The sequence below is a fragment of the Anabaena sp. CA = ATCC 33047 genome (assembly GCF_963870205.1).
In the GTDB taxonomy this organism is placed as follows: domain Bacteria; phylum Cyanobacteriota; class Cyanobacteriia; order Cyanobacteriales; family Nostocaceae; genus Trichormus.
Genome location: NZ_CAWMSA010000086.1, coordinates 1 through 41,548 on the forward strand (window position 1 = coordinate 1; position 41,548 = coordinate 41,548).

38 protein-coding genes, 2 tRNA genes, 1 pseudogene and 1 other annotated feature are annotated in these 41,548 nt (G+C 42.9%); of the genes and pseudogenes, 29 read left to right on the top strand and 12 right to left on the bottom strand.

Annotated elements, in window-relative coordinates:
- Positions 1–551: peptidoglycan-binding domain-containing protein (locus AACS98_RS22775; RefSeq protein WP_066384654.1), on the bottom strand; the 551-nt coding region annotated here is incomplete at its 3' end.
- A gap of 433 nt (positions 552–984) precedes the next feature.
- Here AACS98_RS22775 and AACS98_RS22780 point away from each other — a divergent pair.
- The 8 genes from AACS98_RS22780 to AACS98_RS22815 all read left to right on the top strand — a co-directional run bounded on the left by AACS98_RS22780 (position 985) and on the right by AACS98_RS22815 (position 11,485).
- Positions 985–2,445, top strand: coding sequence for a hypothetical protein (locus AACS98_RS22780; RefSeq protein WP_198161179.1), 1,461 nt, complete (start codon positions 985–987; stop codon positions 2,443–2,445).
- Positions 2,446–2,680: 235 nt separating this feature from the next.
- Positions 2,681–3,142, top strand: a complete 462-nt coding sequence (gene rimP, locus AACS98_RS22785) for a ribosome maturation factor RimP (protein WP_066384660.1) — start codon at positions 2,681–2,683, stop codon at positions 3,140–3,142.
- 181 nt (positions 3,143–3,323) lie between these two features.
- Positions 3,324–4,604 (top strand): transcription termination factor NusA, encoded by a 1,281-nt coding sequence (gene nusA, locus AACS98_RS22790; RefSeq protein ID WP_197480088.1) that lies wholly within the window; start codon positions 3,324–3,326, stop codon positions 4,602–4,604.
- Between the two features lie 147 nt (positions 4,605–4,751).
- A complete protein-coding gene (locus AACS98_RS22795) occupies positions 4,752–5,027 on the top strand; it encodes a YlxR family protein (protein ID WP_066384474.1) in 276 nt (91 codons plus the stop codon).
- A 466-nt stretch (positions 5,028–5,493) separates the two neighbouring features.
- Positions 5,494–8,595, top strand: a complete 3,102-nt coding sequence (gene infB / locus AACS98_RS22800; RefSeq protein ID WP_066384476.1) for a translation initiation factor IF-2 — start codon at positions 5,494–5,496, stop codon at positions 8,593–8,595.
- A 116-nt stretch (positions 8,596–8,711) separates the two neighbouring features.
- A complete protein-coding gene (locus AACS98_RS22805) occupies positions 8,712–9,323 on the top strand; it encodes a low-complexity tail membrane protein (RefSeq protein WP_066384478.1) in 612 nt (203 codons plus the stop codon).
- Between the two features lie 6 nt (positions 9,324–9,329).
- The gene (locus tag AACS98_RS22810) at positions 9,330–9,509 is read left to right on the top strand and encodes a hypothetical protein (protein ID WP_066384480.1); all 180 of its coding nucleotides are present in this window, start codon (positions 9,330–9,332) and stop codon (positions 9,507–9,509) included.
- A 308-nt stretch (positions 9,510–9,817) separates the two neighbouring features.
- Positions 9,818–11,485 carry a DUF1565 domain-containing protein gene (locus tag AACS98_RS22815; protein ID WP_066384483.1) on the top strand — a complete coding sequence of 556 codons (1,668 nt, stop codon included), beginning with the start codon at positions 9,818–9,820 and terminating at the stop codon, positions 11,483–11,485.
- Positions 11,486–11,858: 373 nt separating this feature from the next.
- Here the strand turns inward: AACS98_RS22815 and AACS98_RS22820 are convergent, their stop codons facing one another.
- On the bottom strand, positions 11,859–12,173 hold the full coding sequence (locus AACS98_RS22820; RefSeq protein WP_066384485.1) for a DUF3493 domain-containing protein: 315 nt from the start codon (positions 12,171–12,173) through the stop codon (positions 11,859–11,861).
- Positions 12,174–12,206: 33 nt separating this feature from the next.
- Between AACS98_RS22820 and AACS98_RS22825 the strand changes: the two genes are divergently transcribed.
- Positions 12,207–12,278 (top strand) — tRNA-Thr (locus AACS98_RS22825).
- A gap of 47 nt (positions 12,279–12,325) precedes the next feature.
- Here AACS98_RS22825 and AACS98_RS22830 read toward each other — a convergent pair.
- Positions 12,326–12,868: a phycobiliprotein lyase gene (locus AACS98_RS22830; RefSeq protein ID WP_066384488.1), complete on the bottom strand. Its 543-nt coding sequence runs from the start codon at positions 12,866–12,868 to the stop codon at positions 12,326–12,328.
- A 532-nt stretch (positions 12,869–13,400) separates the two neighbouring features.
- Here AACS98_RS22830 and AACS98_RS22835 point away from each other — a divergent pair.
- Together AACS98_RS22835 and AACS98_RS22840 are read left to right on the top strand one after the other, a co-directional pair.
- Complete coding sequence (locus AACS98_RS22835; RefSeq protein ID WP_066384491.1) at positions 13,401–14,837, top strand: efflux RND transporter periplasmic adaptor subunit; 1,437 nt, start codon at positions 13,401–13,403, stop codon at positions 14,835–14,837.
- A 34-nt stretch (positions 14,838–14,871) separates the two neighbouring features.
- Positions 14,872–18,105 carry an efflux RND transporter permease subunit gene (locus AACS98_RS22840; RefSeq protein ID WP_066384494.1) on the top strand — a complete coding sequence of 1,078 codons (3,234 nt, stop codon included), beginning with the start codon at positions 14,872–14,874 and terminating at the stop codon, positions 18,103–18,105.
- A 104-nt stretch (positions 18,106–18,209) separates the two neighbouring features.
- Here AACS98_RS22840 and AACS98_RS22845 read toward each other — a convergent pair whose 3' ends face one another.
- Complete coding sequence (locus AACS98_RS22845; protein WP_066384496.1) at positions 18,210–19,154, bottom strand: glycosyltransferase family 2 protein; 945 nt, start codon at positions 19,152–19,154, stop codon at positions 18,210–18,212.
- A gap of 211 nt (positions 19,155–19,365) precedes the next feature.
- On the opposite strand from AACS98_RS22845, the gene rplS reads away from it, so the two are divergent.
- The 8 genes from rplS (at position 19,366) to rplL (ending at position 23,585) form a co-directional block, all read left to right on the top strand.
- Complete coding sequence (gene rplS / locus AACS98_RS22850) at positions 19,366–19,728, top strand: 50S ribosomal protein L19 (RefSeq protein ID WP_066384498.1); 363 nt, start codon at positions 19,366–19,368, stop codon at positions 19,726–19,728.
- A 141-nt stretch (positions 19,729–19,869) separates the two neighbouring features.
- Positions 19,870–19,942 (top strand) — tRNA-Trp (locus tag AACS98_RS22855).
- Positions 19,943–20,136: 194 nt separating this feature from the next.
- Positions 20,137–20,358, top strand: coding sequence for a preprotein translocase subunit SecE (gene secE / locus AACS98_RS22860; protein ID WP_066384500.1), 222 nt, complete (start codon positions 20,137–20,139; stop codon positions 20,356–20,358).
- Positions 20,358–20,990, top strand: a complete 633-nt coding sequence (gene nusG / locus AACS98_RS22865) for a transcription termination/antitermination protein NusG (RefSeq protein ID WP_066384503.1) — start codon at positions 20,358–20,360, stop codon at positions 20,988–20,990. The genes secE and nusG overlap by 1 nt, the downstream gene beginning before the upstream one ends.
- Positions 20,991–20,996: 6 nt before the next feature.
- Positions 20,997–21,422, top strand: a complete 426-nt coding sequence (rplK, locus tag AACS98_RS22870; RefSeq protein WP_066384506.1) for a 50S ribosomal protein L11 — start codon at positions 20,997–20,999, stop codon at positions 21,420–21,422.
- A gap of 98 nt (positions 21,423–21,520) precedes the next feature.
- Entirely contained in the window at positions 21,521–22,237 is a 717-nt protein-coding gene (gene rplA, locus AACS98_RS22875; protein ID WP_066384509.1) for a 50S ribosomal protein L1, read from the top strand.
- Positions 22,238–22,334: 97 nt separating this feature from the next.
- Positions 22,335–22,500, top strand: a sequence feature (ribosomal protein L10 leader region).
- Between the two features lie 59 nt (positions 22,501–22,559).
- The gene (rplJ, locus tag AACS98_RS22880; protein ID WP_066384511.1) at positions 22,560–23,108 is read left to right on the top strand and encodes a 50S ribosomal protein L10; all 549 of its coding nucleotides are present in this window, start codon (positions 22,560–22,562) and stop codon (positions 23,106–23,108) included.
- Positions 23,109–23,186: 78 nt separating this feature from the next.
- On the top strand, positions 23,187–23,585 hold the full coding sequence (rplL, locus tag AACS98_RS22885) for a 50S ribosomal protein L7/L12 (RefSeq protein ID WP_066384512.1): 399 nt from the start codon (positions 23,187–23,189) through the stop codon (positions 23,583–23,585).
- Between the two features lie 378 nt (positions 23,586–23,963).
- On the opposite strand, the gene AACS98_RS22890 is transcribed toward rplL, so the two are convergent.
- The 3 genes from AACS98_RS22890 to xth form a co-directional block, all read right to left on the bottom strand.
- The gene (locus tag AACS98_RS22890; protein ID WP_066384522.1) at positions 23,964–25,460 is read right to left on the bottom strand and encodes an HlyD family efflux transporter periplasmic adaptor subunit; all 1,497 of its coding nucleotides are present in this window, start codon (positions 25,458–25,460) and stop codon (positions 23,964–23,966) included.
- 216 nt (positions 25,461–25,676) lie between these two features.
- Positions 25,677–26,552, bottom strand: a complete 876-nt coding sequence (locus tag AACS98_RS22895; protein ID WP_066384524.1) for an SDR family oxidoreductase — start codon at positions 26,550–26,552, stop codon at positions 25,677–25,679.
- A 96-nt stretch (positions 26,553–26,648) separates the two neighbouring features.
- Positions 26,649–27,434, bottom strand: a complete 786-nt coding sequence (gene xth / locus AACS98_RS22900) for an exodeoxyribonuclease III (RefSeq protein WP_066384526.1) — start codon at positions 27,432–27,434, stop codon at positions 26,649–26,651.
- A gap of 458 nt (positions 27,435–27,892) precedes the next feature.
- On the opposite strand from xth, the gene AACS98_RS22905 reads away from it, so the two are divergent.
- From AACS98_RS22905 to AACS98_RS22935, 7 genes are all read left to right on the top strand, one after another.
- Positions 27,893–28,960 carry a glycosyltransferase family 4 protein gene (locus AACS98_RS22905; RefSeq protein ID WP_066384529.1) on the top strand — a complete coding sequence of 356 codons (1,068 nt, stop codon included), beginning with the start codon at positions 27,893–27,895 and terminating at the stop codon, positions 28,958–28,960.
- Positions 28,961–29,013: 53 nt separating this feature from the next.
- Entirely contained in the window at positions 29,014–29,199 is a 186-nt protein-coding gene (locus tag AACS98_RS22910) for a hypothetical protein (RefSeq protein ID WP_082803675.1), read from the top strand.
- A 201-nt stretch (positions 29,200–29,400) separates the two neighbouring features.
- Complete coding sequence (locus AACS98_RS22915; RefSeq protein WP_066384663.1) at positions 29,401–30,423, top strand: zinc-dependent alcohol dehydrogenase; 1,023 nt, start codon at positions 29,401–29,403, stop codon at positions 30,421–30,423.
- 92 nt (positions 30,424–30,515) lie between these two features.
- Complete coding sequence (locus AACS98_RS22920) at positions 30,516–30,911, top strand: heavy metal-responsive transcriptional regulator (RefSeq protein ID WP_066384531.1); 396 nt, start codon at positions 30,516–30,518, stop codon at positions 30,909–30,911.
- A 2-nt stretch (positions 30,912–30,913) separates the two neighbouring features.
- Positions 30,914–31,147 carry a thioredoxin family protein gene (locus tag AACS98_RS22925; protein ID WP_066384533.1) on the top strand — a complete coding sequence of 78 codons (234 nt, stop codon included), beginning with the start codon at positions 30,914–30,916 and terminating at the stop codon, positions 31,145–31,147.
- Between the two features lie 28 nt (positions 31,148–31,175).
- On the top strand, positions 31,176–32,171 hold the full coding sequence (locus tag AACS98_RS22930) for a permease (protein ID WP_066384535.1): 996 nt from the start codon (positions 31,176–31,178) through the stop codon (positions 32,169–32,171).
- A 66-nt stretch (positions 32,172–32,237) separates the two neighbouring features.
- Positions 32,238–32,849 (top strand): hypothetical protein, encoded by a 612-nt coding sequence (locus tag AACS98_RS22935; RefSeq protein WP_066384538.1) that lies wholly within the window; start codon positions 32,238–32,240, stop codon positions 32,847–32,849.
- Between the two features lie 128 nt (positions 32,850–32,977).
- Here the strand turns inward: AACS98_RS22935 and AACS98_RS22940 are convergent, their stop codons facing one another.
- From AACS98_RS22940 to crtD, 5 genes are all read right to left on the bottom strand, one after another.
- Positions 32,978–33,337, bottom strand: a complete 360-nt coding sequence (locus AACS98_RS22940; RefSeq protein WP_066384541.1) for a Dethiobiotin synthetase — start codon at positions 33,335–33,337, stop codon at positions 32,978–32,980.
- 60 nt (positions 33,338–33,397) lie between these two features.
- Complete coding sequence (locus tag AACS98_RS22945; RefSeq protein WP_255362925.1) at positions 33,398–34,510, bottom strand: RNA-guided endonuclease InsQ/TnpB family protein; 1,113 nt, start codon at positions 34,508–34,510, stop codon at positions 33,398–33,400.
- Positions 34,511–34,548: 38 nt separating this feature from the next.
- A complete protein-coding gene (gene ltrA / locus AACS98_RS22950) occupies positions 34,549–36,420 on the bottom strand; it encodes a group II intron reverse transcriptase/maturase (protein WP_066384544.1) in 1,872 nt (623 codons plus the stop codon).
- 584 nt (positions 36,421–37,004) lie between these two features.
- The gene (locus AACS98_RS23670) at positions 37,005–37,118 is read right to left on the bottom strand and encodes a helix-turn-helix domain-containing protein (RefSeq protein ID WP_198161180.1); all 114 of its coding nucleotides are present in this window, start codon (positions 37,116–37,118) and stop codon (positions 37,005–37,007) included.
- Positions 37,119–37,146: 28 nt separating this feature from the next.
- Entirely contained in the window at positions 37,147–38,661 is a 1,515-nt protein-coding gene (gene crtD, locus AACS98_RS22955; RefSeq protein WP_066384548.1) for a C-3',4' desaturase CrtD, read from the bottom strand.
- Positions 38,662–38,798: 137 nt separating this feature from the next.
- Between crtD and AACS98_RS22960 the strand changes: the two are divergent.
- The 3 genes and pseudogenes from AACS98_RS22960 to AACS98_RS22970 all read left to right on the top strand — a co-directional run.
- Positions 38,799–39,140 (top strand): annotated as a pseudogene (locus AACS98_RS22960) (type II toxin-antitoxin system RelE/ParE family toxin); the annotation flags it as partial.
- A gap of 396 nt (positions 39,141–39,536) precedes the next feature.
- Positions 39,537–39,863, top strand: coding sequence for a helix-turn-helix domain-containing protein (locus tag AACS98_RS22965; RefSeq protein ID WP_066384555.1), 327 nt, complete (start codon positions 39,537–39,539; stop codon positions 39,861–39,863).
- A gap of 194 nt (positions 39,864–40,057) precedes the next feature.
- Positions 40,058–41,338 carry a M16 family metallopeptidase gene (locus tag AACS98_RS22970; RefSeq protein WP_066384557.1) on the top strand — a complete coding sequence of 427 codons (1,281 nt, stop codon included), beginning with the start codon at positions 40,058–40,060 and terminating at the stop codon, positions 41,336–41,338.
- Positions 41,339–41,548 lie beyond the last annotated feature (210 nt).

Below are 41,548 nucleotides of genomic sequence, written 5' to 3' on the forward strand. Positions count from 1 at the left end.
GGTGTTGCCGTTGGCTTTGGTGACGGTGTAGAAGTTGGTGTTGCCGTTGGCTTTGGTGACGGCTTAGTAGCTGGCTGATTAATAATTTCCTTCGCTTCTTTGTCTAGCTTTTGACGTAGTGCCAAATTAGCAATACCAGTTTCTTCTAATTGATTCTTTTTCTGATACTCTTTAACTAACTCTTCCGTTCTATGGGTGTAAAATTGGTCACGCGGGAGGGGAGTCTTAGGTTTCAGTACAGCATTTAAATTACCTTGAAGGATCTGCACGATGGTAGCCGCAAAATCTTGGGTTTGTGGCCCTGCTACGCCATCAACTTTTAACTTGTAACCTGTTTGAAATTCACGAATTGCTTTTTTAGTTTCCTCATCAGTGAGGGGTGCGTTTGTCACTTTGACGTTATAGCCCAAACCCCGCAACACAGCCCGGAATTCCTCCGGTGTATAGTTACGTTGACGAGCTGCAAACGTTGTATGAGAAATCATTACACTAGCAGTAACTACACAAGCTGCACCTATAATCATGCTTGATTTTCCGAACCCACACCACATATTTAACACTCCTGCGGATTAAATAAACTGCATTATAAAGGGTAACGGACACAACTTATAATTCTTGAGACTGATATCTTGCACCATTCTCAATTATCGTAGGGTGGACAATCCCAACAACTTAACAATCCGACTGTTAGCCCATTTTCAACATTGCCCATCGTCCTTTAATTGCGGTAAGGTAGGGGCGGGTTTAAAAATATCATCAATATATGAATGATCAGCGCGGTGAATCCACTCCTACGGATGCTAGATGTAAATCAAGCTTTTTTTAAATAATTAATGATGTTCGATTTACCAAATTCATACTAATAAACATTTTGAACCCTATCTTAAATGGTAATTTAATAAAATTAATTATTAAATAAAATTATAAAAGAAAAATTTTTCATTAAAATTTCTAATTTAACAGGTGTAACAATTAAAACTAAATATGGTGAATCTAAAAACAACAAAAAAGCGAAACTTATACTTTGAAAGACTGATGGCAACAATTGCCACAGTCAATCTGTGCTTAGTTGTCTTTGATTTAACTTACGTACCCTGGCGAGATTTCTATTTACGCAGAATTCCGCAAATTACTCAGATTTATGACCCGGTTAAAGGTATTGAACCTCACAGAGAAACCAAAAATTACTTAGAAGCAGTCAATGCACTAGAAGAACAAGTTAGTCAGACAGGTTTAACATCGCCACAAGTCAAAACTCAGTTAGAAGAACTGAGACGGCTGAGTGTTGAGATGATTGATAGTAATCCCTTTGCAGCCGTTGGTAAAAGTGGAACTTTAGAAAAAATTAAAAACCGGATGCGCGATCGCATCGGTAAAGAATCCGCCAAACAATCCTTCGCCACCTTTTGGAGTCAGCCTTATTTATCTCAGCAAGGCTGGCTACAAGAAATGATTTTTTTTAATCAACAAGTCAGACCTTTAATAGCTACCAACTACTACCGTCAAATTGGTGATACTGGTGAATTTATTGATTTATTTTGGTTAATCGATTTACCCTTTATCCTGTTATTTAGTGTAGAGTTATTGACCCGTGTCATTTATATCAAACGTACACATCCTAATTTTAGTTGGTTAAACTCTATATTGTGGCGTTGGTATGATTTATTTTTACTGATCCCCTTTTGGCGATGGTTACGGATTATACCTGTAACTATTCGTTTAGACCAAGCAAAGTTATGTAATTTACAACCAATAAACAAGCAATTGCATACAATAGTTGTAGGTAATTTTGCGGAAGAAATCACAGAAATTGTAGTAATTAGAGTAATTAACCAAATTCAGATTTCGATTCAACGGGGTGAATTAACGCGGTGGTTATTGCAAAAAGAAAATCTCCGCCCCTACATAGATATTAATAATGTGAATGAATTAGAAGCGATCGCCGGGCTGTTGGTACAAACCATCGTCTATCAAGTCCTGCCCAAAATTCAACCAGAACTCGTTGCTATTTTACACCACAACATTGAAACCGTATTCCATCAAGTCCCCCTGTCTCGTAACTTGCAAGTATTACCAGGAGTAGCCAAAGTTCAAACTCAACTGAGCCAACAACTAGCAACTCAACTCACAACTAATCTCTACAATGCGTTAGTTAACGCTGTAGAAGACCCCGTTGGAGCCAAACTTACTACTCAACTGGTAGAAAGATTTAGCCAAGCTTTAGGTACAGAAATACAGCAACAGCAAGTAATTAACCAAATCCAAAGCTTACTCGTTGATTTCTTAGAAGAAGTCAAGCTCAACTACGTACAACGTTTATCCCAAGAAGACATCGACCAAATTCTCGAACAAACCCAAAAACTCAAAACCCAAACATCCATCCAGCCAGTAGTTGAACAACGGACTAATCTGCCAGAGATTCGTTACCAGCATCGTCAAAGGTAAAGCAACTGGGATCAGGAAGCGGAGGAAGCGGAGGAGAGAAACTAATGACCAATGACCAATGACTAATGACTAATGACTAATGACCAATGACCAGTGACTAATAACTATTGACGCTGAAAAAATGCGCTACACTCAAATTAGCGGCGAACCATCATTGGTTCGTCACAAGACTTCTTGGAAGATATCCCTATCGCAGGAAGTGGGTTGATGCCCACTTTTTTTATTGATTTTAGACATGGTTCATCCTCTAATCCCACAAATTACAGAGTTGGCAATACCAGTAGCAGAACAACTGGGCTTGGAAGTTGTTGGCATTGTTTTTCACACCAACCAACGTCCACCAGTATTGCGGGTAGATATCCGCAATCCCCAGCAGGATACCGGGTTAGATGATTGTGAGCGCATGAGCCGTGCTTTAGAAACATCCTTAGATGCTGCGGAGATCATTCCAGATGCTTATGTCTTGGAAGTGTCTAGTCCTGGTATTTCGAGGCAACTTGTAACCGACAGGGAATTTATTTCCTTTAAAGGATTTCCTGTCATTGTCTCCACTTCCCCACCCCACGAAGGACAACAAGAGTGGAATGGTCAATTAATTCGCCGGGATGAGACAAAAGTTTACATCAATCAGAAAGGTCGTGTCATCGAAATTCCTCGCTCCCTCATTACCAGGGTGCAGTTAGATGAGCGTCGATAAACGACCAGCGAGGAACTAGAGGCTAGGAACTAGAAGCTAGGGACTAGAAATTAGGGACTAGAGTCCAACTTTTCTCTAATCCCTAGTATCTAATGCCTAGTTTTTAATATTTACTTAATTTTCCATCCCCAAAACCCAAGTTACCCAACTTTTAAGCCCTAATTTATAAAGGAGATTGCTTATGTCAATGGTGAGTTTACCAGGATTAAAAGATTTAATTGAAAATATTAGTCGGGAGCGTAATTTACCTCGATTAGCCGTACAATCAGCCATTAGAGAAGCATTGCTCAAAGGTTATGAACGTTATCGTCGCGCTCAAAACTTAGAACGCCGACAGTTCGATGAAGATTACTTTGATAACTTTGAAGTCGAACTCGATATTGATGGAGAAGGTTTTCGTGTTCTTTCCACAAAAACTATTGTGGAACAAGTGAATAATTCCGACCATCAAATATCTTTAGATGAAGTACAACAAGTAGCTCCTGAAGCCCAACTTGGCGACTCTGTAGTTTTAGACGTTACCCCAGATCAAGGGGAGTTTGGGCGCATGGCGGCAATGCAAACCAAGCAGGTGCTAGCGCAAAAACTCCGGGATCAGCAACGCCAGATGGTACAAGAAGAGTTCCAAGACTTAGAAGGGACTGTACTACAAGCAAGAGTTTTAAGATTTGAACGCCAGTCAGTAATTTTGGCAGTCAGCAGTGGCTTTGGTCAACCAGAAGTAGAAGCAGAACTACCAAAGCGGGAACAACTTCCCAACGATAACTATCGTGCCAATGCTACATTCAAGGTATATCTCAAAAAAGTTTCTCAAGGACAACAACGGGGGCCACAACTTCTAGTATCTCGTGCCGATGCTGGTTTAGTAGTGTACTTATTTGCCAACGAAGTACCAGAGATAGAAGACGAAGTAGTTAGAATTGTTGCCGTAGCACGGGAAGCCAATCCTCCCTCCCGATATGTAGGGCCACGTACTAAAATAGCAGTAGACACCCTAGATCGAGATGTAGACCCAGTAGGTGCTTGTATCGGTGCTAGGGGATCACGAATTCAGGTAGTAGTAAACGAATTACGCGGTGAAAAAATAGACGTAATTCGATGGTCTCCAGACCCAGCAACATATATTGCCAATGCTTTAAGTCCAGCCAGAGTAGACGAAGTGCGGCTGATGGATCCGGAAACCCGACAAACTCACGTATTAGTAGCAGAAGATCAATTGAGTTTAGCTATTGGGAAAGAAGGGCAAAATGTCAGATTAGCAGCCCGCTTAACAGGTTGGAAAATAGACATTAAAGACAAAGCTAAATATGATCATGCAGCCGAAGATGCCAAATTTGCTGCTGCCCGCGCCCAATATACACCAGAGACAGATGACATAGAACTAGAGGAGCTAGAGGATGAAGAAAATCAAACAGAACAGTTAGAAAATGAAGTTTTAGATACCAACTATCACGAAGAGTAATTTATGAGCCTGATTAAGTTCTGGTAGGATGGACATCAGTATCAGTCTTCACGATGACTGAAAATCAGGCAGCGTTGTATGAATAGAGATTGGCTTAACCAACTTTATGATTACCAGCAACATTTCTGTTAAATACTCAGAAAACCGATGAAACCCAACTATCGGCGTTGTGTTAGTTGCCGCAAAGTAGGCTTAAAAAAAGACTTTTGGCGGATTGTCCGAGTATTTCCTTCTGGAGAGGTACAATTGAATCAGGGCATGGGGCGTTCAGCTTACATTTGCCCAAAAGATAGCTGCTTACAAGCTGCTCAGAAAAAAAATAGATTAGGGCGATCGCTACGTGCAACGGTACCAGAAACACTGTACCAGACATTGTGGCAACATCTAGCCCAAAACAATCCCCAAAATCAAAATTTAGGTTGAAAAGCATTCTTGGCGGTAATCCGCAGAGCAATTGTGGTAAAAGCCGCCATATTCACGCGATTACACACCCTCTGCATTTATTGAGGTTAGTGCCAAAATAGTAAATGGGTGTAGTTAGCAAAAGGCTCTCCCAAAATTAACAGGAGCAAAGCAGTACTCCCAACAAATTTAACTAGATGTGTTGTGGAAGACTCAGAATCAGCCAAACAACAAACCACAAAATGGCAACCTGGTAGCGCTCAGGCGCAGAGCGGCATCACCAGCAACTATAAAAAATCTTTATGGTTGCCTGTAAACCACAGTTCTCTATGGAGATGCCAGCATTAAACCGAAACATCTCTCTTTCCTGATTGGAGGCACCGGCAAAATTACCAAGGGCAACCTAAAAACAGTAACCGAAGGATGGAGATGTCGCACTTCCAGGCAACCATCCGCAAAAAAACTGTAAATTCAAGGGGAAGAGTGGATGAACAACGGCAAAGTCAGAATCTACGAATTATCAAAGGAATTGAATTTGGATAACAAAGAGCTATTAGCAATTTGCGACCAGCTCAACATTGCGGTCAAAAGCCATAGCAGTACAATTTCAGAAACAGAGGCAGAAAGTATCCGGGCGGAGGCTGAAAAACTGGCAGCTACAAATGGAACGCCCAAAAAAGAATTAGGTACAATTAGTCATAAACCAAATTCAGCACAGAGTGGCTCGCGCAACCGACCTGCGCCACCTCAAAAACAGCAACAAATTTTGGAAATTCGCAAACCCAAAATATTGAAAAATCATACCTCTAACGCCTCAGATGCCTCAGCTGCGTCTGAAGTCAATCCTCCCTCACCTCCAAAGCCCGCTACACCAGTCTCACCCATGAAGCCGACGGCACCAACTCGACCTGTACCACGGAATCAATCGGAGAGTCCTCAACAACCTGCTGCCACCAATCCAGAGCCAGCACCTAAGCCACAGGCATCTGAAAAGACAGCAGCACAGAAGCCTGAAAAAGTAGCTCCTGCTAAACCAAAACTGGAAAAACCCCAAAAACCGCAATTGGCAGCTCCGCCAGCAAGACCAGTGGCAGAAAAGGCAGAGGTACCTCAACAACTGAGTACCGCAGAAAAACCCATCCTCAAACGAGAACGCCAACGGCGCAGCGAGGAAGAACGGGAACAACCCAAACCAAGAGCCTCTAGACCTACACAAACAGAGGCATCACAAGGTACTGGACAAAAACAGGGTCGTCCCCATCCTGGCCCTACAAAACCAGAACATCGTGGTCAGAGACCAGGCGCGCCTGCCGCAGATGGTCAACGTCCCACTAGACCAGCGCGTCCGCCTGAAGTAGCAGCAGCCATACCAGTGGCAACGCCGCCAAAACCAATGGCAGAGGTATCGAAGAGAGGAGAAGCTTCTGATACTGTTGTTACGCCTGACTTACTGGATTTGAAACGTCCAACGCCACCTCGTCCACCTAAAGGGGGCAAGAAATGGCAGGAAGAAGAAATCATTGACGAAATTAAAGAAAAATCTAAAACCGTTAAGGGTAAGCGCGTCAAGCCCATATTGGAAGATGATTTTGAAGATGATGAATTCCTAGAGGACGGCAGACTGGAAATACCAGCAGCAGTTCAAGTCAGCCTCTCCATCGCTCGTCCTCCCAAACCGAAAGCAGCCCGACCAGCACAGCCAGCTAGTGCAAACGTGGCTACTATTACGCCAGCCAGCAAAAAGAAAAAGTTTGGCCCTGCTGCCCGTGAGCAAAATCGTCGTCAACAAGAAGTCGAGGAGAAACGGGAGCGTCCCACCAAATTGGTCGTTACCGGGCCGATGACAGTGCAGGAAATCGCTGATGGCTTAGTCGTAGCTGATACAGAGATTGTGAAAATCCTGTTCATGAAAGGCATGGCGGTGAGCATCACTCAAAATCTGGACATCCCGACCATTACTTTAGTAGCCAAAGAGCTAGAAGTAGAAGTCGAAACCGCCGAACCGGAAGCAGAAGCCCGCAAAGTCACGGAAATGCTGGATGTAGACGACCTGGAAAATCTGCAACGTCGTCCACCGGTAGTGACTATTATGGGTCACGTAGACCACGGGAAAACCACATTACTCGACTCGATTCGCAAAACGAAAGTCGCAGCCGGCGAAGCGGGTGGGATTACCCAGCATATCGGTGCTTACCACGTTGATATCGAACACGAAGGCAAAAAACAGCAGATTGTCTTCCTAGATACCCCTGGTCACGAAGCCTTTACTGCCATGCGAGCTAGGGGGGCGAGAGTAACAGACATAGCGATTTTAGTAGTAGCTGCGGATGACGGTGTACGTCCCCAAACCATCGAAGCTATTAGCCATGCACAAGCGGCAGAAGTGCCGATTGTGGTCGCTATTAACAAAATTGACAAAGAAGGCGCACAACCAGACCGTGTGAAACAAGAACTCACCCAGTATGGTCTGACCCCAGAAGAATGGGGCGGTGAGACAATTATGGTACCAGTCAGTGCCATCAAAGGTGAAAACCTCGATACACTCCTAGAGATGATTCTCTTGGTGGCAGAAGTAGAAGAACTCTCTGCTAACCCGGAACGTCTGGCTAAAGGAACTGTAATTGAGGCGCATTTGGATAAAGCTAAGGGCGCAGTTGCTACCTTGTTAATTCAAAACGGTACTCTGCACGTAGGAGATATCCTAGTGGCAGGTTCAGCCTTTGGTAAAGTCCGAGCTATGGTTGACGATCGCGGCCACCGCGTTGATGTAGCTTCTCCTTCCTTCGCCGTTGAGGTACTGGGTTTAAGTGATGTACCAGCCGCCGGTGATGAATTCGAGGTGTTCGACAACGAAAAAGAAGCCAGAGCGATCGCCTCAGACCGTGCAGACAAACAACGCTTATCTCGTCTGTTACAAGGACGCGTTACCCTCACCACCCTATCGGCACAAGCTCAAGAAGGCGAGTTGAAAGAACTCAACCTGATCCTGAAAGCCGACGTACAGGGTTCTGTGGAAGCGATTGTGGGATCACTCAAACAAATACCCCAAAACGAAGTCCAAATTCGCATGCTCTTGGCTACAGCCGGGGAAATTACCCAAACAGACATCGACCTAGCCGCAGCCAGTGGTGCAGTCATTATTGGCTTTAACACCACCTACGCCAGTGGAGCTAGACAAGCTGCTGACGAAGCCGGTGTAGATGTACGGGAATACAACATCATCTACAAACTTTTGGAAGATATCGAAGGCGCAGTCGAAGGTCTGTTAGAACCAGAGTTAGTAGAAGAACCTCTGGGTCAAACCGAAGTCCGTGCCGTCTTCCCAGTTGGTCGCGGTGCTGTCGCTGGTTGCTACGTTCAATCTGGTAAACTGGTTCGTAACTGCAAAGTACGGATACGTCGTGGCGGTAAAGTGATCTACGAAGGTGTACTGGATTCCCTCAAGCGGATGAAGGAAGACGTGCGTGAAGTTAACGCTGGTTACGAATGCGGTGTCGGCCTTGATAAGTTCCATGATTGGGCTGAAGGTGACATCATTGATGCGTACCAGATGGTAACTAAACGCCGTACCCTGGCGTTAGCAAGATAGTGCTGAGTAACGAGTGTTGAGTAATGAGTCCAGATAGATGAGTATAGAGTTATGAGCATTACCTCAGATTCCTATACTCAACTGGAAACCAAAACTCAGCACTCAAAATTTTAATTATGCGCTCATTTCGCTCTGAACCTATTTTGTGGATTCATGTCGCTGGATTGGCGACATTGCCTATTTTTCTGCTCCTGTGCTTATTGTTTCTGTCCGTCGGCAAACCGCTTTTGCCTGTATGGGTAGAAATTTTGCTGGTAGCCACAATTGGTGTAATCCCGCTTTTGTGGATGCAACTACGCCGGCCTTTTTACATATTTGCCATTTTGGGAGTAGCACTCAAGCCAGAACATCTGACTGAGCAGCAAAGAAAAATTCTCTGTTTAATTAATACAAAATTAAATCGTGTGCTGGCACTGCTAGCAGCCATTCTATCAATTGGTATATTGTGGCAACTTTATCAAGCAACTCCATTGGTGGCTAATTTAGCAAGTTTTTTACCCCAATGGCGGATTCTGGCATTACTGATGGCTGGATTAACTTTTTTGGCAAGTAATTTGTTTCTGCAAATTCCATTAAGTGTAGCACGAGTTTTGGTGACGAATGACACAGAATTTGCAGCCATAGAACCGTTACCTTTAGAAAAGATTAACCAGGATTTCACAATTTTAGGGGTGCGGGTGAATAAAATCTTGCCCCAGTTGACTGTGGAAGTTGAAACTGAGGAATAAATAACTATGGTGAAAATTACAGCTTCTCGTAATCCTGAAATTTGGCAAAATCTGCAACACGCGATCGCAGCTAGTTCAGGTTTTCAACGTTGGCAGCTAGAAAGCTATACCCAACTACAAGAACTACGCCTAGAACAACAGGTACAGCGTTACTTGCGGGAAACTTTAGAAACTTTAGCTTATTAAACATCCCATAAATTTTGAGTCCGGCTGGCAAGCAGCTAAGTTGACGGGAAGCATTCTCTGTACCTTCTCCGTCAACTTCAACATCTGGATCAGTTATTTCTCCTATTGTTGAGCGGATAGCTTGACTGTTCCAATTTGTCAAAGAGAACTTGTCGTGGAAATCGCAAAAAATTATGTAATTTCTTGCGAAACTTAGCTGTTTATGTGTTAGTCATTCAGTATAGTTTGGCATGGGTTTTGTAGCCAGATACTTTCTACATCAACCATACTATACCTAACCAACATTCAGCTAAACACTACAGATAAAAATGAGACATCAGGGCTTTAATATTTTTTCAGCAAAGCATATTCTTTCCATTGTATCCGTACCAACTGGAATCACCGCTTTACTATTTGTGATTGCTGGTTTTATGCTCACACCCAGTCAGGTAAATGCTGGTACTGCAAACCAAAAAGCGATCGCTCCCACTGTCACAGCCCAAGTTCCCACAACTGCACCAGTCATTTACGTCAACCCAGAGACGGGAACAGATACAACTGGTGCCGGTGCTACCGCCGCCACACCTTACAAAACAATTACCTTTGCTCTCAATCAAGCTCAACCCGGCACAGTCATTCAACTAGCACCGGGAACTTATAATCGTGACACTGGCGAAAAATTTCCCCTCATCCTCAAGCCAGGGGTAACACTGCAAGGTGATCAATCCACTCAAGGCCAAGGAATATTAATTATAGGTGGTGGATTTTATACCAGTCGCACCTTTGCCAGACAAGACATTACCATTTTGGCTAACGATAATACTGCGATCGCAGGTTTAACCGTCACCAACCCCAATCAGCGCGGTACTGCTGTCTGGGTAGAATCCAGTAATCCCACCATCAGAAACAACACCTTTACTAACAGTGTCAGAGATGGGGTTTTTGTTACAGGTACAGGAAATCCCAAAATTGAAAACAATATTTTTGTGAAAAACACGGGTAATGGCCTTTCTATAACCAAATCTGCCCAAGGCGAAATTCGCAACAACTTATTTCAAGACACAGGTTTTGGTTTAGCAATTGGGGGTAATTCTACACCTTTAGTCATAGAAAACCAGATTGTGCAGAACCAAGATGGGCTGTTCATCTCAGAATCAGCCCAGCCCATCCTGCGTCAGAATATCATTCAAAACAACAAGCGAGATGGCATTGTTGCCACTATTAATGCTCAACCCGATTTAGGGACTAATGAAAATCCCGGTGGTAATTTGATTCGCAGTAATACCCGTTATGACGTAAACAACGCCACCAGAAGCAATCGGATTCTGGCTATCGGTAATGATATCGACCAGAAAAAGATTTTTGGTCAAGTTGATTTTGTCGCCGCCACCGTTGAACAACCAGTTTCAGGCACAGGATTTACAGATGTAGCCGCAAATTACTGGGCTAAAAACTATATTGAAGCCTTGGCTGCACAAAATATTATTGCTGGATTTCCTGATGGTTCCTTTAAACCTAATGATCCTGTAACCCGCGCCCAATTCGCCACCATTATCACCAAAGCCCTGACACCACCAGCTAAACGCGCCCCCATTGATTTCAGAGATGTCAGCCGCAATTTCTGGGCTTACCCTGCCATTCAAGCTGCATATAGCAGTCAATTTGTTTCTGGTTATCCTGATGGCACCTTCAAACCACAACAAGAAATTCCCAGAGTTCAAGCTTTAGTTGCCCTCGCCAACGGACTAGGCTTAACTGCCGATAATCAAAATATTATTTCTATTTATGCTGATGCGGCTCAGATACCCAATTATGCAGTAGGGCCAGTTGCCGCCGCTACTTCCAAGCAACTGGTGATTAACTATCCTAACATTAACCAACTTAATCCCAATCGCCCCGCAACTAGGGCAGAAGTTGCAGCCTTTGTATACCAAGCATTAGTCAATGCTGGACGCGCTCAACCACTGCCCTCATCCTATATCGTCAGAGTTCCATAAATTCCCGGTTGCAAAAATAGCCTGCGCCAGACCAAGATTTTACTTGTCTGGCGCAGGCTATTTTTCGGTTTTTATTATGCCTAGGGTCTTTAAATATATGTGACCCCATTGATATTGCGGCTTTATATTCAGGGTCTTTATATTGGCTGACCCCGTTTGAACAATTACCAGTGTCTCAGAAATTTTCACATTTCCTGATTTCCTAATATTTTCTTTATGTTTTCTCTCTTTATATTTCGGAATGTATCAAAATATAAAGTAATTTAAGAAACATAAAGTTTTGCAACAACTATGTTGGTTAGTTGACGAGACAAACAAGCATTTATACTTAAGTAATTTATTGTGAGATTTTTTGCATCGGATACAAGCCACATTATTTATCGGGTTCGTAATTTTGAATTTTGGATTTTGAATTTTCAATTCCCCCTAGGGGTTGACGCTGTTCCCAACGCCAGAGAAAAATCATCAGTGCTACAATTCCTACTTGCAGAGCAAAGTTAGGTAAAGCGTGTTCAACATCTCTGCCCGCCAGCAGTTGAAAAAAGAAGACGAACACACCAATGAAACCAGAAGCACCCACACCGAGATAGATAAATTTTCGCAAGCCACGGTAAGGAGCTACCATTTCAGCTTTCAGGCGATTATATTGTTCAGGGTTAAGGCGGTTTTGAGGATTTGGTTCTACCATAGGGGAATTATGCTATAATCTTTTATCGTGTGCGCCGATGTGGCTCAGTGGTAGAGCAGCTGATTCGTAATCAGCAGGCCACGGGTTCAAATCCCGTCATCGGCTTGGAAAGTTTCTCAAGATAACGGGACTACCTGGTTAGGAGTGAAACACTAACTCCCTAATCTTTTTTCTAAATATTGACCAATCATCAACTGTTCCCCAGCACGAGAAATAATTGTTTGTCTGGTGCGGTATTTATTGCCAATTAGCTTTAACTCTTCCTCAAACACGGAATTGTTATATTCAGTTCGCAGAGATAGGGTGTTGGGATTGGTAAAAGCATATTTGGCTGTGACTGGTTTGGATGTGGCAAAACCGCGATCGCGATACAATATACTGCCTAACGCCCCAAACAGTGTCGTACCTTGCGACTCTTGACGATTTTTTAGCACATCTGTACTACACCAATTCACCTCAGCACCACAAATGAACCTCACCGACTCAGGTAAATCATGTATCTGAGCCAACTTTTGTAATTCATCACATCCTTGATCTAAAAATCGGATAGTGATGATACTCTCCATCTCTTTAGTTTCTCCGGCTGGGAGAGTATAGTAACGCCTTTCCGAACGCCACTGACCCACTGATTGTTGAAAAAATTCGATGATTTGGGATTCATCTGTAGTGTGTGCAACTTTTAGGGGTGATGTCACTCGTAATTTTCCTCACCTACAGGGCATAAAATTGGCATTGTGCATATAATACATTGTGCCGAAAGACAATTATACTTTACCATTTTTAATAAATTTGTTAAACACCGACAGTTGACAGTAACTTAGCTGGTGTTTTTGTTACTATAATTGTATGTATTCTTAACAAAACTAAATATGATGATTTACGACTGTTTGTTGTACCAATAAGCAGATAAATTCACTCTCAATCGGTTTTTATCTGGGTTTTATACCAGACTTTTTGTAAAAATAAATACAAAAATTGTGATTACAGAGAATGTCAAAGATGATTCTGTTTCTGTGTCCCCAGAGTAGCAGTAAAAATGACTTTGACATTATTTGATAAACGTAGTAAGGTTTGACACAAAAAGTCTTTACCAAAACTTTTTATATTCTTTATCTTTCTCATCTGGCAATACTTACGGAATTGCTGAGATTAAAAAAGCTATTATGCCCAAAAAGAGATTATTAAAAGGAAATAGATGATTTTAAACAAAAAAAACGCAAAAAAGCAATGAAAAATCCAAATTACACAATTTCAAGCCAGTTCTTAAAAAAACAGTTAAGTTTATGTGTAAAAATTAATACTTTAAAAGATAGATTTTTTTCTTACCCAAGGTGGAAATCTATCTCATTGATAGTTTGTCTATTGAGTATGGGAATCCTCACAACCAGTTGCGGCTCTCTACCCAGAGAATCGGCGACAGCGCAATCTCAGCAACGCAGTAGAGGAGAGCGTGGCGGAACGACACCTGTAGATGTAGCGATCGCCCGCCTAGATAAGTTACAAACACTACCAGAATACACAGGCACAACCACACCATACCGTACCGTCTCAGTGCGATCGCAGGTAGAAGGCAGACTATTATCTTTAAACCTAGATGTCGGCGACACAGTTAAAAAAGGGCAAACCGTCGGACAACAAGATGATATCCTGCTATTAACCAACTTGAAGCAAGCCGAAGCCGAACTAGCAGCATTACAATCAGAAGTAGCTAGAGCTACAAATCAAGTCAGTAATACCCGCACAGAAGTAGAACGGGCGCGGTTAGAACTAGCACAAGCGCAATCAGACGCTCAACGCCAACAAAAACTCTTAAAAGAAGGTGCGATCGCCCAACAAGCAGCCGAACAAGCCAACACCCAAGCCAAAACAGCAGCCCAAGCCCTCAAAGCAGCAATAGAACAAGTCCGCACCGCACAGCAAGCCGTCGCCGCCGCTCAAGGTAGAGTATTAGCTCAAAAAGCAGTAGTAGCCCAAGCAAAAGAGCGCAGATCCTACACACGCCTCACATCTCCCATCACAGGCGTAGTTACCGAAAAACTCACCGAGCCAGGTAATCTCCTACAAGCAGGTGGCGAAGCCTTAAAAATCGCCGACTTTAGCCGTGTGAAAGTTGTCGTCCAAGTTTCCGAACTAGAATTAGCTCAAATACAGGTAGGACAATCTGTACAAGTACGCTTAGATGCTTACCCCCAGGAAAAATTAATTGGTAGAATCACCCGCATTTCCCCAACTGCTGATGCAACGGCTCGTTTAATCCCAGTAGAAATAGTCATACCCAACATTAATAACAACATTGGTAGCGGACTGTTAGCTAGAGTTAATTTTGAAACCGAAACACCACAGCGAGTAGTGGTGTCACAAACAGCCATACAACAGCCAACCAAATCCCCAGAGGCTTCTGCCATCACCACCACAGCAGCCACAGAACCCCAAAACGGCAAAATCTACGTCGTCACAGACTCAGCAGGTAAAACAAAAGTCACAGCCCGCCCTGTCACCCTCGGTAAAAAAGCTGATGGCAAAGTAGAAATTTTATCCGGCTTACAACCAGGAGAACGCTATGTAGTTCGTAGTGGTAAGCCATTAAAAGATGGGGAAAATGTCCGCCTTTCTATACTTTCAGAAACACCAGAGGATAATTCTAATTTCAAAAGACCAGAGTAAAAAATAATTTTTGAATGTTGAATTAACGACACTCATGCAGCAAATAAATCAAAGCGGTGGATTTAGTATCAGTGCTATCTCTATTCGCCGCCATATCGGTACACTCATGCTTACCCTAGCAGTCATAGTGCTAGGCGTATTTTTCATTATTAAACTACCCGTAGATTTGCTACCCTCAATTACCTATCCCCGCATTGGGCTAAGAATGGAAGCACCCGGTATTTCTCCAGAGGTAGCAATTGATGAAATCACAAAACCTCTGGAAGAAGCTTTGTCTGCCACTGAAGGCGTGATCCAAGTGTTTTCCCAAACCCGTGAAGGACGAGTCAGTATAGATTTGTACTTCCAACCAGGAGGAAATATTGACCAAGCCTTAAATGATGCTACAGCAGCCTTTAATAGAGCCAGAAGTGCCTTACCAGATACCATAGAATCACCACGCTTATTTAAAATCGACCCTTCCCAACTACCAGTCTATGAAATGGCTTTAACCTCACCCTCCTTAACAGGGGTGGATTTGCGCGTGTTTGCCGAAGAAGAACTAGAACGGGAATTAGGAGTTGTTCCCGGAGTGGCTGCGGTGAGTGTGTCGGGAGGTTTGCAAGAAGAAATTCGAGTTAATCTGGACTTAGATCGGTTGCAAGCTTTGGGTATCGGTTTAACCGATGTCCTAGATGAATTGAGAAACCGTAACCAAGACATTTCCGGTGGTAGGATCTTAGGAGTGAATTCTGAACCACTGACTCGGACTGTAGGACGGTTTAAAAATGCGGATGAAATTAGAAACTTATCCTTTGAAGTTGCCTCTGGTTCTAATTCATCAGTTCCCAGTCGCCGCGTCTATTTAAGAGACTTCGCCGAAGTCATCGACGGTTCAGAACAACAAAGAATTTATGTGTCACTGAATGGACAACCAGCAGTTAAAGTCAGTATTCAAAAACAGCCAGAGGCGAATACTGTCAATGTTGTCGATGCGGTGAAATTACGGTTAGAACAATTGCGAGAAGGTGGTGTGATTCCTGAAGGGACAATTATCACACCTACCTTAGACGAATCTAAATTTATCCGTAATTCTATCTCTAATGTGACAACTTCCGGGTTGATTGGTACAGGGTTAGCGGCGATCGCCGTCCTATTATTTCTCGGTTCTCTACGCCAAACCTTAATTATCGTCCTTGCTATCCCCTTAGCCACCTTAACAGCAATCATCTTAATGGGTTTATTTGGCTTATCCCTCAACGTTTTTAGCTTGGGTGGTTTAGCCTTGGGCGTGGGTATTGTCGTAGACAACTCCATCGTCATGTTAGAAAATATTGCCGAGGGCGTAGAAAATTCCAAATCCAAAATACAAAATTCAAAATACTCATCCTTCAACCGGTTAATTATTCAACAAGCAGAACAAAGCAGCCGAGAAGTAGAATCAGCCTTAATCGCCTCTACAAGCACGAACCTAGTAGCAGTATTGCCGTTTTTGCTGATTGGGGGCTTGATTGCTTTATTATTCAACGAATTAATTCTGACAATTAGCTTTTCCGTCGCTGCATCCATATTAATAGCAGTTACCGTAGTACCGATGCTGTGTTCACGGATGTTAGCATGGCAATTTTCTAGTTATTTGAGCAAATTTTGGTTATTGCGCCAGTTTAACCGCAGCTTTCTAGCCGCTACCGGGATGTATGCTGGCTTTTTGAGGATGATATTACGCTGGCGAATTGTAGTAATTGCGATCGCCATTATCCTCTTTGGTGGCAGTAGTTTATGGATGGTTCCACAAATACCTCAAGAAATTCTCCCCCGAATTAGTACAGGGCAAGCCAACCTATTCGCCCAATTTCCCCCAGGTACACCCTTAGAAACTAACCGCAAAGTCATGAATGCGGTAGACGAAATCCTCCAGCAACAACCAGAAACAGAATATGTCTTCTCTACCTCTGGCGGTATATTGTTTGGAACAAATACCAGTGCAAATCCCCTACGTGGTACGAGTAACATTACCCTCAAACCCGGTACAGATATCGATGCTTACATCGAACGAGTCACCCAAGCATTTAACAAATTAAATTTAGCAGGAATTCGTCTCCGCCTAGCCCCTGGACAAGTCCGAGGTTTAATAGTTAATAACTCCCCAGTTCGCAATGCTGACGTTGACGTTATTCTTCAGGGGAACAACTCAGAAGCTTTAGAACAAGCTAGTCGTCAAGTTCTCACCGCCTTAGAAGAACGTGTCACCCTCGCCAGATTCCGCCCTGATGCAGATGACAGACAACCAGAAATCCAAATTCTTCCCGACTGGGAACGAGTAGCAGCCTTGGGATTATCTACCCAAGATATCGGCAATACAATTCAAACAGCAATTGAGGGAAGCGTACCCACCCAACTACAACGCGGTAATCGTTTAGTAGATGTCAGAGTACAATTAAATGAATCTTCAGTACAAACACCTTCACAATTAGAAAGATTACCTTTATTTGTCGATGATCATCGCCAAGTGCGTTTAAGCGATGTTGCCCAAATAGTCGAAAGTCAAGCCCCAGGTGAAATACAGCGCATCAACCAACGCCAAGTAGCCATTTTTGCAGGTAACTTAACAGAGGGTGCTAGCCTGAGTGCAGCCTTAGCACAGGTAAACACCGTTATCAAAAGCTTAGAATTACCAGAAGGTGTGAGTATCTTACCCAGTTCAGCCGCCGCATCCAATCAACAACTACAAGGTTCATTGCAACTGTTAGGCGGGTTAGCCACCTTTCTAGTATTTGTAGTCATGGCAGTGCAGTACAATTCACTCATCGACCCGTTAGTAATTATGTTTACCATACCTCTAGCATTAGCTGGCGGTATTTTCGGACTTTATATCACTGAGACTGCCATTGGTGCAACTGTCGTAGTCGGTGCTGTATTACTCGTGGGGATTGTGGTTAACAACGCTATCATCATGGTGGAATTAGCCAACCAAATCCGGGAACGGGAAAAAATTGACCGCAAAACCGCTATTTTGCAAGCTGCACCTCAACGCTTACGTCCAGTTTTAATGACTACCATCACCACAGTTTTAGGGATGTTTCCCTTAGCATTGGGAATTGGTGAAGGCTCAGAATTTCTCCAACCCTTGGGTATAGTGGTATTTTCCGGTTTATCCTTAGCCACACTACTGACCCTGTTTATTATCCCCTGCTTTTACACCTTACTTCACGATGTACTCGGTGGAAGTTGGATAAAAACTGTGTTAATTTGGCTGCGTTTATGGAAGAAAAAGTTAAATAAAGCCTAATCTTAGTAATGAATGCTGAGTGTACTGCCAAACTAGACATCTGGTGAAAAATCATCTAGAGACGTAGCAGTGCTACGTCTTTTGTTTAATCAAAACATTATTGATTAAGTCTCAAGTAAAATACATTTATCAATCCGAGAATTGTACATATTTGAACGCCGAGAATAAATCACATTCCAGAAAAACTTCCAAGTAGAAACATTCAGAATTGATTGATCTAGCATTTGTGAAAAGCTTTGTAAATCTCGTTTTTTTAACGCCACTAAAGTCCAATGCAGTCTCAGGTAATTTTTAATTTCTTGCAAAGATGGTAAGTAAGATAGATGCTTTTCATTGATGAAATTGTAAATTTTTTCTTTCATCAAGATATTGGTATTGAGACGCTGGGTAAAAGAAAATTTCTGATTATAAGCACCAGTCCAAATTGTCCGATAAGCAAGGCATTGATTGATAAAAATACCATGCCCAAACTGAGCAATGCGAATCCACGAGTCAATATCATCACAGTTGGTGTCTAGTTGAGAATCCCAACCACCAGACTGTAAAAAAGCATCTCGGCGGCAAGCAACCTGAGCAGGTGTACCAAATGGTACTAATTCCATAAGCATACCATAGTGAATATCTGCTTGGGGGATATAAAAAGCTAAACCAGGCCCAAAGCGAGGAGTGCGACTCAATTCCACTTCTGTCTGATCGACTTGAGCCGCAATGCAAGAACAAATGACAGCATCAGGACACAGTGCGATCGCCTTGGTCATTTGTTCAATACAATTAACATCTAAATAATCATCATCATCTAAAAACTTAATCCAATCACCGCTAGCTTTCTGCACCCCAGCATTAACCGTAGCTGCATGACCTTGATTGACTTGATTGCGATGATAAACCACCACATCACCTAAACTCTTAACATAAATTTCTGTTTCGTCAGATGAGCAGTCATCAGCCACCACTACCTCGCAAGGAATCGTCTGTTTCAGTGCCGAATCAATAGCACGGCGTAACAAGTCTAAGCGGTTATAAGTAGAGATAACAATACTAAATTTCATAGATTTGCAGAAAAAAACCATATTTTGGCAATATAGCTTTCAACCGTAGGTAATCGTATCAGTAATATCATCAGTTTTGTGGGACTACTGACCTATAGCCAAGACAAATTGCTGCAAAAAAAAATTCTGCCATCCTGCACCGCAACCAGTGGACTGAAAGATGAGTTTCGATTTATGATGGATGATCGTGAGTTTTTTAAGCAGACTAGCTATGAACGCGCAAGAAATTATTCGCTCCATTGAAGCGGAACAACTAAAATCTAACCTGCCCCAAATCTATGTGGGTGACACCGTGAAAGTCGGCGTAAAAATCAAAGAAGGCGATAAATACCGTGTACAGCCCTACGAGGGAGTGGTAATTGCCATGCGTAACGGCGGTATTAACGAAACTATTACAGTTCGTCGTGTCTTCCAAGGCGTTGGCGTTGAACGGGTATTCTTATTACATTCCCCCCGCATTGAAAGTATTAAAGTCGTGCGTCGTGGTAAAGTCAGACGCGCTAAACTCTACTATCTGCGTGGTCGCGTTGGTAAGGCTACCCGGATTAAGCAACGCTTTGACCGTGCTTTGTAGGTGGTTCAGAGTAGGGAAAAATCCTAGTCAGCAGGCGGCATCCGCCGCTAGTTTGCAAAAAAAAAAATTTGTGATACAATAGCATTTGTGCGTTAAACTAAAAAAAGTTTCAGCACAACAAACAAACCCAACCCAGCTTGTGCGCTCTTAGTTCAGTTGGTAGAACGCAGGTCTCCAAAACCTGATGTCGGGGGTTCAAGTCCTCCAGGGCGCGCTCGAAAGTAAAAACACAGCCCGAATCAGTAGTACGTCTGCTAAGATAGCAGATAATGCTATTGATTTCGGGTCTAGTTGTTTAATACTTGCAGCTTTTTGGTTTCCAGTTCATTTGATGGAGTTAAAGCTGTCAACCTGGATGAAAACTAGCAGAGTATAGCTGTATTGAAAAAGATGGGGGGATAAACGACCATGGCCAAAAAAAATGAGGCAGAAATCGCGGAAAACTCTAGTGGGTTTAACTTTCTCAACTTTTTTCAAGGAACCAGAGAAGAACTAGAGAAAGTGGTTTGGCCTAGTCGCAAGCAACTGGTAAGCGAATCAGCCGCCGTGTTGCTAATGGTGACACTCTCCGCTTCTTTAATCTATTTGGTTGATGGATTGTTTTCTTGGGTAGCAAAACAGGTATTCTGATGACTTTTGCAACAGACGAACCAATGGACTCGGCGTTGCAGTCAGAGGAAACAGCAATAAAAGCCTCTAAAGAAGCACGCTGGTATGCAGTACAAGTAGCCTCCGGCTGTGAAAAGCGAGTTAAAACAAATTTAGAACAGCGCATCCAAACCTTTGATGTCGCTGACAAAATTATTCAGGTAGAAATTCCCCATACACCAGCAGTGAAAATCCGTAAGGATGGAAGCCGCCAGCACACAGAGGAAAAAGTTTTTCCTGGCTATGTGCTAGTAAGGATGATGATGGATGATGATACCTGGCAGGTGGTAAGGAATACATCCCATGTGATTAACTTTGTGGGAGCAGAACAAAAACGTGGCAGCGCGAAAGGTCGCGGACACGTTAAACCAGTACCCCTGAGCCACTCAGAAGTAGAACGGATATTCAAACAAACCACCGAACAAGAGCCAGTAGTCAAAATAGACATGGCAACTGGTGATAAGATAGTCGTGCTTTCTGGCCCATTTAAGGATTTTGAAGGCGAGGTGATTGAAGTTAGCCCAGAACGGAGTAAACTAAAAGCCTTGCTCTCAATTTTCGGGCGAGACACACCAGTAGAACTGGAATTTAATCAGGTAGAAAAACAGAGCTAAATATCAATGGCAAAGAAAGTAGTAGCGGTCATTAAACTGGCCCTGAATGCTGGAAAAGCCAACCCAGCACCCCCAGTTGGCCCTGCACTGGGTCAACATGGTGTTAACATCATGATGTTCTGCAAAGAGTACAACGCCAAAACAGCAGACCAAGCTGGGATGGTGATTCCTGTAGAAATTTCGGTGTATGAAGACCGGAGTTTTACATTTGTACTCAAAACCCCACCAGCATCAGTATTGATTCGCAAAGCCGCAAAAGTTGAAAAAGGTTCTAACGAACCCAACAAAAAGAAAGTCGGTTCCATTACTAAGGCGCAATTAAGAGAAATTGCCCAAACTAAACTACCTGATCTCAACGCCAACGACATAGAAGCGGCGATGAACATTGTGGCAGGAACCGCTAAAAACATGGGCGTAACCATTACTGATTAGTCGAGAGTGTGAGTCAAAAGCTCAACTCTCAAGACTATTGATAACTAAAAATATGCGGGGGAGAAGTTTAGCTTCGCCATCAACCCCAGGAGAAAAAAATGACAAAAAAAGTATCACGCCGCTTGCGAGAATTGCAAGCCAAAGTAGAAGATAGAGAATACGCGCCTCTAGATGCTTTAAGCTTGTTGAAAGAGACAGCAACAGCAAAATTTTCTGAAGCTGCGGAAGCTCATATCCGTTTAGGTATTGACCCAAAATATACAGACCAACAACTGCGTACTACAGTAGTTCTACCTAAAGGCACAGGGCAAACAATACGAGTAGCTGTAATTGCCCGTGGTGAAAAAGTTACAGAAGCCTCAAATGCTGGTGCTGACGTAGTTGGTTCTGAAGAACTGATTGACGAAATCCAAAAAGGCAGAATGGATTTTGACAAGTTGATTGCTACACCTGATGTGATGCCACAGGTAGCAAAACTTGGTAAAATGTTAGGCCCCCGTGGTTTAATGCCATCACCAAAAGGTGGAACAGTCACCTTTGACATTGCCAGTGCGATCGCCGAATTTAAAGCAGGTAAATTAGAATTCCGGGCTGACCGTACAGGCATCGTTCATGTTATGTTTGGTAAGGCATCCTTCTCGCCAGAAGATTTATTGGTAAACCTGAAGGCGTTGCAAGAGACAATTGATCGTAACCGTCCTTCAGGTGCTAAAGGCCGTTATTGGCGTTCAATTTATGTGTCTGCCACAATGGGGCCATCCATTAGAGTCGATGTTGCTGCTCTGAGAGATTTTAAACTGACTGAAGCTGCTTAATTAGGGACTGGTGATTGGGGACTGGGGACTGGGAATTAGGAAAAAGAAGAAAATAATTACCTCTTTGCCTCATACAAATGCCCGATGCCCAATACCCAAAATTAAATAAGCAAAGCCGGAGACAGCAGGTGCTAATAGCTTAATATCCTGCCGAGGTAAAAACTCTATTGCCGAAAGTAGCACGTAAAATCGTGTGTCATTACGGCAGCCAGAGTCTTGATACTCAACCCCGGCTCAGATAGCTGGGGTTTATTGTTATCCGGTAGTCAGAAGAAATTATCTCCAGAGGAATCGACAATTGTTTTGAGGAGGTGAAACCGATATGGGTAGAACACTAGAAAACAAAAAAGAAATAGTCGCAGAACTCAAAGAAACTTTGAGCGAGTCAAGTTTAGCACTCGTAATTGAGTACCAAGGTTTGACAGTTTCCGAAATTACCGACTTACGGCGGCGGTTGCGTCCGAGTGGTGCTGTCTGCAAAGTGACTAAAAACACTTTGATGGGTATTGCCATTCAAGACGATGAAAAATGGCAACCAATGTCTGAGTTGCTCAAAGGTTCTTCTGCCTTTTTGTTAGTTAAAGAAGATTTCTCTTCTGCAATTAAGGCTTATCAAGATTTCCAAAAAGCCACCAAGAAGACAGAACTTCGTGGCGGCGTAATGGAAGGCCGCTTGCTGAAAGAACCGGATGTCAAAGCTTTAGGAGATTTGCCATCCAAAGAGCAACTTATGGCTCAAATTGCTGGAGCTATCAACGCTTTGGCGACAAAAGTGGCCGTTGGTATCAACGAAGTTCCCAGTGGTTTGGCGCGTGCTTTGCAAGCTGTCGCTGATAAAGAAAATAGTGGCGGTGAAAGTGCCAGCGAGTAATAGGTAACAGGTTTTTTCAAACTAATTGCCAATTACTAATTATCAAATACCAAATCAACAAATTCAGGAGTAAGATAAATGTCTGCTGCAACCGATCAAATTTTAGAACAATTGAAATCCTTAACTCTGTTAGAAGCTGCTGAGTTAGTTAAGCAAATTGAAGAAGCTTTTGGCGTAAGTGCTGCTGCACCTGCTGGTGGAATGATGATGATGGCTGCTCCTGGTGCTGGTGCTGGTGCGCCTGCTGAAGCAGCAGAAGAAAAAACCGAGTTTGATGTAGTTCTGGAAGCTGTACCAGCTGATAAGAAGATTGCTGTACTGAAGATTGTACGCGAAATCACTGGTTTGGGTCTAAAAGAAGCTAAAGACTTGGTAGAAGCTGCTCCTAAGCCTATCAAGGAAGGTATTGCTAAGGAAGCTGCTGAGGACGCTAAGAAGCGGATTGAAGAAGCTGGTGGTAAAGTCACCATTAAGTAATTCAGGCAGAAGGTAGGAGGAGAAATATATTTATATATCTTTCTTCTCTGCCATCCCATGCTTCAGTTTTTTACTTATTAAAAAAGAGCCTCATAAGGCTCTTTTTTAATGAGGTTTGTAGTGAGGACTTTAGTCCTCTCTTTTAATTCGTACATAAGGGCGGGCTTTCCTGCCCAATCCACAAGAGTTAGGATATTAAATATGTACTGCATTAACTGACAAAGTGCTGTATCTACAGTTAAGAATAAAGGGCATCTTTATCAAGGAATGGGATAAGGTGGGCAATAGTAAAAATTCGCTTCAGCCCTGATTTTTATTTTGGGTAAATTGCCCACCCTATGGTTATTAAAAAGGACTAAAGTCCTGACTAAGAAATGGTTATCTGACAGAGAATGCTTCGCTGAATCTGCGAGTTACAGGTTCAACGATGAAAGTCAAAATTGATTTCTTACGAGTTACTATTTCACCAGTTGCCACCATTCCTGGCGTAAATTCTACTTCTTGACCTCGCACAGTCAAGGCGTGTTTATTTAATTTAATTCTGGTGGGAAATACTAAGCCTAAATCTTTATCGACAACTGCATTGGGGCTGACTTGCACAACTTCGCCTTCAATTGTGCCGAATTCTTGGAAGGGAAAAGTTGCCATTTTTACTTTTGCTTTCATCCCTTTTTGGATAAAACCAATATCACGGTTGAGGACTTTTACTTCTAATAGTATTTCTTCCCCTTCCGGTAAAATTGACAGTAATTCTTCTCCTGCTTGTACTGGCCCTTTTGTTGCTTTAATTTTATAGATAGTTCCGGCTACGGGAGCTTTGATAGTTTCTCCTTCTTTTTGTTTTCTGGCTTGTTCTAATTGTCCAGTGACATTTGTGAGTTCTTCTCGACGCTTGTTAATTTGGGTTAAAATTTCGCTTTGGCGTTCTGATGCTATACGTTGAGCTTGATTCCAAGCTGCTTGATAGGCTGCTTGAGCTTGGCGAATTTCTTCACTTTGTGCAGCTATATCTTTTTGTAGGGATGTAACTCTGTCTTTGGCTTCTGTTAACCGATTTTGAGCATTTGTTACTTCGTCTTTAGCTCTGGTAATTTCTGTTTGGGTGCGAGTTAATCTTTCTTGTGCTTCTAGGTAATCTACTCTAGGGACTGCACCGGGAGTAATCAGGGTGCGGAGATTTTCTTCTCGACTTTGAGCGATCGCTAAATTGCTTTCAACTTGATCACGGATGCTTTCTGCATTCACAAGATTAGTTTGAGCATTAGCTACACTTTTTTCCGCACTAGCTAAATTATCTTGTAACCGCGTCAGTCGCACTTTTGCCTGATCTATGAGTGCTTTTTGACGATTTGCTTCGGCTTCTGCGGCTGCTTGACGGGCTTGGTAGTCTCGCAAACGCGATTTTAATAGTTCATCCTGTATTGCAATACCAGTGTTATTACCACCGATGCGTTCTGCTTGTAAACGTTGTAAATCTTCTTGAATTAATTTATTCGCTTTGGCTAGGCGTGTAACATCAGTTTGTTTGAGATCGGAATCACGCTGAATCAGGACTTGATCTTTAGTGACGCGATCGCCTTCTTGGACTTTAATTGCTACAATCGATCCATTACCCAAGGATGTGACTGGTCTAACTTGGGTAGACGCGATTAATTCTCCTTGTGCAACCGCTACCTCATCGATTTCCGAAAAATGCGCCCAGGCGATCGCACCAAATACTACTAAACTAATCGTTCCTGCTAATAATCTAGTATACAGTGCAGGTAATTCTTTAACTGCCTTACCTAATTCATAAGATAATTGGTCTTCTGGTCTAGCAAATTGCTGTTTTGTTTGCCGTGCTTGAGCAGCGTTAGCTGATAGGGAATATTTCATCATGAGGTACTGGGGATTGGGTATCAATCAATTCAAAATTCAAAATTCAAAATTCAAAATTAAAGAATGGTTGGGCATAGGGCATTAGGCGGAAGAGGACGGGAAGACACGGTGAGTTCAATTCCCCGTGTCTCCGTGTCCCCGTGTCCCCGTGTCCCCGTGTCAGCGAAGCTTCCCTGCCCCCCTGCTTCTTCCTTCCAGTCCCTAACTTCTACTTCAAACTGCTAAATAGCGTCTTAAAAAACTTTCTAGGGTTTCTAATTCTAAATTGAAAGTTTGCTCTAAAAGAGCTATTTCCTCTTTTCTACAGAAAAATTCTTCAGACAGTAACGTTCTAAAAGTTCCCAACGCTTTTTGTGTTTCAGGATTAATTATTCCCAACACACTCCGCAACCCATCAACCGCTAATAAAGGTAAGTTAATCACTATTGGTTCTTGATTAAAGATACGGCTGAAAATTTGGGGAATATCCTCACGCAACAAAATCTCTGGCCCTCCAACTGAGAAGATTTGGTTACAAGCACCTGCAACCGTCACTGAATCTACAGCTATTCTGGCTAAATCATCTGTACTCACAATAGAGGTGCGATTTTTAGGATCACCAATCAAGAAATATAACCCTGTTTCTCTGAATCTTTCTGCCAAAGGCAGCAAATTAGATGCTAATCCAGCCGGACGTAAAATAGTGTAATTTATGCCACTAGCAGCTAAATAACGTTCTACAGCTCGTTTAGCTTTGAATACGGGAGCGTCTTCATACCCTCGGTCAGCACCTAGTACGGAAATGAAAACAAAATGCTGCACTCCCATAGCTTTAGCTTGATTAATCAGTTCAATATTAGCACGGTAGTCTAAAGCCAGGGCATCATTATCAGAACCGTGCGCGCTGATTATATATTGCACACCCTGACAAGCTTGGGCGATATCTTTGTCATACTTTAAATCACCGATGAAGATGTCTGCACCTCGGTGTTCTAATTCGCCATAACGAGAAGTAAGGCGGACAAATGCGCGCACAGACTCCTCCCGTTGGCGTAAGAGTCGCACAACTCGCCGACCAATGTCTCCCGTTGCTCCAGTTACTAAAAACATAATGATTGGGGATTGGGGATTGGGGATTGGGGACTGGGGAAGTTTTTTCTTCCCTACTTTCTCTCAGTACCCCATATCTAATTTAAAATCTCCAGTTTAAAATTCCACAATCACTGGTGTATGGTCGCTGGGTTGGGGTAACTTTCTAGGAGAGATATCAATAGTGCAGCTTTTAGCTTGTGCGTATAAAACAGGTGTGAGATAGTGATGATCAATCCGCCAACCGAGATTGCGGCGAAAAGCGGCGGTGCGGTAGTCCCACCAGCTAAAGTGTCCGCCTTCGCTAGTAAATTTACGGAAAGCATCGGCAAAACCTAATTCTAGAACATCTCGTAAAGCTTGACGCTCGGCTTCAGATGCCATGATGTGATTTTCTAGATTTTTAACTTGTTCATGAATATCTTTGTCTTCTAGGGCGATATTAAAGTCACCACACATACAGATAGCAGCTTGCGATCGCAATAGTGTTTGCAAATACTGCCGCAGCACTGTCAACCAGCGTAGCTTATATTCATATTTCTCACTACCGACGGCTGAACCATTGGGAACATACAGGTTCACAATCCGAATTCCATCGAATATACCCGTAATTACTCGTTTTTGTTCATTCCAGAGCGGATCAATATCTGGCAGAATCGCTGCAAAGCCGCTACTCACATCCTCAAGGGGTTTGAGGCTAATTAAGGCTACTCCGTTATAAGCTTTCTGCCCTGAAAAATAAACATGATAACCTAAGTCTTCTATAGGCGATCGCGGAAAATTAGCATCTATAACTTTGGTTTCTTGCAAACACAGAACATCAACAGGATTTTGCCTTAACCAATCAATCACCTGTTCTAAACGAGTCCGAATCGAGTTGACATTCCAAGTGGCTACTTTCATTAGTGGCTTGATAGTTCGTAAATGAATAATGGATTTTTTGCGGTTTTTTTTACGATTGTTTAATATTTACCAGTTTTCTTGGTTTTTTACCATTTTCTCGAAATCGGCACTATAAAAAATTGATCCCTTACAGATTTTTAGTATTCTAAACTACAAAATCTATATTTTTGTCAGATATGCTACAAAATATATAACTTAATTATGTTTCCCCAGGCAGATGTAGCTAGAAAAGGTTAGCTTTATCCTAGAAAGAGTGGGACAGTGACTAGAGTAACGGTTTCTCATATATCTTTGATATCCGTAATTTGTTTACGGTACTTTTAACCGAGATGGCGTTTTTAGATGTTAGTTAGGTTAATTTAGATTTCAAAACAGTAAGTAATAATTTTTCTCCTCATACAATGAAGACGGAAATCTGAATTGTGAGGAGAATTTGATCGGCTGAACCAAAACAATTTATGAAAATCGCTCAAGTAGCCCCCTTATGGGAACGAGTTCCACCTCCTACTTATGGAGGTATTGAATTGGTAGTGAGTCACTTGACTGATGAGTTAGTGCGTCGCGGTCATGAAGTAACATTATTTGCTTCTGGTGATTCTCAAACATTGGCTCGTTTAGCAGCAGTTTACCCGCGTGCATTACGTTTAGAACAAACCGTCCAAGAGTATGCTGTATACGAGATGCTAGAACTTAGCCAAGTTTACCAACAAGCGACGGAATTCGATATTATCCATTCTCATGTAGGGATTTCGGCATTACCTTTAGCGAGTTTGGTATCCACTCCCACAGTGCATACACTGCACAGTAGTTTTACCAAAGATAACCGTAAAGTATATAGTCACCACCAACAACAACCATACATTAGTATTAGTAACGCCCAGCGTCAAATTAACCTCAACTATATTAGAACCGTTTATAACGGGATTGAGCCAGCAGATTATCCGTTCATCGCCGAACCGAAAGCACCGCCCTATTTGGCGTTCCTCGGTCGCTTTTCACCAGAGAAAGGCCCACAATATGCCATAGCGATCGCTAAACAAAGTGGTTGGCGGTTGAAAATGGCAGGAAAAGTTGATGTAGGAGATTTAAAGTTTTTTGAACAAGAGATTGCCCCCCATATAGATGGTCAGCAAATAGAATATTTAGGTGAAATTAACCATACTCAAAAAGCTGAACTTCTGGGCAACGCTGCCATTACTCTTTTCCCAATAAATTGGCAAGAACCTTTTGGGTTAGTAATGATTGAATCAATGGCAACAGGTACACCTGTGATTGCGATGAATCGCGGTTCTGTGCCAGAGGTAATAGAACAGGGCAGAACGGGTTTTATCTGCCAAAGTTATGAGGAAATGCAAGCAATGATTCCGGCGGCTTTGGAATTAAATCGTCAAAGCTGTAGAGAATATGTAGAAACCAAATTTAGTGTTACGAAAATGGTTAATGAATATGAGGCGGTTTATGCAGAAATTCTCAAAAGCCGCATCAAATTAAATGGTTACATCCATGCAGCGACAATTAGATTTTAACAAGCAAGTTTTTCTCACACTTTTGTGTAAAATTTTTTAAGGAGGACATTGGTATGAGTATGCGAACCAACAATTGTCCATGTTGTGGCGGTTCTCTCCTGCGCCATGTCCGCCACGGCGAACTATATTGGTTCTGTCTGTCTTGCCGACAAGAAGTCCCACTATTAACTGTGAATCGTTTAGCGAATGTCGATACTCGCCATTCTGGTGTAGTTTCTCAGTCTGCTGTCAAGTCATAAATTAGGTCATATTTTACACCATTCTTAATCAGCGTCAGCCGATGCACTGCTTGAGATTTGCTGAATATTTCTTTGTGCAAGTTAGTGGCAATGCCCACCCTACAAAAAATCTGATCACGTAACTCTGGCAAGATATGTGTGATCAGAAAACTAGCTCTACCTGATACAATCAGGTGGAGCGAATTTTATAGGTTTAAGGCTGTGCTAGCAGCATTGTTATATGGTCAGGAAGATTTACGCTTAGAACAAGTTGCTGACCCCTCTCCAGAGGTGGGGGAAGTGGTGATTAAAGTAATAGCAGCGACAACTTGTGGAACAGATTTAAAGGTCTGGCGGCGTGGTGGTCATGCAAAGATGCTGAAACCGCCGACTTTGTTCGGTCATGAAGCCGCAGGTGAAATTATTGCAGTCGGTGCAGGTGTGACGGGTTGGCAAGTAGGCGATCGCATCGTGGCGAATAATTCTGCCCCCTGCATGAAATGCTTCTTTTGTCAACACCAAGAATATTCTCTTTGTCCGCATTTAACCTGGAATAACGGCACATTTGCCGAATATTTAAAAATTCCTGCGCCTATCGTTGAGCATAATATGTTGCGCGTGCCGGAAGAATTGCCCTTAGAATTGGCAGCAATGACAGAACCCTTGGCTTGTGTATTACATGGGGTAGCCCGTTCTCATGTCAAACCCAGAGATAAAGTAGTTGTTTTGGGAGATGGCGCGATAGGATTGATGTTTGTGGCAACTTTGGCGGAGACTGCGGAAGTCTTGCTATGGGGAGGTAACAACCATAGACTAGAAATTGGTGAAAAACTGGGTGCAGCTAAGACCTTTAATTATCATCAAATTTCCGATATTCCGGGAGTGGTGAAAGAACTTACCCAAGGTTGGGGCGCAGATGTGGTGATAGAAGCGACGGGTGTACCTAGTGTTTGGGAAACTGCGATCGCTTGCGCTCGTCCTGGTGCTACCGTTAACTTATTCGGTGGTTGTCCACGAGATACAACCATCACCGTCAACACAGAACAATTACATTACAGCGAACTCACCTTAAAAGGCGTATTTCACAATACACCGGAATATGTCAGGGCTGCACTTGCATTGATAGCTAGCCGCAAAATCCCATTTGAATTATTGATTAGTGAACAACGACCTTTAAAAGAATTAGAACAAGTTTTTCATGACATGAAAGCGCGGAAAGTCATTAAGGTAGCGATGACACCTTAAGAATCCGCATTACAAAACTTTAGCATTTTATCCTTGACCTTATACCAAAGTATAAGGTTTAGGATAAACACACTCGGATCGAGGGAGTGAAGATGCTACAAGTTGGTGAAATCTCCCGCCAATTAGGACTAAATCCCCAAACTATTTACTTTTATGAACGGATTGGGCTGATTCCTCCACCGCAGAGGAGTGAATCAGGTTATCGTCTGTTCAGTCAGCAAGATGTCAATCGCCTAGCGTTTATTAGTCGGGCGAAAGGATTGGGATTGAGTTTGGAGGACATTAAAAAAATATTAGTCCTCAAGGATGGGCGATCGCTTACCTGCAAAGCTATGTATGACAGACTTAACCAAAAATTGCAGGAAATCGACGAGCAAATTCAACAACTCCAGAAATTGCGTGATGAACTTTTACCGCTAGTTGAACGCTGCGGCGAGAAATTGACACACCCCGATCCTAGTTATGAGTGTGTTGTCTTAGAGGATTGATTATGCTCAAAGTTGAGATTTTGGGAAAAGGTTGTCAGAAATGTCATCAACTAGAAGCGAATACAAGGGAAGCGATCGCTACTCTAGGAATTGATGCTGAACTCACCCATATTACCGACCCGATTGCAATAGCGCAACGGGGTATCATGACAACTCCCGCCTTAGCTATTAATGGCAAAGTCGTCAGTAAAGGTCAAGTTTTACCACCCACTCAAATCCAAACACTGTTGCAATGAACACTAATGACAGTGGGAGGATATTTTCATGTTTGACCCATTTTATCCCTTTGACTGGCTAGCAACCCAAATTGTGACGCGACTCTTGGGACTATCAATAGAATCTCATTTGGGAGCGAGTTGGCATTTCTTCTTGTATGATGTTCCCAAAGTATTAACCTTATTGCTAACGATTAGCTTTGTAGTGGGTACGCTGCAAAGCTTCCTCCAACCGGAACGAGTGCGTTTTTGGCTAGGTGGCAAACGTACCTTAATCGGTAATATCATGGCGGCAACAGTAGGAATTTTCACCCCCTTTTGTTCCTGTTCAGCTGTACCGTTATTTATCGGATTTTTAGAAGCTGGCGTACCTTTAGGGGTAACATTTTCTTACCTGATTTCCGCCCCGATGGTGAATGAAGTAGCTGTAGTCTTACTCTGGGGCTTGTTTGGGCTAAAAGTGACATTGCTATATATTGGCTTTGGCGTAGGGCTAGCGATCGCCGCAGGTTATAGTATAAGTCTGCTGAAACTAGAAAAATGGGTAGAACCCTTTGTCTGGAAACTGCAACAAACCAGACGAGAACAACCGCAGCATCAAGAAGAATTTGAGCCAATTAGATTCACCTGGCGGGATAGATGCCAACAAGGACAGTTTCAAGCCAGCGAAATTTTTAAATCCGTTTGGATATATGTCATAGTTGGGATAGCTGTAGGTGCTGGTATTCACGGCTACGTTCCCACAGAAATGATCAACCGTTGGGCTGGTGCAGAAAATCCTGTTGCTGTTCCCATTGCGGTGATTTTAGGCGTTCCTCTCTATGCGAATATTGCCGGAGTTCTGCCCATTACTGAAGCCTTAGTTAACAAAGGAATGCCACTAGGAACAGTGCTATCATTTACAATGGCAGTGACAGCTTTATCATTTCCTGAGATAGTGATACTCAGAAAAGTATTAAAACCCCAACTGCTGATAGTGTTTATTACACTGGTGACTGTGGGTATTATCAGCATCGGGTATTTGTTCAACTCAATTTTAATTTGACATATCTTTCAGTAAAACGGGAATCCTAACCATAAAGAAATTTCTTGGTAAGTCCCCTATAGAAAAATGCTCAAAACAACTCGGCTCAACTGTTTGATTTATGCTTGTTCTCTAGCTTCTGCGCTAGGCTTAGGAATGCTGTTTAATACCAAAGCCAACGCCTTACCAGGACAAACTACAGAAGAAGTAGCTACTTGGATTCAAGCCCATCCCACCCTACGCCCTCGCCGTGGAGAAAAATTCTTTATTCAAAAGAGTGACACAGCCGCCCAAAGATTCACCTTTCAAGCTTCCGTATTACCTCCTGGTAGAGTACAATTCACCAGAGACAGAAGTAAAATTCGCTACGAGCGTCTAGCGATGTATGATGCCATTAACGGCATGACATTACAACGCCTACAAGAATCATTGCGGATAATTTACGGCTTAGATATTTACCAAGACTTTAGAAACGCACAAGTCATATACGAATATCCCAACCAAAGCGCAATTAATGCCGCCAGAATGGCTAAAACCCCAATTAGAGAAGCCTTAAAAGGAGAATTGCGAGTAGGCGATCGCTACGCCTATTGGGTAGAAATAGCCAAACCACGCGACAGTAAAGCCTTTGCAGGACAAATGACAGTATTCCTCAAAACCGACCTAGACAAACTAGAAGCAGAACTACGAAATCGTTAGTTTAAAACATGACGATTTTAATCAACCTTGTAAACACCACATCCCCGACCTTCCCAAACAGCCGGGGACTTACTCCTAAAAAAACTCCGCGTACCTCCGCGCACCTCTGCGTTAAAACTCCTCACTCCCTATAAACTCCCAGCAGGAGGAGTTTGCCAAACACCAGAAAAAATACTTTCAACAGCAAAAGCAATCCTCAGCAAATCTTCCTTAAGTAAAGGCGGCCAGTCCACACCAGCCCGCCGCCCCGCCACAAATAACTGTTGACTTTTGACACTTAATTCATAAAGAGCAAAAGCCAACTCTCTATCGAGACTAGGGGATGGTTTCAAAGCTTCAAAAACAACTTTTAAAGCCAATAAAATCGACGTAATTTGACCCGGAACAGGTGGTTTTCCTTGCTGCATCCGCATCAACAAAGCATCAGGGTTTTCCTCAATTGCTATTGTTTGCCCTACTAGGAGTTTGCGAGCGGTTTCGTAATTCATTTATACAGCGCGGGGTAGGTTTTTACACAACATACGCAGTTGGTTATGCGCTAGACTTTCCTATCTGGTATGTAAGTCTAGGTTGACATACTCACGCCCGGTAGAACGGGGCGTGATTCTTGACAGTTCACAGTAACTTGCTACCGAAGTAGTCTGAGAGTCACTCCCTGTCCGTTTAAGGTCGTGCCGTTCGCGTAGCGTGCCGAAGGCATGCCCCATGCCGACCATTTCTATATTTCTAGATGCGTTTTCATCCCTTTCCTGCTCAGTACCGCAACTTAAACAGAGTATTGAGCGAACTCTAAGGTCAATTTTACCCCAACGAAAACCACAGCATGAACATACTTGACTTGTTGGTTGCCATCTATCTATTACTCGAAAATCACGATTAAACTTTTCTGATTTAGCTTCACAAAGGTTTCTAAACTCTCGCCATCCCTGCAAACTAATTACCCTAGATAGTCTACGGTTTTTAACCATTCCTGATACATTCAAGTCTTCCAAGACAATTACTTGGTTATCGCTAACTATTTTGGTTGACAACTTGTGCAAAAAATCTTTTCTAGTATCAGTAATTTGGTTATGTAGTTTAGCAATTTTAACGCGAGTATTATTTCTCCTTTTTGAATCTTTTTGTTGCCTTGCTAATTTCCTCTGTAGCTTACGAATTTTACGGTCAGATTTTGAGTAGTCTGGACTTAAAGATTTTTCTCCATTACTCATGACTGCAAATATTTTTAGACCCAAATCAATACCTATGCTTTGGTTTTTAACAACAGTATTATTAGGTTCGACTTCTACAACAAAGCTAAGAAAATAGCGGTTAGCACAATCTTTAATAACCGTGACTGAACTAGGCTCAGATGGCCACTCTCTTGACCAAATTGGTTTTATTATCCCAATTTTAGCCAAATAAACTTCTCCAGTTTTTACAGAAAAACCTGCTTTGGTAAACTCTGCTGATTGTGAGTTGGTTTTCTTCTTAAATCTAGGAACACCAACCTTTTTACCCTTTCTCTTGCCCTTAAGGGAATTGAAAAAGTTTTTGTAAGCTACATCTAAGTGTCTAAGAGACTGTTGTAGTGGCACTGAAGAAACATCAGATAGCCACTTTCTTTCGTCAGTCTTTTTAGATTGGGTAAGCATTGCTGAGAGTTTGTTGTACCCTGGCAATTTTTCAGATTGCTTACAGATAGCTAAAGCATGTTAAACTAAGCGATTCCCTCACGAGAACCGCTCGTCTTCAAAACCGGACGTGAGACTTTCACCTCATCCGGCTCCTCAGTAATAAGGCTCTTTTCATGAGTATCTCTGTTACCCGATTTGACGGGCTTAGGCTTGGCACTATTGCAGCCAAATTTGGTGCCAGAACTGTCATCACTAGCAGTCTTTTTATCGTGGCAATGACGGTGAAGTAGCTGGATATTTCTCATTTCATTCTTTCCACCTTGCGATTTGGGAATGATATGGTCAATTTCCATCACCGATTGTTCTGTAAAGTACAGTCCGCAGTAGGTACACTTACCTTTCTGTTGCTTCAGAAGTGTTGCCACTCCTTTGGGTATTTCCGGGTGTTTCCCCATTCTTGAACTCCAGTAAACTAGGTTGCCGTCATAAGGACTAGCATCGCCTTTAACTTTCACATGGCGGACAATTGGTGTCTCGCTATGTTTTAGTAACCGCAACGGGGTTTTCCCTGACTGCCTGGTTGCGAATACCCAGTTATCACCACCTATGGTTTGCCAGTATTTATTGGCTATCCATTTTCCCGATTTGTTTGGGTGGCGGTTTAGTCCCCAGCTTTTTAGTTTTTGGTATATTTTGTGACCTAGTTCGGAGAATGTTTCTCCACTAACCACAGTGCTGTAATAGTTAGCCCACCCTCTGATAATGGGGTTCAAATGGGTTATGAGTGCCGCTTGGGGGGCTGCTTTATGCTGTTCTATTACCTCGGTGATGCGGTCGTAATGTACCTTGACTTTTTCCTTGCTGGGTTTGATGTATGTCTTGAATCCAAGTGGTTTCCCGTGGGTATTACAACCCGTGTTGTATTTTCCTACTGGGTACTGCCTGATGTAAAATCCCAGGAAGTTAAACCCTGCGTCTTGCTCCTCATGCTTAATTAATGTGTGAGCAAGACGTGTTTTACTTGTTTTCAGTTCAAGTCCTATGTTATTCAACCACTCGGAGATGACCTCTTTACATCTCTGGACAACGGTTAAGTCTTCATGCAGTATCACGAAGTCATCGGCGTATCGAATTAAGCTTAAGGATTCGCGATTACCTCGCTTGCTATGTCCTCTGGGGGTTGGTAGTGTATCTGCTACCTGCTTTATCCGTTCTTCCATCCCGTGAAGGGCAATGTTAGCCAGTAGGGGAGAAATGACCCCTCCTTGTGGCGTACCCTCAGATGTGGGGAACAACTCTTTTCCGTCCATCACTCCCGATTTGAGCCAAGCATTTATCTGGCGTTTAAGTGTCGGAAATGTATTCAATTTTCTTAGTAGTTCCCTGTGGTTGATGCGGTCGAAGCATTTGGCAATATCGGCATCTAACACATATTTGGCTTTATGCTTTATTGCGTTGAATATTGCCTCGACAGCATCATGACATGAACGTCCTGGTCGGAAGCCATAAGAGTTAGGTTCAAATCTTGCTTCCCACTCCGGCTCAAGCACTAATTTAACCAATGCCTGAGTAGCTCTATCGTACATCGTGGGAATTCCAAGTGGACGTTTTTTGTCTGTTCCTGGTTTGTCTATCCATACCCTTCGGGTGGGTTTGGATTTCCCCTTTAGCTCAAGATTTTTCACCAGTTTTAGCCTTTGGATGGGCGAGAGTTTTTTAACTCCGTCTACTCCGGCTGTACATTTGCCCTGGTTATCTTGCGTCACGCGACGTACCGCCAACATTCTTGCCGACCAAGACCTCATCAATGTCTTTTGGAGTCTGCGAACTGCCTTCAAATCACCACGACTAGAGGCTTGGAATATTCTCTTTTGCAGCTTGTAAACCCTACGTTCCAGCTTGCGCCAGTCTGTTTGGCTCCATTCCACCGTCTGATTGTTCAGCGTATTAGACATATTTACTGCTACTCGACACTATTCCTTCCTTATTACCGTGAGTCTGTCAGCCTATCCTTACTATTACCGCAAGGCGTTTGCTTCTGACTCAATCCCACCCATCCGCAGTATCCGGTTAGCACCTACTCAGAGTATTCGACCTCTCTGAGAGCTTACGGAGGGTTACTTCGTTCCGAGTGACCATACTATGAGTCTTTAGAGTTCCACTATCCACCGGGTTTATTTAGAGATGCTGTTGGTCGAGGAACGATACGCCAACCTATTATCCTTTGCCTTTTGGCTCCAGCTAATCAGTCCTTTTTGCTGGTTGTCGTTGACGATGGTTTAAACGTGTCTTCAAACCGAAGTTTTACTCATGGACTCTCTGCTTGCCCCGCACTACCTTGGACTAGGAGTGTGGAAGGGCTTTTAATCCCGCTTTACGGATTGATGGCTAGTCGCTACCGTAGGGAATATGCTTTCACCTGGCATCTACAGGGGAGGGATTTACACCCTCATGGTCACTCAGTTGTCAAGGTTCTGTTTCGGGATTATTCCCTAATTTACCTTGCTGCTAATCCCCCAAAACCCTTACAGGATTTGGTTTATAGCAAACGAATCGCACCATTCCAGACAACCCGAACACATCCAAACAACTGAGCTAAACTCCGTTGTTGTTGGTCTGTTGGGTAGAATCTATACTGATACCTAGCTTTCATAAATATATATCTATTGTTGTGTATGGCGTTAAGATTCCACTTGAATTTGTCTGACTACAGTCAGGGCGGAATAACTTACCCCAGCTGTACCTTCCCCTGGATGGGTAGAGTCACCCACTAACCATAAATGATTGATGGGTGTACGGTTAGCAAAACCAAAGGGGCCAAAGGTGGGAATTCTTTGACCAATACCGCCAACTATACCGCGATCGCGAGCTGTGTAATGAGCAAAAGTCCGGGGTGTGGCAGCTTCTTGATAAACTATGGTTTCTGGTTTGAGATAAAAGTATTGAGCTAGTTTGGCGATCGCTTCTTGAGTATACTTTTCTTTTAATCCTGAGTAATCTTCAGTACGCCACCACGGTTCAGGGTTAACAAAAGATGAAGCGATAATTGTCGCTTTCCCTTCCGGGGCGCGTCCATCACCTGCATGACTCACAGAAACAAATAAAGAATTATTCTCGCCAATCGGGCCATTACCATCATACATAAACTGTAAATGCGGCGGACAATCCAGAGGAATCGCACTTGCATCTACCCCTAGATAGATGACAAATGCACCGGAGGCTGAAGGTAATTTCTGCACACGCTGTTTATAGCCAAAAGGAGCTTTTTCGCCTAATAGTTGCACTAAGTTTTGGACAGTCACATTAGCAACTACATGATCAGCTGTTTCAGTCCAGACTTCGCCTGTTTTTTGATTTCTAATCACAACAGCCGTAGCTTTGCCATTTTCGACTTTGATTTGTTCGACGGTGTGGCGCATTAATAATTTACCACCGTCTCGTTCTAAAGCTGAGACTAGGCGATCGCTCAATACTTGCATACTACCCTGGAGATGAAATAATCCTTGGGGTAGTTGGGATACACTCAAAGCTGTAGCGGCGTAAAGTAAAGCTGTTTCTTCAGCATTGACTTGAGAATATAACTTGAGTTGCAAGTCTAAAAAAGTCCGCAGTCGTCGATCATTTCCCAAGCCAAATAACCTTAAAGCATCACCCACAGTTAACAAAGTGAAAGGTGCTGTAATGAAGGTATTAGGACGTACTGCTTGAATTAACTGCCCCAAGTCCCACAAATTGCGGGGTGGTAGCACAGGGTCACGTCCTTGGAATTCCCAACTAGCATCAAATAAAGTCGCCATCAATTGCCAGAAAGGTTCGCTACCAGGAAACTGTTTTTGGCGTTCATCTTGCCATTTTTCAGGGTCACGCCAGACGTTGATAGGTGTATTTTCCCCTGGTAAATAGACTGCACAAGCTGGGTCACAGGGGGTTGCATCTGGTAAATCTATTTCTAATTCGGAAAATATCCGATGATGAATTCCCCCAGGTTCTAACCCTGCTACCTGAGTTGCACCGACATCAAAGGTAAAACCTTGGCGTTTGAATGTGGAAGCACAGCCGCCAGGGACAAGGGCTTGGTCTAGGGCTAAGACGCTGTAACCCCGATGGGCTAGCAATGCAGCCGCCGTCAGTCCGCCAATTCCCGCACCGATGACGATGACGCGGGGTTTAGTTTGGTTAATAGAAATATGAGACATTTAAGATTAGGTTTACAAAAATTAATATTCTTACTCATAATTTTACAAGCTATATAGCCGAAGAAGAAACCTCAGAATAGCAGCCTGGGACATTTCATGATATCTTTTGACTTGTTTTATAGGAAATTTTATATAAAATGGAAGATGGCGAGGATAGTATAGAAAATCCTTTACGACCTCTTGTTTGGATGGGAGACTCTCGCAAAAATATCTGTTCATTTCCTGAAGAGGTGCGTAAATCAGTAGGCTATGCACTGCAATTGGTGCAAGCTGGGCATACACCAATGGATGCCAAGCCTTTTAAGGGGGTTGGCAGTGGGGTGTATGAAATCGTCAAACGTTACGATACCGATACTTACAGGGCTGTTTATGCAGTAAAGATTGGAGAAAAAATCTATGTCCTCCACGCTTTTCAAAAGAAATCAAAGCAGGGTATTAAAACCCCACAGGCTGATGTTGATCTGATTAAACAACGCTTTGACACTCTCCGCCCTAAAAGTGCGGAGATTCTTGGGCTGAATCCTGCCTCCACCAACGATGTTGATTTTGGTCTTACAGTTTCATGTCTAGTCCGAAACATATCTCTCGATATACCCCACTTAAGGACTACTCCCCAAGCGTAAATTTGGGTATGCCCTACCCTATTTAATTGCTTTTCGACCTTACAGTTTGGACTTATTTTTACACCATTGACTGTTAGGCATTTTGAGATCACGGAGTAGGACGTTTTACCTGTTTCCTCCCTGCGGGACGCTACGCGAACATCGTTCTCACGGTCTACAACCTACTGCTAGTATACCAGAAAGCCGTCGTAGAACGACGGGGTTTTCAACCCAAATTTTCGATAAGGATGCGGTAGCAAGGGAGAAACAACAATGACTCAAGAACCGGTTTTTGAAGAAAGCAGTGGCAACGTATTTGCTGATCTCGGTTTGTCAGATGCAGATGAACTTTTTACACGGGGTAAAATAGGGATTCACGTACTGCATCTTCTGAAACAACGCAATCTAAAACAGCGCGAAATCAGCGAATTACTTGGCATTCCGCAGCCAGAAGTATCTCGTTTGATGAGAGGAGAGTTTCAACGGTTTAGTGAGGGTAAACTGCTGATTTTTCTCAAGCGACTTGATACAGAAATCACCTTACATCTTCGGACTTGTGACGCGCCGGGAGAATCTGCTGAAACTGTGATACCGTTATAGGACTCAATTAATAGGTACTGGAACGCGGTTCAGTACCTATTTAGTTTTATTATATTTTTCTGATGACATAAGTCATTTTAATAATCAAGTTTCATTCTTGACAAGATATAACAGTGATTTTGCTTAAATCTTCACTTGGCTGATTCGGGCGATTTAAGATATAGAAGTAAGGATATGTTCACTCACCACTACCCATGACTTCAACGCTGTCTAAGTTTCCGCGTCTTAACGCCCCAAAAGTACATCAATTACCTAATGGCTTAACTATTATTGTTGAACAGATGCCTGTGGAAGCTGTGAACCTTAACTTATGGATCAATGTTGGTTCAGCAGTGGAGTCTGATGATATTAACGGTATGGCTCACTTTTTAGAACACATGATTTTTAAGGGAACTGAAAGATTAGGTAGCGGTGAGTTTGAACGGCAAATTGAAGAACGTGGTGCTGTGACTAACGCTGCTACTAGCCACGATTACACCCATTACTATATAACTACTGCTCCCAAGGATTTTGCTGCATTAGCTCCTCTGCAAATAGATGTAGTATTAAATGCCAGTATTCCTGATGATGCTTTTGAACGGGAAAGGTTGGTGGTATTGGAGGAAATTAGACGTTCTGAAGATAACCCCCGTCGTCGCACTTTTCGCCGGGCTATGGAAACAGCCTATGCAGAGTTACCTTATCGTCGTCCAGTCTTGGGGCCAGAATTGGTGATTTCCCAACTGACAGCCCAGCAGATGCGAGATTTTCATCAGACTTGGTATCAACCCCAGTCGATGACTGCTGTAGCTGTGGGTAATTTACCAGAGGAAGAATTAATCGAAATTATTGCTGAAGGTTTCACTCAACATCATATTACTTCCCAATCCCCAGTCCCTAGTCCCTATTCCCCAAATCTTGAACCTGCGTTTACTGAAATTGTGCGCCGGGAATTTATCGATGAAAGTCTCCAGCAAGCTAGGTTAGTTATGGTGTGGCGAGTTCCAGGGATGAACCACTTAGAAAAAACTTATGCTTTGGATGTTTTAGCAGCGATTTTGGCACATGGGAGAACATCAAGATTAGTCCAAGATTTACGGGAAGAAAGAGGGTTAGTAACTTCAATTGCTGTTAGTAATATGAGTAATCGTCTACAAGGGACGTTTTATATTTCAGCTAAGTGTGCAGTAGAAAATTTACCAGAAGTAGAAGCAGCGATCGCTCACCATATCCGCAGATTACAATCAGAGTTAGTCACAGACAAAGAAATTGCCCGTGTTCATAAGCGTGTAGCTAACAGATTTATTTTTGGTAACGAAACACCAAGCGATCGCACCGGCTTATATGGTTATTATCATTCCTTAGTAGGAGATTTAGAGCCAGCGTTTAACTACCCAGCCTATATCCAAGCCCAAGCAGCCAAAGATTTACTCTTAGCAGCTAATCAATACCTCTGTCCTGACGCTTATGGTGTAGTTGTCCTCAAACCAGCATGAATTAGGGACTGGGGACTGGGGACTGGGGATTAGGGGGTGATAATATATACTAACTTTCCACTTCGGATATTTCATCACTCAGAGGATGTTTGTCAAGGTGCAAAGTAGGGGCAAGTTTATCCAGAATTCTGTCTACCTACAGATTAACTTGTGAACCCGCCCCTACAAAAACCCCTCTCCAAACCTCTCCCCTACAAGGAGAGAGGCTTT

What these genes read in the sequence shown, in the direction of transcription:
- rimP (WP_066384660.1), top strand. Translation starts at nt 2,681, where the DNA reads ATGGTTCATCCTCTAATCCCACAAATTACAGAGTTGGCAATACCAGTA.
- AACS98_RS22835 (WP_066384491.1), top strand. Translation starts at nt 13,401, where the DNA reads ATGAAAAATCCAAATTACACAATTTCAAGCCAGTTCTTAAAAAAACAG.
- AACS98_RS22925 (WP_066384533.1), top strand. Translation starts at nt 30,914, where the DNA reads ATGCTCAAAGTTGAGATTTTGGGAAAAGGTTGTCAGAAATGTCATCAA.
- infB (WP_066384476.1), top strand. Translation starts at nt 5,494, where the DNA reads ATGAACAACGGCAAAGTCAGAATCTACGAATTATCAAAGGAATTGAAT.
- AACS98_RS22810 (WP_066384480.1), top strand. Translation starts at nt 9,330, where the DNA reads ATGGTGAAAATTACAGCTTCTCGTAATCCTGAAATTTGGCAAAATCTG.
- AACS98_RS22920 (WP_066384531.1), top strand. Translation starts at nt 30,516, where the DNA reads ATGCTACAAGTTGGTGAAATCTCCCGCCAATTAGGACTAAATCCCCAA.
- nusA (WP_197480088.1), top strand. Translation starts at nt 3,324, where the DNA reads ATGTCAATGGTGAGTTTACCAGGATTAAAAGATTTAATTGAAAATATT.
- AACS98_RS22780 (WP_198161179.1), top strand. Translation starts at nt 985, where the DNA reads ATGGTGAATCTAAAAACAACAAAAAAGCGAAACTTATACTTTGAAAGA.
- secE (WP_066384500.1), top strand. Translation starts at nt 20,137, where the DNA reads ATGGCCAAAAAAAATGAGGCAGAAATCGCGGAAAACTCTAGTGGGTTT.
- AACS98_RS22845 (WP_066384496.1), bottom strand. Translation starts at nt 19,154, where the DNA reads ATGAAATTTAGTATTGTTATCTCTACTTATAACCGCTTAGACTTGTTA.
- crtD (WP_066384548.1), bottom strand. Translation starts at nt 38,661, where the DNA reads ATGTCTCATATTTCTATTAACCAAACTAAACCCCGCGTCATCGTCATC.
- rplA (WP_066384509.1), top strand. Translation starts at nt 21,521, where the DNA reads ATGACAAAAAAAGTATCACGCCGCTTGCGAGAATTGCAAGCCAAAGTA.
- xth (WP_066384526.1), bottom strand. Translation starts at nt 27,434, where the DNA reads ATGAAAGTAGCCACTTGGAATGTCAACTCGATTCGGACTCGTTTAGAA.
- AACS98_RS22935 (WP_066384538.1), top strand. Translation starts at nt 32,238, where the DNA reads ATGCTCAAAACAACTCGGCTCAACTGTTTGATTTATGCTTGTTCTCTA.
- AACS98_RS23670 (WP_198161180.1), bottom strand. Translation starts at nt 37,118, where the DNA reads ATGAAAGCTAGGTATCAGTATAGATTCTACCCAACAGACCAACAACAA.
- AACS98_RS22910 (WP_082803675.1), top strand. Translation starts at nt 29,014, where the DNA reads ATGAGTATGCGAACCAACAATTGTCCATGTTGTGGCGGTTCTCTCCTG.
- AACS98_RS22930 (WP_066384535.1), top strand. Translation starts at nt 31,176, where the DNA reads ATGTTTGACCCATTTTATCCCTTTGACTGGCTAGCAACCCAAATTGTG.
- AACS98_RS22795 (WP_066384474.1), top strand. Translation starts at nt 4,752, where the DNA reads ATGAAACCCAACTATCGGCGTTGTGTTAGTTGCCGCAAAGTAGGCTTA.
- AACS98_RS22940 (WP_066384541.1), bottom strand. Translation starts at nt 33,337, where the DNA reads ATGAATTACGAAACCGCTCGCAAACTCCTAGTAGGGCAAACAATAGCA.
- nusG (WP_066384503.1), top strand. Translation starts at nt 20,358, where the DNA reads ATGACTTTTGCAACAGACGAACCAATGGACTCGGCGTTGCAGTCAGAG.
- rplL (WP_066384512.1), top strand. Translation starts at nt 23,187, where the DNA reads ATGTCTGCTGCAACCGATCAAATTTTAGAACAATTGAAATCCTTAACT.
- AACS98_RS22895 (WP_066384524.1), bottom strand. Translation starts at nt 26,552, where the DNA reads ATGTTTTTAGTAACTGGAGCAACGGGAGACATTGGTCGGCGAGTTGTG.
- AACS98_RS22970 (WP_066384557.1), top strand. Translation starts at nt 40,058, where the DNA reads ATGACTTCAACGCTGTCTAAGTTTCCGCGTCTTAACGCCCCAAAAGTA.
- AACS98_RS22965 (WP_066384555.1), top strand. Translation starts at nt 39,537, where the DNA reads ATGACTCAAGAACCGGTTTTTGAAGAAAGCAGTGGCAACGTATTTGCT.
- AACS98_RS22815 (WP_066384483.1), top strand. Translation starts at nt 9,818, where the DNA reads ATGAGACATCAGGGCTTTAATATTTTTTCAGCAAAGCATATTCTTTCC.
- AACS98_RS22905 (WP_066384529.1), top strand. Translation starts at nt 27,893, where the DNA reads ATGAAAATCGCTCAAGTAGCCCCCTTATGGGAACGAGTTCCACCTCCT.
- AACS98_RS22890 (WP_066384522.1), bottom strand. Translation starts at nt 25,460, where the DNA reads ATGAAATATTCCCTATCAGCTAACGCTGCTCAAGCACGGCAAACAAAA.
- rplK (WP_066384506.1), top strand. Translation starts at nt 20,997, where the DNA reads ATGGCAAAGAAAGTAGTAGCGGTCATTAAACTGGCCCTGAATGCTGGA.
- rplS (WP_066384498.1), top strand. Translation starts at nt 19,366, where the DNA reads ATGAACGCGCAAGAAATTATTCGCTCCATTGAAGCGGAACAACTAAAA.
- rplJ (WP_066384511.1), top strand. Translation starts at nt 22,560, where the DNA reads ATGGGTAGAACACTAGAAAACAAAAAAGAAATAGTCGCAGAACTCAAA.
- AACS98_RS22820 (WP_066384485.1), bottom strand. Translation starts at nt 12,173, where the DNA reads ATGGTAGAACCAAATCCTCAAAACCGCCTTAACCCTGAACAATATAAT.
- AACS98_RS22805 (WP_066384478.1), top strand. Translation starts at nt 8,712, where the DNA reads ATGCGCTCATTTCGCTCTGAACCTATTTTGTGGATTCATGTCGCTGGA.
- AACS98_RS22840 (WP_066384494.1), top strand. Translation starts at nt 14,872, where the DNA reads ATGCAGCAAATAAATCAAAGCGGTGGATTTAGTATCAGTGCTATCTCT.
- ltrA (WP_066384544.1), bottom strand. Translation starts at nt 36,420, where the DNA reads ATGTCTAATACGCTGAACAATCAGACGGTGGAATGGAGCCAAACAGAC.